Genomic DNA, 56,627 nt, shown 5'->3' on the forward strand with positions numbered 1-56,627 from the left:
GACAGGGCGGCTGCGCGGCAATGGAAGACGCCGTGGTGCTGGCCAATGTGTTGCAAACCAACTCGTTAGGTATTGAAGACGCACTGCTGCGCTATCAGGAAAAGCGGGCGTATCGCGTGAAAGATCTGGTGCTGAAAGCACGTAAGCGCTGCGACGTGACGCACGGTAAAGACATGGCGGTCACCGGCCAGTGGTATGAGGATCTAAAAACAGAAACCGGCGAACGTATTCTTTCCGGCATGTGCGAAACCATTCTGGGTGGCCCGCTGGAATGACCTGACGCCGGACGTTGTTGTCCGTTTTTTCAGAAACAGACTTTTACATATCCTTAAAGTTTCCTGTGGTTTTGCCGAAAATAGCATCAGAAGGATCAGGGTATCCTCTGGCGCTATGGCGCAAAACAAGGGAACTATCAGGATGACAATCATTTCTGCGACAGGCAATCAGTCAGCCACTACGCTGCTGGCCGCCACCAAAACCACGGCAACCGTGACCGCCGTTGCCAGCCAGCAAGCGGCGGCGACGCAATCGACTTCTGTTACGATCGGGCAGGCGACCAGCAGCACGCCGGTTTACGCCATCACCAAACCGGCGCTGGTGTGGGAAAATGCATCTGCCGATCTTATCTCGTCGAAGCTGGCGGGAAATTTCAGTTCTGCGGGCAATGCAGCGCGTTTTGCCGGGCTGGGTGCGGCGCTGCTGGAGCGCTTTACCACGGATGCGGGCAGTTATTCGCAATCTGTCTTAAAGCAGACGGCGGGTCCGGCTTCCTCCGTCAGCAGCGCGCAATCGCAACTTCATACCAAAGCGGATAACCAGATCACCCTGAGCGTAAAAACGGCCAGCGGTGCGCTGGTGGATATTACGCTGGGCAGCGATGCCGACGGTCTGGGCGTGCAGGTGAACGTCACCAAAGGCACGCTCAGTGATGCCGATCGCACGGCGCTGGCCGGCCTGGCCGACGGTTTTCAGAAAGCCATCGACGGGCTGACCGCGCAACCGCCAAAGCTTGATCTGAGCGGGTTAACAAAATTCGATACCTCAGTGCTGTCTTCCGTTGATTTGCATGCCACGCTGGGCACCAAAAACAACGTTCAGACACTGGATTTCCACGCCGACGCCAGCACGCGTTCGGTGAAATCTACCGGCGAGCTGGGCACGGTGGATATCAGCGTGGACATGAGTAAACGCGCGCTTCTCGGTACCGACTCACAGCAGAAACAGGCGCTGAATCAGTATCTGAAACAGTTCAGCAGTGCGGGAACGCGGGGCAATGCCGACTCTTCGCTGATGGACATGTTCAAAGACGCATTTACCGCGCTTAACAGCAATTACGGCGCGTCGGCGACTACGTACAAAAGCAGCGGACCAGAACCGGTTCACTTCTCGCTGACCAAAACCGACAAAAACATGATGTCCGGGCTGGCCGATTTCACGGCGTCAGTCACGCAGACGCCAACGGATAAAACCAACCCGATGCGCCCTGACGAAGTGGATACTTTCTCTTATCAGGTTTCGCAGGCCAGTACGATCACCGGCGACAGCACGCAGAACCGCAATATCACGCAAAAGCAGCAGTCGCATCTGGTCGCGAGCTTCCACCAGTCACTAACGCCGGGGCTGAAGCTGAATCTGACCAGTGACCGGGATTCGCAGAATTATCTCTACTATCAGATTGATGACAAAGCCGAAAGCACGACGTCGGTGCAGTACCACAAAGGGGCGCTGGTGAGCGCGTCTGTGGATCAGTCGGCCAGCACCTCAACGCATATTCAGAAGTATGTGAAAGGCTGGCTGGAATCCGACACAACGACGCCGGTGGAAACATCAAAAACCACGGATTTGCTCGGCAAGCTGCAATCCGCATGGCAAAACGATGCGCCGCGCATGTCGTTCCGGGATTATCTGGCGCATCAGTCTCTGCCGGATCTCAGCGGTCTGGTATTGCTGGAATCGGACCCGGTGCAGCTGAAAAATACGCCGGCCTGAATCTGAGTCACTCAAAATAACAGCCTCGCAGGAGGCTGTTACGCTTTCTGCTTACATCTCAAATTTCGTTCCCTGCACGGTGATTTCTGCAAATTGCAGATGGTGCATGAACTCGCGCAAAATCAGCAACGTGGCCGCGAAATCATTGCCGTCCGGCAGCCCTTCAAAGTGCGCAGGACGTCCGTTAATCACCAGAGCCAGCCGGTCAAATGTCCGTTCGACGGCGTCGAGCGACAGCGTCATCACCTCGTTTTCTGCCACACCGGCAATGCGTGCCAGCGCGCGGATATCGTTGTCCGTGCTGAACAGCGCCGCGCCAGCGGGAATATCGTGCCGGATACGAATAATTTCATCTTCCACCACCATAATGGCAGTTTCCATTTCGTCCGGCGTGGGCGGCGTGTGGCGGAAATAGCCCACAGACGTCAGCTGTGAGCCCAGCGTCAGCGGCAAAATCTTGTCTTCAGCCGCGGAATTTCTGACGACAATTTGCGTCTCTTCGTGGCCGATATGCAGTAATACAGCGGGTGTGGTCATCGGTTTCTCCCAATCGATAGATTTCTAACATACTCCCGGCCAGCAGGATCAGGCAATCCTCAGGCAGTATTGGTCTATCTCCCTTTCACCCGCCGGTCTTAGCATGAAGACTCACAAACCGGAGGCATTCATGAAACAGATTAATCAAATCTATATTAACGGCGAGTTCGTCACCCCGCACGGCACCGAAGTGATGGACCTGATCAACCCGGTGACTGAACAGGTCGCGGCGCAGGTTCGTCTGGCCGATGAAACTGATACCCGCCAGGCGATTGCTGCCGCAAAAGCGGCTTACGTTGATTTCTCACGGACCAGCAAAGCGCAGCGCATTCAGTATTTACAGCAACTGCACGATGCTGTGCTGGCGCGCGCAGACGCGCTGGAAGCGGTGATGAGCGCCGAATATGGCGGCTCGCTGGCGATGGTGCGCGGCACCGTAGCGCGGGCGTCCGGCGCATTTTTGCAGGCGATAAAGCTGCTCAGCGAGTATGAATTTGTCCGCCAGATTGGCAGGGCGAAAGTGGTGATGGAACCGCTGGGCGTCGTCGGGTTGATCACGCCGTGGAACGCCAACTACGGTTTCATCTGCAACAAAATGGCGACCGCGCTGGCGGCGGGCAGCACCGTGGTGATCAAGCCCAGCGAGCTGAGCGCGGGCCAGACGCAGTTGCTGACAGAGTGCCTGCACGCCGCAGGTTTACCGGCGGGCGTATTTAATATTGTCACCGGACGCGGCGACGTGGTAGGCGCAGAAATTACCCGTCACCCTGATATCGCGAAAATCTCCTTTACCGGTTCGACGGCGGTGGGCAAAGCGATTGCCCGTGGCGCGGTGGACACCCTGAAACGCGTGACGCTGGAACTCGGCGGCAAATCGCCTAACATTCTTCTGCCGGATGCTGATCTCGAAAAAGCCATTCCGCTGGCGCTGGCGGTTGGCACGATGAATAACGGCCAGGCATGCATCGCCGGTACCCGCTTGCTGGTGCCGGAAGAACGGCTGGAAGAAGTGAAAGCGCATCTGGTGCGCGCGGTGGCGAACGTCAAAGTGGGCGACCCGCAGCAGGCGGATACGCAAATCGGCCCGCTGGTGACGGCAAAACAGTATGACCGCGTGCAGAATTATATCCGTCTCGGCGTTGAAGAAGGCGCGGAGCTGGTGTGCGGCGGCGAAGGGCGGCCGGACGGGTTGAGCCACGGTTATTTTGTGAAACCGACGGTGTTTGCGAACGTCACGCCGCAGATGACCATCGCCCGCGAAGAGATTTTCGGGCCGGTGATTTCGGTGCTGACCTACCGCAGCGTTGAGGAAGCGGTCAGCATGGCGAACGACACGGTTTATGGCTTGCAGGCTTATGTCAGCGGCGAAGATCGCCAGCAGGCGCGCAGCGTGGCGTCGCAAATTATCGCCGGGCGGGTGTTCGTCAACGGGATGTACGACGTGCCGGACGCGCCGTTTGGCGGCTTCAAACAGTCCGGTCTGGGCCGTGAATTTGGAACTTACGGGCTGGAAGCGTATCTTGAGCCGAAAACCCTGATCGACGATGAGTGAGGATGGTATGACCCCCCTGACGTCCCTGAGTGCGCGCGTTTTGCGCGCCTTTTCAGCCCTGCCGCCGGATGAAAATTCCTGTCCGACGGCGCTGCCGTGGCTGTCATTTATCCGTTTCACGCATCCGACGGCGCTCAATAAAGGCATGCTTTCTCCGTCGATGTGCCTGATTTTACAGGGCCAGAAAAAAGTGCTGATCGGCGCGGAGGTGGTGGAATACGGTGCGGGCAGTTATCTGCTTTCGGCGATTGATATGCCGGTTTCCGGGCAGGTGACGCAGGCGACGGAAGAGACGCCGTATCTGGGGATCCGTATCGATCTGGATCTGAAAGAAATGGCCGATCTGATGATCGACATGCAGCTCGATCCGCTCCCGGCTGCGCGATCCGGCGGCGTCACGTATGTGGCAAAATCCGATGACTGTCTGGCAGACGCCTTTTTGCGTCTGGTCGCCATGCTGAATATTCCGCAGGATTTACAGGCGCTCGGGCAACTGGTGAAAAAAGAGATTTTCTACCGGCTGATCACCGCACCGGAAGGCGGCCATTTTTATCAGCATTTGCTGTCGTATTATCAGGGGAAAGGCGTGAGCGAGGCGATTGTGTGGATCAAAGCCAATTTCGCGCACCCGCTGCGGATGGATGAACTGGCAAAAATTGTCGGAATGAGCGTCTCGAATCTGCATCACCGTTTCAAGGCGCTGACGGTCATGAGCCCGCTGCAATACCAGAAACAGATCCGTTTACTGGAAGCGCGCCGCCTGCTGCTGAGCGGCAATATCGACGCGGCGACCGCGGCATTTCGCGTGGGCTACGAAAGCCCGTCGCAGTTTAACCGGGAATACCGTCGCTCGTTTGGCGCGCCGCCGTTGCAGGATATCGGCCAGCTCAGACAGCAGGGTGTAACGCTGTAGTGTGCGGCGGGCTGCGCCGCGCAAACTCCTTCACCATCCAGTCAATAAACACCCGCACGCGGGGCGAAAGCTGACGGTTACGCGGATAAAGCAGCGCCACCGGCAACGCACCGACCGGGAAATCCGCCAGAATTTGCACCAGCGTGCCCTGCGCCAGATCGTCGGTTAATCCGTAATGCGGTACCTGCATAATGCCCATTCCGCGCCGCGCCGCTTCCTTCATACTTTCCGCACCGTTGACCGACAAACTGGTCGGCAACATCACTTCCCGCGCTTTCCCGTTCTGATGAAAAATCAGCGGCAACAGGCCGCCGGTCGCGCTTGAACGGTAGCCAATCATCCGGTGATTAACGAGATCGTCCGGCGTTTCCGGTATACCAAAACGCGCAAGATACGCCGGGCTGGCGCAGGTGATTTCCGACAGCGTTCCCAGCGGGCGCGCCACCATATCGCTGTCTTTCAGTTCGCCCGCGCGGATCACGCAGTCGATACCTTCACGAACCAGATCGACGAACCGGTCGCCTTCGCTCAGATAAAATTCGATCTCAGGATATTGCGCCAGAAAATCCGGCAGGCCGGGCAAAAGAAAATGCCGCGCCAGTGAACCGTGGACGTCCACCCGCAACAACCCTTTGGGCTGTGCACCGGCGAAATCCATCTCGGCATCTTCCACGTCGGCCAGAATGCGCAGACAGCGCTGATAATACGCCTCGCCGTCCAGCGTCGGGCTGACATGGCGGGTGGTGCGTTGCAGCAAACGAACCTTCAGCCGCACTTCGAGTTGCTTAATGGCGTCGGTCACCGTCGAACGTTTCAGGTTCAGATCCTGCGCGGCCTGCGTAAAACTGCGCAGCTCTACCACGCGGGTAAACAACCGCATACTGTCGAGTTTATCCATGATTGTTCGCCTTTTCCGGATAGTGATAACGAATATCGGGTAATTATCCGGCAGCGTCAATCCACTACTCTTTATCTGTCACCATACTTCAACAGACCCTGAGGAAAACATCATGACTTCTCCGACTCAAAATCCGACCCAAAATAAAGTCGCGCTGGTCACCGGCGCATCACGCGGTATCGGCGCGGCCATCGCGGAGCGCCTGGCGCTGGACGGTTTCACGGTTATCGTGAACTATTCACGCGGAGAGGCGCAAGCCGACGCGGTGGTGAGTAAAATTGAACAGGCAGGTGGAAAGGCCATCGCCGCGCAGGCCGATGTCAGTGATGGCGCCGCGGTCAGCCGTATGTTTGCAAGCGCACAGCAGGCCTTTGGCGGTGTGGATGTGCTGGTGAATAACGCCGGGATCATGACGCTTTCCTCTATCGCCGACACCGACGATGCGGCGTTCGACCGCCTGATCGACATCAACCTGAAAGGCACGTTTAATACCCTGCGTGAAGCGGCAAAACACCTTAACAACGGCGGACGCATTATCAATTTCTCCTCCACCGTGGTGGGTTTGTATCAGCCAACCTACGGCGTTTACGCTGCGACCAAAGCCGCCGTCGAAGCGCTGAGCCGCGTACTGACCAAAGAAATGCGTGGCCGCCAGATCACCGTCAACACCGTCGCACCCGGCCCGACGGCGACGGATTTGTTCCTCAACGGTAAATCCGATCAGCTTATTGAAAATATCGCCAAATCCGCCCCTCTCGAACGCCTCGGCCAGCCGGAAGACATCGCATCCGTCGTCTCCTTCCTCGCCGGCCCCGACGGCGCATGGGTCAACGGCCAGACGCTGAAAGTGAACGGGGGGATTATTTAGAGAGGCGGCTTTAAAGGCAGCACTAAAACCGGAAGGCCGCTCGCAAAAGTCTGCATGGGGAATACACCCGCAGACTTTTGGATGTATACTCTTTGTAGATACATGCGGCGAGGTAAGAAACATGCGAACTCAGGCAACATTACAGAAATGGGGTAACAGCATTGCGTTGCGCCTTTCAGGAAATTTGAAGTCAATTCCACAATTTGAGGAAGGCGATGTCGTTGACATCGAGGTTTCTGAAGAAGGGCTGCAAATTCGAAAAGCTAAAGGTAAAAAGCTAACTGAAGCCGAGCTTATATCAGGATTGGATGCTTATACTGCGCACGCTGATGAGATGGTGCAGCCTATAAGCAAGGAGCTTGGTTACTAATGTATATACCGAAACGTGGCGATATTTGTGAATTGGATTTTGCTTTGATTGAAGGGAAGCAACAGGGCAAATATCGCCCGGCGCTGATTTTGTCTCATGAAACTTACAATCAGGTCACCGGGCTGGTGATTTGCATGCCTGTCAGTACCAGTGTCAGAGGTGCGCCGACCGAGGTGCCGGTGAATAACCTGAGCTCGCCGTGCGTGGTGGCGACAACGCTTATCCACACGATGGACTGGCGTCAGCGGCAGGCTAAATTCATCGCCGTTGCTGAAGACGGTGTCTTTAACGATGTACTTGCCCGAATTATCCCGCTGATTGGTGGCGAGAGTTTACTGGCCTGAAGGTTATCTTCCCGGCCAGTCATAAGGGGGGGAACTGTATTCTGAAACCCTACTCCCCCAAAAACTTCACCGTGTCTTTTGCTCTTGTATCGACGTGCAGCGTGAAGACGTCGGGGCGGGCGTAGTGGCCGACGGGGTCGAAGTCGTAGCGGGCGCCGACCAGATCGTCGGTGTTGATTTCTGCGGTCAGCAATCCGGTTTCACCGGTCAGCGGTCCGGCGAGAATATCGCCCAGCGGGCTGACGATAACGGAGCCGCCGTTAATCAGCGGGCGATCTTCCGGCCAGCTTTCGACTTCAATTCCCAGCGCTTTGGGTGACGGCTGAACCTGACAGGCGCTGACCACAAACATGCGGCCTTCGTGCGCAATATGGCGCATGGAGCATTGCCAGATTTCCCGTTCATCCACCGTCGGCGCGCACCAGATTTCCACCCCTTTGCCATACATCGCCATACGCAGCAGCGGCATGTGATTTTCCCAGCAGATGGCGCTGCCGAGGCGGCCTGCGCGGGCGCTGACCACCGGCAACGTTGAGCCATCGCCTTGTCCCCAGATCAGTCTTTCGGTGGCGGTCGGCATCAGCTTTCGGTGTTTCGCGACCAGGCCGCGTTCCGGTTCGATGAACAGCGAGGAACAGTAGAGCGTTGAACCGCTGCGTTCGATTACGCCAATCACAATGCTCGCACCGGTGCGTGTCGCCATTTCAGCCAGCGCATCGGTTTCCGCGCCGGGCACGTCAATCGCGTTGTGAAAATAGCGGGCAAACGCCTCGCGGCCTTCCGGCAGGCGATATCCCAGGCGTGTGCCGAAAATTTCCCCTTTCGGATAGCCGCCGAGCAGCGCTTCCGGCATCACCACCAGTGAAGCGCCGGAGGCCGTGATTTTTTCTTCCCACGACAGGATATTTTGCAGGGTGTCGGCTTTACCCGACGGCGAAGAACCGATTTGCAGTGCGGCAACAATGGAAGCAGGCATAGATTACTCTCGACTCAGAAAGGAGGAATTTCTATTCTGGGTAAATTCCGACATTAATCCACCGGGCCTGACTGATGAGTGATATTCGCCAGATTCATATCGAAGAGTGGGATCTCAACCTGCTGAAAGTCTTTGAAGCGTTACATGAGGAAGGCAGCGCCAGCCGGGCGGCGGTACGTCTCGGGCTGACGCAATCGGCGGCCAGCGCGGCGCTCGGGCGTTTACGGCGTTTGTACGACGATCATCTTTTCGTCCGCACCGGGCGCGGCCTTGCGCCGACGCTGCGCGCCAATGAGCTGAAACCGATTATCAGTGAAGCGCTGGATAAGTGCCGCCAGAGTCTCACGCTGGTTTCCGGCGATCGCGCCGGTTTTGCCGGTCGTTCGCTGAGCCTCGGTTTGTCCGATGATTTTGAGCTGGCGGTCGGTAAGCAGATTATCGATCTGCTCGGGGAAGAGATGCCGGGCCTGCGGGTGGTGTTCCGCCAGACGCACAGCCGGATTGTGGAAGATATGCTGATGAACCGCGAGATTGATCTGGCGATTGCGTCGGGCGGTTTTACCTCGCCATCGCTGGGCAGCGTGAGCGCCGGAGAAGGGCAGTACGCCAGCCTGATGGACGTTCAGTTCGCGCCGGATTTCCTCACGCTGGAGGGTTTTATTCAGCGCCCGCATTTGCTGATTTCCTCCGGGGGATTTATCGGCATGGTGGATGAAGTGCTGATGGCGAAAGGGCTGAAGCGGCAGGTGAAAGCGTCCACCACGCATTTCGCCGCGTTGCCGTATTTGCTGCTGGGCAGCGATGCGGTCGCCACGATCCCGTTGCATGCTGCACGACGGCTGGCGGCGTTCCATCCTTTACGTTTGCTGGAAACACCGCTGGAAATGCCCGCTTATGCGGTGAATCTTGGCTGGCGGCGCGACGGCCTGCGGGACCCGGCTATCGCGCAAATGAAAGAAGTGGTGAGCCGGATCCTCAGGCAGTTCGACTGGCAGGCATCTTAGCCGGTTAAGGCCGATTTCCGGCGAAAAATCTCCAGCCAGGCCGGTCGGCAGAACATCACCAGATTCCCCAGCAGGATCAGCACCAGCCCGATGACGGCGTTGGTATGCCACTGATAACCCTCATAGAACGTGGAAACTGTCAGTGCGACCAGCGGAAACAGCAGCGTGCTGTAAGCCGCCTGACTCGCGCCGATGCGTCCGACCAGCGTGAAATACATGCCAAAGGCCAGCACCGAGCCAAATACCGAAAGGTAAACCAGCGAACCGATGTATTGCGGCCTCAGGTCGATGGTGAAGGACGCGCCCTGAACCAGACTCAGCGCACCCATCACCGCCGTACCGTAAAACATCGCGTAGGTATTAGTGGAAAGTACGTCCAGACCGTGGCGCTGATGGCGCGAGCTGATCATATTACCGAGCGAGAAGCCGTAAGTGCCGAGCAGGCTGAGGCCGATGCCTTTGAGTAATTCCGGTGCGATATGAGCTGCGCTCAGGTCGTGCCAGAACAGGGTCACAATGCCCGCCAGCCCGAGAAGGGAGGCGGGAATGACCGCCGGAGCCAGTTTCTGGCGAAAGAACAGCATCCCGTTGAAGGCGTTAAATAATACCGCCATCGAGAAAATGACCGATTCCAGCCCGCTGGTGATGTACGCGGCGGCGTGGTAGAAACAGTAAAAGTTGAAGCAAAAAACACAGCATCCCTGCACCATGCAAAACAGATGATCTTTCAGCGCCAGACGGCGTAAACGGCGCGCGGCCAGCAGCGCCACCAGCATAATCACGGCGGAAAGCAGGAAGCGGTAAAAAATCGAAACCGTCACCGGCACAGTGCCCTGTTGCAGGTAAATAGCAAACCAGGTGGTGCCCCAGATAATAATCACCGAGATATACAAAAACACATTCATGGACTTCTCTCACGCAAAGTATTGATTGAACGAGATTCTGACGAAATACGGCGAGGCGGGATTTCAGCGGCTTGCGGTGAGTTGCATATTCTTGCGCATTTTTTGCGGTTCAGTGGCAGCAAAATCTGGCTCAACCTGTGCCTGAAAACGTAAACTGAATCTCCTCTTTCCTCCACACGGTGCACATCATGGCGAAGGTTTATCAGGCTTTCGAAACGCTGCGTAAGCACAAAGCGGTTCTGCACGACAGTGTGGCGCTGGGCGGCGGCATTCAGCTGGCGGCCTGGTCGAACAAAAACGACATCGTGACGCAGGAAAGCCCGGACCATCACACGCTGAGTCTTTACGTCGCCGACGGTTATGAGTGTTATCACAAAACCCGCGGCGGCTGGCGTAACGGCGGCGGGCCGGACCGTTTTTGCCTGATGCCAAAACACAGTATGTCGAGCTGGGATGTGCGCGACGATTTGTCGTTTGTGCATCTGTATTGTTCTGACGATCATCTGCGACATCTGGTGGAGCAAACGTGGGATCGCAGCCCGGCGTCGATTCAGGTGGAAGAGCGCACGTTTGAGGAAGATCCGCAGATTACGTTGCTGTATCGCCACTTTTTGCTCAGCAGCCAGTGGCAGGAAAACAGCAATCAGCTGATGCTGAGCAGTGCGGCAAATCTGCTGATGGCGCATCTGGTCAAAAATTACACCCATCTGCAATGGGCGCTGCCGGTAGTGCGCGGCGGACTCGCGCCGTACATTCTCAACCGTGTAAAAGACTATATCCACGCGCATCTGGCGGAGCCGTTATTGCTGCCGGAACTGGCGCGGCTGGCGGAACTCAGCGAGTTTCATTTTGCCCGCATGTTCAAGCTCAGCATGGGCATGGCGCCGCACCAGTATGTGATGAATGCGCGGCTGATTCAGGCGGAAAATCTGTTAAAGAACAGTACACTGGACATCACTTCCATTGCGCTGGAATGCGGATTCAGCTCCGCCAGCCATTTCAGTAACCGCTTTAAATCGGTGCGCGGTTTGACGCCTTCGGCGCTGCGCAGCGGCATTATTGTCTGATTTCCTTTTCCGGCTAAAAACCCCTCTTTCCGACCGAACAATTCCAATGCTAAGTTAATGGCCATCGGAACAAATCAGAAAAACTCAAAGGAAAATTATGCTGACTCAGGCACCCGTTCTTGAAACCGAACGTTTGATTTTGCGCGGCCATCGCGTGGAAGATTTCGACGATATCGCCGCGCAGTGGGCCGATCCGGCCGTTGTGAAATATATCGGCGGCATGCCGTCCACCCGCGAGGCCAGCTGGAGCCGTTTGCTGCGTTATCCCGGCCACTGGCAGATGCTCGGTTTTGGCTACTGGATTGTGTTTGAAAAGCACAACGGTGCGGAAGGGGCGTTTGTCGGGGAAATTGGTCTGGCAGATTATCAGCGCGATATCACGCCATCGCTGAACGGTATGGCGGAAATGGGCTGGGTGGTTTCGCCAAAATTTCACGGCAAAGGCTATGCTTCTGAGGCCGCGCAGGCGGTACTGAACTGGGCCGGTTCCAGTCTTGATCGCCAGCTGTGCTGCATTATCGAGCCGGAACATCAGGCGTCAATCCGGCTGGCGGAGAAGTGCGGTTTTGTCGCGCAAACGGACACGACATATCACGGTGCAAAAACGCGGATTTTTATCCGCCGTTAATCGTTTCCACATTGAGGGGAAGTCATGCTGAAAATTCTGGGTAAATCGCCGTCAATCAATGTGCGTAAAGTCTTGTGGACCTGCTTTGAGCTGGGGCTGGAATTCGAACAGGAGCAGTTTGGCTCGGGATTTCAGTCCACGCAGACACCGGAATTTAAAGCGCTGAACCCGAATGCGATGGTGCCGGTGGTGCTCGACGGTGAGTTTGTGTTGTGGGAATCCAACGTGATTTGCCGTTATCTGGCTGCGCGGGAAGGGCGTGAGGATTTGCTGTCGTCCGACCCGAAGCGCCGTGCGCTGACGGAACAGTGGATGGACTGGCAGGCGGGCGAGCTGAATAATTCGTGGCGTTATGCGTTTCCGGCGCTGGCGCGCAACAGCCCGCAGCATCAGGATCCGGCACTGATTGATGCCGGTGTCAGCGAGTGGAACCGCCACATGCAAATGCTCGAAGAACAATTGCAGCGCAGCGGTGATTACGTGCTGGGTGATAATTTTACGCTGGCAGATATTCCGCTCGGGCTGGCGGTAAACCGCTGGTCGATGACGCCGATGTCGCGCCCGGCTTTGCCTGCGGTGGCCGCCTATTATGACCGTTTAAACCAGCGTGAAGGTTTCCGGCTTTATGGAAGAAACGGCCTGGTCTGAACCGCTCACACCATGAAAAATACGACGCCGCAATGTCCTTCGCGGCGTCGTTGTATTTTAAACCGTCCCCTTTATCTTTCGGGCAGAGATAAAAGATAAAGGGCCGTTTGATGACTCAAACAGACGCATCGGTTTATTTAAAATCAACCCTCATCAGTTCAGATATTGTCTGACCGCGGGTGGAAGAAACACATTTATCAATATAACTTTTGAAGGCGGCGGGTTTAGGAATGCCCATATTCAGCAAACGCGAATTATCAAACTTCACATTTAATTGCGCAAAGCCGCCGTAAAGTTTAATCGCACGCAAAATTATCTTGTCATTACACGGGCCGAGCACGTCTTTAAACTGTTTACGGATCCCGGTAAATTCCTGATAACTGATCTGCTGATATTCACTGATTATGCGCGATGTATTATTGGCTTTTGCCACAGATGTATCTATTTCATGGAATGGCGTACACATTTCTTCACCGGAAGAAATATGATAGAAACTGTGGTTCAGTTCAGCCGCAAGGCACAATTTCACCAGCACCATGGCGCAATAATCAACCGGAATAACATCTACCTGATCGTCGAGCGTACAGGTAAATTTCTTCAGTTTAATCGCCATCATGAAGACCCAGAAAATGCTGCTCGACGGCTGACAGCCATACTGCGTGTGACCCACAATGATTGACGGACGGGCGACCACAAACGGCAGGTTCGGGCATTCAGTGCGAACCAGGTTTTCGATGGCACGCTTGGAAGCCGTGTACTGCACCAGATCTTCGTTGTGTTCGTTGTCCGGCATACCTTCGTAGAAGACGCTGTCTTTGTCCGGCATGGACGCCATCGCGGTGCCGACGTGGACAAAGCGTTGCAGGCCTTTGACCTGCGCCATACGTTTGGCGAAAATCAGTGAACCTTCAACGTTGACTCGCCACATCGCCGGATTATTACCGAATGACGCAATCGCAGCGCAATTAATAACATGCGTGACATTATCCAGGCGCGGATCCTGAATAAAGTTCTCAGGTTCAGAAAGGTCGCCGGTTAATATTGATTGCTCATTAATTGCGGCAAGTTGTTCATCCGACAATTCAAACTTTCTCAAATTATCGATAATTCTGGCGAGTCCCGTCGCATTATCGTCAGCCCTGACTAAAAGTAATAATTGGTTTTTAGAACTTAATTGTTGACGAAGAATATATTCAACAACCGCTCCGCCCACGAAACCTGTAGCGCCGGTAATTAAAATGGTGTTCATAACGATGACCTGCAACGGGAAATTAACGGCACAGTATCACCCCTATTCTAAACGGAACGTATACCAGATTTTGCCGCAAGTAAACGCAACCTCAACAGCACGAAAAGCTTAAAATATTAAAAAAGTTCCGTTGTCATGAAAATTAAATAATCGGGCATCATTACTTACAATGGGAAATAATTATCAGGTGTGAATAAAATAATTAAGTCAAATTAACGCGGGGTGTTTATGCGATATCGGCGGGCGCCGGAGGGCATTTTCATCGCAGAATGAGAAGAACCTGTGCGCAGAAAGTATCCACTCCTGCGCCACTACGTTAAACTGTAGCCTTGAGTATAGTGAGAAAGAAGGATTAAGAAAGGATGACGCGAACGGCGTGTCTGGTGTGTAATGCAGGGAATATTGCGCAGGTCATTCCCTCATGCGCTGAAATAAGGTACAAGGCTGCATGAAAATCCCAAATAGAATCCAACCTCTGGTGGATGACGGCCTGATCGACGATGTGGTCCGTCGTTTGAAGAGTGGCAAAGAAGCCGACGTGTACACCGTTTTATGCGGTGAAGAGATTCGTTGCGCCAAAGTTTATAAAGAAGCCACACAGCGTAGCTTCAAGCAGGCCGTGCAGTATCAGGAAGGCCGAAAAGTCCGGAACACCCGCAACGCGCGTGCGATGCAAAAAGGGTCAAAGTTCGGGCGCAAGCAGCAGGAAGAATCCTGGCAAACGGCAGAAGTGGATGCGCTGTTCCGTCTGGCAAACGCCGGGGTACGCGTGCCGCAGCCTTACATTTGTCTGGATGGCGTGTTGCTGATGGAGCTTATCACTGACGCTGACGGCGTGGTCGCGCCGCGTCTGAGCGACGTTATCCTGACCGAAAAAGAAGCCGTGGCGGATTTCGAAACCATGATCCGCAATATCGTGCGCATGCTGTGCGCGGGTATCGTTCACGGGGATTTGTCAGAGTTTAACGTGCTGATGGATGCCGACGGGCCGGTGATTATCGATCTGCCGCAGGCCGTGGACGCCGCTGCGAACAATCATGCCGAATCGATGTTTGAGCGCGATGTGAATAACATGACCGAATATTATGGTCAGTTCGCGCCGCAGCTGCTGGAAACGCGTTATGCGAAAGAAATCTGGGCGTTATATGAAGACGGCAAACTGACGCCGGAAACGCCTCTGACCGGTCAGTTCGCCGAAGATACGCATAAAGCGGATGTGGATTCCCTGCTCGATGAAATCATCGCCGCTGAAGATGAATATTACGATCGTCAGCGCGCAATGAAAGAACGGGATATGGACCACTAACCGGCGGTTATTCCTGCATCACCGAATGTTTTCCGCAAAAACCGGCATTCTGCAAAATGTGCTGGCCGGTTTCTGAAAGAATAAATTCTGCCAGCGGTTTGCCCTTTTCTGTACACGTCGCGAGCGCATAGCGCGCCCGCACGTTGTAATCTGCCGGAACGTTGAACACTTCCAGCGCATCATTTTCCCGTAACAACGCCGCGTAGCTGGTGTAGCCGATAAAGACATCGGCCTGACCGCTGCAAATCAGCCATTCTGCCGCCAGTTTGCCCTCCGGGACTTTGGCCGATTTCGCGCCACCGACCAGCCGCAGCGCTTTATTACGCAAAGCCTCGCCCGCGCCCGGATGACGCCGCTCAATCAGCTCAAACATCTGCCAGGTGTAATCGCCGGAAGGATCGCTTTGCGGCGTCGAGGTCGCCAGACGAAAACGCGAGTCGAGCAACACATTCAGCCAGTTCAGTTTTTCCAGCTCCGGCCCTTTGCGCGCCGTCACGCACAGGCTGTTTCCGCAGAAAACGTCCACTTCCAGCGCCTTGCCGTGTTGCTGCAACGCCAGCGGATGCGCGGTATTGGCCGAGGCGAATAAGTCGACTTTTTCGCCCTGTTCAATTCTTTCGCGCAGCAGCCCGGCGGGGCCGAATTCGGTCACCACCTTGCCGCCGGTTTTATCCTGAAAAGCCTCACACAGCGGTGCCCATGCGCGGCGCAGGCTACCTGCGGCCAGCACTTTGATCGAGTTTGTCATCAGAGCTCCTTGTCACATTACCCCAAAAAAGTACGGCACCGGGATGAGGTTATTTCCCCGCGTGCGTCGCTTCTGCGGCAGGTTTGAAGTCTGTCCGGTAGAAGCGCTGATAATAAGCGTCAGCCTGTTTTTGCATATCGATGTCAGCGAATTTTTGCGGATACAGTTTTTTCGCCATCCACAATTCACCAATCGCCAGCGCTTCAGGCATCGGGTAGCCCCAGGCTTTGGCGTATTCCGGCATCAGATAAACGCGGTGATTTTTGACCGCATCAATGCTCTGCCATTTCGGGTCATGGTTGATCTGACCGACGACTTCCGGATACCTGTCCTGCACGAAGATCACCTGCGGATCCCAGGCAATCACCTGCTCCAGCGAAACCTGTTTGTAGCCTTTTACGGTCGCGGCGGCCACGTTGAGCGCGCCGGCATGGGACATCATCAGTCCGGTATATTTGCCGGAACCGTAAGTGGTCAGGTCAGGATTGGCCATATAAGTGCGAATGCGCTGGTCAGCCGGAACGCTTTTCAGCCGCGTGCCGGTTAACTGGCGCTGAGCAAAAGTATAGTCGATCAATGACTGCGCCTGTTTCTGGCGGTTGACCACTTCCCCGATCAGCTGGATCCCTTTCTTCAAACCTTCGGTATACGCCTGATCTTCATCCGGCAGCACCGGATTCATCTTATGTTCCTCACCTTTCGGATCATCACGCAAAGAAACGGCGACGACCGCAATGCCGGTCTGGCTGATCTGGTCGATCATTTCCTGCGGCGCATAGTTGGTGACGAATACCACCTGCGGATGCAGGGCGACTACGCTTTCCAGGTTCACGCTGGTTAAATCGCCTACTACCGGCGTTTTTTCCAGAGATGGCGCGAGGCGAACATAACCGCTGCCCAACTGCTGTTGCCAGTTGTTGAGCACGCCGACGATATCTGAGGTCGCATCAAGCTGAACCAGAAGATTGAGCGTCTGGTGTTGCAGCACAACCACGCGGTCAACCTGATCGGGGATCGTCACCTGACGCCCGAGCTGGTCGGTGATCTGACGTGAGGCCAGAGCGGATTGCGACGAGAAGCTCAGGGCAAGGCCGAGCAGTAAAGCGGATGGCAGTAATTGGGATGAAAATGCGCGCACGAAGGAATTCCTCTGTTTTCGTTGTGCAGAGGATTATATAGCGTTAATAAAGAACTGAATATGACCACAGACAAAGCCGCTTTCAGAAACGGCTTTATCTGTTTTATGGTGCTATTTACGTCCGTCGAGCAGCATACGCACCGCCAGCCCGCCGAGCACCGCGCCCATAAACCAGCGCTGAAGCACCATCCACAACGGTCGACCGGCCAGAAACAGGGCGATATATCCCGCCGACAGCGCGATCAGGGCATTGAAGGTAAAACTGACGATGATTTGCGTGATGCCCAGCACCAGAGATTGTGTGAGGACGTGGCCTTGCTCTGGAACGATAAATTGCGGCAATAAAGTCAGATACAACACCGCGGCTTTCGGATTCAGTAAATTGGTCACCAGCCCCATGGTAAACAGCTTTCTGTTGCTGTCGCGCGGCAAATCTTTGACCTGAAACGGCGATCGCCCGCCGGGTTTCACCGCCTGCCACGCCATATACAGCAAGTACGCCGCACCGCCGATCCGCAGGGCGTCATAAGCAAACGGCACCGCCATCAGCAGCGCGGTAATGCCGAGCGCGGCAAACAACATGTAAAACAGAAAACCCAGCACCACGCCGCCAAGGGAGATCAGCCCGGCTTTCGGGCCCTGACACAGCGATCGCGAAATCAGGTAAATCATGTTCGGGCCGGGCGTTAACACGAGACCAACACAAATCAGTAAGAAGGGGATCCAATGGGCGGCATCTGGCATGGTTTTCTCCGGCATCACGCTGAAAAGTTAAGCACACAGATATAGAAGGTTTTACGCTGTTTTGGCAAGCGGCAGGTTGTCATTTTTTATTCATCAATTCCGGTGCATTCTATGACCGCGTATTTTTTCTTCAGACTGAAAAATCAGGATTTATGATGACTCACACTACGATGTCCGCAAAGCTGGCGTTAGCCAGCCAGATTGCGGCTCAGGCGGCAGAACTGGCGCTGGGTTTTTTCAACCGCCGGGACAGTATCGAAGTCAGCAGTAAACGGACGCAGGATTTTGTTTCGGAAGCCGACGTGGCGGTAGAGCAGTTTATCCGCGCGCAGCTGGCGCAGCATTTTCCGCAGGACGCGATTATCGGCGAAGAACTGGGCGGCGTGCTGACGGATGCGGCCTGCTGGGTGATTGATCCGATCGACGGTACGTCGAATTTCCTGCGCGGTTCGCCGTTGTGGGGCGTTTCGCTCGGGCTGGTCGAACAGAAAAAACCGGTGATTGGCGTGGTTGCGCTGCCGGTGCTGAATGAACTTTTTGCCGCAGAATCCGGAAAGGGCATTTTCCATAACGGCAAACCTTTCCGCCGCGACGACCGTTTTGGCGATGTCCAGATCGTGTCGCTGGGCGACAGTTCGGATGACAAACTGGATGAGGCGTCGGCGTTTTATCAGGGGCTGCGCGCGGCAGAATGGTCGGTGCATTGTTATCGTTGCACCACCGTCGGCATGGTGTTTGCCGCCAAAGGGATTATCGACGGGCATCTGCAACGCCGCACCACGCTGTGGGATATCGCCGGCGGCGCGGTGATATGTCAGGAAGCCGGGCTGGAAACCGTGGTGAATTTCACTCAGTTGCCGGACGGCACCGATAATTACCGCCACATGTCCGTGGCCGCCGGAACGGCAAATCTGCTGTCCGTGGTTCAGCCGTTATGGCCGGATTTCTCCCCGAAATAACCTTCTGGCGTTATTCTCAGCATAAATGAGCGTAACGCCAAAAATGCCTGCCACATCAAGTTTTCAGCCCCTGCGGGTAACACGAAAAATTCGTCCGGTAACCCCTGAATTACATTTTGAAAGTCAGTGTTTAACAAACTGAAATATAGTTTCATTTATCCTAAAGTTATCCCTTCACTTGCCGTTATCAAAGTTTCAAGTCACTGAATTAACGAAGTGTCCGAATGAAAAAAATAACCAATCTCTCTGTCCTGACGCGTTTACTGGGTGCGTTCGCACTCGTTCTGGGTCTGATGTTGATCCTCGCGGCGATGTCCGCCTGGCTGCTCAACAGCAGCAATCAGCAAATTGAAAGCTACCGCGCCTACCGGCTTCCCGGCGTTCAGTACCCGCTGGTAATGCGCGGCACGCTGGCCGAACTGCGTCTGCAACAGGTGCAGTACATTGCCTCACCGCAGGGTGCGCCGCGCGACGGCCACCGGGGTGAAATCATGCAGGCCGTGGCGACGTTCAAAGAAGCCGAAAGCGCCTATCAGAAGCTGGACAGCGGCGGCAGTAAATCCGCGCTGTTTACGCAAATCGTGAATAACTTTGCGCAGTTCTCGCTGGCGAACGATGCCGTGATTGCTGCCGTTGAGCGCAACGATATTGCGCAGGCGACGCAAATCAGCGGCGATAACTCACGTAAATACCGCACGCAGCTGATGGCCGATCTGGCGACGCTGGTCAGCGACGAGCTGGCGAACAGCGAAAAGGCCGCCGCGCAGGCCCGCAACAGTTATCACAATGCCAGCATGATGTTCCTGGCGCTGGTGGGATTTGCTTTCCTGGTGTCGCTGGCGATGGCGTTACTGCTGGCGCGTAATCTGGTGAAACAGCTCGGCGGCGAACCGGCATATGCGGCGTCGATCATGCGTGAAATCGCCGCCGGAAATCTGGCGGCGAAAATTGAGCTGAAACCCGGCGATACCGGCAGCCTGCTGGCCTCGCTGGAAGGCATGAATCAGCAGCTTAATAAAACCATTAATCAGATTATGGAAGGCAGCGAATCCATCAATCATGCGGCGAGTGAGATCGAGCAGGGCAATATTGATTTGTCGCAGCGCACGGAAGAGCAGGCGGCGTCGCTGGTGCAGACCAGTTCAAACATGCAAAACCTGACGACGACCGTCAGTCAGAATGCCGAAAACGCCCGCGAAGCCAGTGCGCTGGCGCATGAAACGTCGAAAACGGCCTCGCAGGGCGGCGCGATAGTGACCGGTATGCAGGCGCATATGCGCGATGTTTCCGGCAGTTCCCGAGAGATTATCAACATTATCAGCGTGATTGAGGGCATCGCGTTTCAGACCAACCTGCTGGCGCTGAATGCCGCCGTGGAAGCCGCGCGCGCCGGGACGCAGGGGAAAGGGTTTGCCGTGGTCGCCAGCGAAGTGCGCGTGCTGGCGCAAAAAAGCGGGCAGGCGGCGAAAGAAATAAAAGACCTGATCCAGGGGACGGTCAGCAAAATCGCTGAAGGGTCGCAGCAGGCAGATCGCGCGAGTAAAGCGATGCAGGAAATTGTCAGCTCGGTGAATAAAGTCGCCGGTATCGTCAGTGAAATTTCAACCGCGAGTTCGGAGCAGCATACCGGCATTCATGAAGTGGGAATTGCGGTCGATCAGATGGATCAGGTCACGCAGCAGAATGCGGCGCTGGTTGAACAGGCCGCTGCCGCCGCGCAATCCCTGACGGAACAGAGCATCGAGTTGCGCAATGCCGTGCGTTATTTCCGCACGGCGGCGCTTCAGGGCTGAACGTCAGGGCAGAACACCCTCAGACTTTATCGATGATATTCAGCTGAGGTTCCCAGTCAGAATCGGGATGCTGGGCAATCTGTTGTGGTGTCATCGGACGCCCCAGCAGATAGCCCTGTAAGGTGTCGCAGCCCAGCTGCGTCAGGAAATCCTGCTGCTGGATGGTTTCCACGCCTTCGGCCACGACCTTCAGATTCAGCGTCTGGCCCAGCGCAATAATCGCCGACACAATGCTGGCATCTTCACTTCCGGCAATCAGATCGTTAATAAACGCGCCGTCGATTTTCAGCTCGCTGGCGGGAAGACGTTTCAGATACAGCAGGCTGGAATAGCCGGTACCGAAATCATCAATAGACGCTTTGACGCCGAATTTGGTCAGGCGCTCGAGGATTTCCACGCTGACATCCGGGTTGCGCATCGCCGTCGTTTCGGTGACTTCCAGCGTCAGCATTTCCGGCGGGATCTGATGACGCTCAACGGTATCAATCACCATTTCCACCAGACTAGCCTGCTCAAATTGCAGGGTAGAAAGGTTCACGGCGACGGTCCAGTTTGTGTGTCCGGCAAGATGCCATTCACGCAGCTGGCGGCACGCTTCGTTCAGCACCCATTCGCCAATCGGAATGATCAGACCGGTTTTTTCCGCCAGCGGCAGGAAGACATCCGGGCTGAGCGTGGTGCCGTTGCGCTCCCAGCGCAGCAGAGCTTCGAACCCGCTGACCGGCCCGTAAGGCGCTATAAATTTCGGCTGATAGTGCAAACGCAACTCGTGGTGTTCAATTGCCAGACGCAAATCATTGAGCATCTGTAACTGATTTTGCGCGTTGGCGTTCATCGACGGCTGGAAGAAACTGTGCCCGTTGCGGCCCGAATTCTTGGTGTGGTACATCGCCGCATCGGCATTGAGCATCAGTTCGCGCTCGTTTTCGCCGTCGCCCGGATACACCGCAATACCGACGCTGGCGGACACCAGCAGCTCGTAGCGGGAAACGTAAAACGGACGCGCAATCAGATGCACCAGCCGGTCGGCGAGCTGCGAGGCGTCGGTCGGTTCGGTGATTTCCACCAGCAGGATAAATTCATCGCCGCCCAGACGCGCCAGCGTATCTGTCGCTCGCAGCTGGGATTGCAGACGTTCCGTCACCGAGATCAGCAACTGGTCGCCGATATGGTGGCCGAACGCGTCATTGACCGCTTTAAAACCGTCGAGATCGAGAAACAGCACGGCAAACTGAGATTCACCGCGCGATGCTTTCTGAAATGCCTGGCCGAGACGGTCTTCCAGCAACAAACGGTTTGGCAGGCGGGTGAGATTGTCGTGCAGCGCCAGCTGCGTCAGTTCGCGGTTTGCCTGCGCCAGCGACGACGCCAGAATGGAGGTGCGCGCCTGCATACGGCCATCGAGAATCGAAATAATGAGCGTGATTGCCAGAATCGCCAGCGTTACCACGATCACCAGCAGCGCCAGCCAGTTGTTATCGACGCCGCTGAACGCCGCCATACTGTGGCTGTCCGTCGGGAATTGTGCCGCCGCCATGCCGATGTAATGCATGCCGACAATCGCCGTGCCCATAATCACCGCCGCGCTGATGCGCAACAGCCGGACGTTCGGGGATTGCTGACGAAGATGGAACGCCATCCACAGCGCCGCGCCCGAGGCGATAATTGCCACAGCAACGGACAGCGCAACCCACCAGTAATCGTAAACAATCGGCGGCATCATCAGCATCGCTGCCATACCGGTGTAATGCATGGCGGAAATCCCGCCGCCCATCAGCAATGCCCCGGCCAGCAAACGCCCGGTCGGTAAATGCGGCAGGCAAACCAGCCACAGCGCAAAGGCGGAAGAGATAATGGCAATAAACATGGAAAGCAGCGTAATAACCGGGTCGTAACCCATTGGCATGGCAGAATTAAAGGCCAGCATGCCGATAAAATGCATGGACCAGATACCGATGCCCATCGCAATGGCGCCCCCGCTCAACCAGAGACGGGAAGCCTTTCCCTCTGTCGTGGCAACCCGGCCAGCCATATCAAGCGCGGTATAAGAGGCAAGCATTGCAACAATGAACGAAAACATGACAAGCACATTGTTGTAATTACTGGAAAACATGTAAGGCTCCACACAGGCAGGGGGTCTATTTTTAGATTCGGCGATAATGGCATTAAGATTTATTAAAGGCGAATGAAGTTACGATAATTTTTTTCGTGTAATTAAGATTAATCCGTAAGTGATTTTAATCAAATGAAAATAATTTCGGCATAATCTCCCCGCTAATAAACCTGAGAAACATCATGGTTTTTAAATGAATATGATCCGGCTATTCAGGCCTTGTCTATAGTTAACAAATAATTAAATGAAACAGGGCGGAAGGTATTTATGATCACAGTGCATCATTTGGATAATTCACGTTCGCAGCGAATCTTATGGATGCTTGAAGAACTGAGCGTCCCGTATGAAATTCAGCATTATCAGCGGGATAAAAAGTCGATGCTGGCGCCTGCTGCGCTGAAAAAAGTACATCCTCTGGGCAAGTCGCCGGTGCTGGAAGATAAGGGGCTGATCCTCGCGGAGTCCGGCGCCATCATTGAATACTTGCAGGAAGTTTATGATGAAGACAGCGCGCTGAAACCGTCGGCCTTCGCTGAGCGTCAGCAATACCGTTACTGGATGCATTATGCGGAAGGTTCGCTGATGCCGTTGCTGGTGATGAAACTGATTTTCAGCCGCTTAGGCAAACAGCCGATGCCGTGGCTTATCCGTCCGCTCGCAGGCGCAATCGGGCAGGGCGTGCAGAAAAACTATCTGGATAAACAAATTTATACCCACATGGATTATCTGGAGAAACATCTTGCCACCCATCCTTATTTCGCCGGGTATCAGTTCAGCGCGGCGGATATTCAGATGAGCTTCCCGATAGAAGCCATAAATGCCCGCGCCGGACTGGGACAATACCCACACTTAAATGCATGGTTATCAAATGTGACTGCGCGTCCGGCTTATCAGAAGGCGCTGGAAAACGGCGGACCTTTCACGATATTGCGTTAAGTTGGCGGTTATTTTGTTGCGCTCATGACGACATTCGCTCTTCGTCCGGGCGCAACAAAATAAACCTGAGAAATAATCCTGTTCTTGTCCGTTTTGCTTTTGCCGTTCACCGCCGCCAAAAACGCTGATGCGCAACCGATACCGCACAGCAAATCGCCAGCCGGCTGAATTTACATCACAACCGCGTTTTTATTGACCGGACAACGGTAAATTGTCGTCGATCGTAGTTGAAATGTGGGGTTTAAAGGCCGGATAATCGTTTGCTTAATTTTTCAGGCCCGCCATACGCGATGTGAGTTAAACGTTTGCCTTGTAGATCTGACGCTGATTTCGGCGGTTTCAGGCTACGGGTAAGGAAGCGAACGTGCAGAAACGATTTCATAATGACCACGCCGGCTAATCAGTAAAGACATTCAGAGGATTTTCCATGTCGAGTCAACACCCTCAGACGGGCAGCGCTGTTGCGCCAAAAGGCCCGTTTGATGCATTTTTCAAAATCAGTGCGCGTGGCAGCAACGTCCGTCAGGAAGTGATCGCCGGTTTAACGACGTTTCTGGCGATGGTTTATTCGGTGATTGTGGTGCCGTCCATGCTGGGTAAAGCCGGATTTTCGCCGAGCGCGGTGTTTGTCGCGACCTGTCTGGTTGCCGGTTTTGGCTCGCTGCTGATGGGCTTGTGGGCTAATCTGCCGCTGGCGATTGGCTGTGCGATTTCCCTGACGGCGTTCACGGCATTCAGCCTGGTACTCGGCCAGCACATCAGCGTGCCGGTGGCGTTAGGCGCGGTATTCCTGATGGGCGTGCTGTTCACGATTATCTCGGTCACCGGCATCCGGTCGTGGATTTTGCGCAACCTGCCGACCGGCGTTGCGCACGGCACCGGCATTGGTATCGGCCTGTTCCTGTTGTTAATCGCAGCCAACGGCGTCGGCCTGGTGGTGAAAAACCCGCTGGATGGTTTACCGGTCGCGTTGGGCGCATTTACCTCTTTCCCGGTGGTGATGACCTTGCTCGGTCTGGCGGTGATTTTCGGCCTTGAGAAACTGCGCGTCCCCGGCGGCATTCTGCTGGTGATTATCGCGATTTCCATTATTGGCCTGATTTTCGATCCTGCGGTGAAATATCAGGGCCTGTTCGCGATGCCTTCACTGGCGGGTGCAGACGGCAAATCGGTCATTTTCGATCTCGATATCATGGGCGCGCTGAAAGCCGCCGTGCTGCCAAGCGTTCTGGCACTGGTCATGACGGCGGTCTTTGATGCTACCGGTACCATCCGCGCCGTCGCCGGGCAGGCAAACCTGCTCGACGAAAACGGTCAGATCATCAGCGGCGGCAAAGCCCTGACGGCGGACTCCGTAAGCAGCATTTTTGCCTCTCTGGTCGGCGCGTCACCGGCAGCGGTTTACATTGAATCCGCAGCGGGTACGGCGGCAGGCGGCAAAACCGGCCTGACGGCTACCGTCGTCGGCATTCTGTTCCTGCTGATGTTGTTCCTGTCTCCGTTATCCTATCTGGTTCCGGCCTACGCGACCGCGCCAGCGCTGATGTACGTCGGCCTGCTGATGCTCAGCAACGTGACCAAACTGGATTTCAACGACTTCGTCGACGCGATGTCCGGCCTGCTGTGCGCGGTTTTCATCGTGCTGACCTGTAACATCGTCACCGGCATTATGCTGGGCTTCAGCGCGCTGGTCATTGGCCGTATCTTCTCCGGCGAATGGCGCAAGCTGAACGTCGGAACGGTGGTTATCGCCGTCGCGTTAGTGGTGTTTTATGCCGGTGGATGGGCGATCTGAATGCCAGGCCGGGCATTCGGGACGGCCATTTCTGACGGTGAAAGTTTCGGTTTTTCAATGGCGGTGAATGCCGCCATTAGCGATTTTTAAGACAGGCTGGCGTAAGTTTCGGTTTTTCATGTGCGGTTATCACAAGGCCTTTCGCGCCGAAACCGAGCAGAGAGGAAAGTGCTTTTCCTCTCTGCACTCTCCTCGCTTTTTTACTGCGCGCTGTCGCTGGCTGGCTATGTTTCAGCGACTCTGGCTAGTGCCGCAAACGCCGCCGCTGCGCGGTGCTCTCGCCTCGGGTTCGAACCTGCTCGAAAAAAGACTCTCGCCGTTTCTCACTCCTCGCTCGACGTCGTTTTGAAAGCGGCCACTGGCTTCTCTAAATTCAAATGCAGACTAGTTTTATCTTTAAGAAGGGTAAGCTGGCGCGCTCAAAATCCAGCTGAACGGAGCGGCTTCGAGACCTATGGCTCGAAGACCGAGTGAAGGCAGCACTAAGTGCCTGGATTTGCGCCACACGCTGGAGTAACAGAATACGTCCATCGACCCAGCGACAGCGCGCAGTTAAAAAAACGCAGGATTCCAAAGGGTTTCGTTTAAAACCCTTTGGGCCAGTTTGGGCGGCGAGCCCAAGGTTTTGACCTTGTCATAAACGTCACTGCGTCCCAACCGCACGCATCGATTTAAATCATGTCCTCTTTTGATCTACTATTCCCTCTGTATGTGTCAGACCCCGTCTGATTGAAATCATAAAAACAAGAGTCTAAGGAAAGCATGGAAATCTTCTTTACCATTCTGATTTTGATTCTGGTGGTGTCGCTCTCCGGTGTCGTCACCAGAATGTTGCCGTTTCAGGTTCCTCTTCCATTAATGCAGATCGCCGTCGGTGCGGTGCTGGCTGTGCCGAGTTTTGGCCTGCATGTGGATTTCGATCCGGAACTGTTTCTCGTCCTCTTCATCCCGCCGCTGCTGTTTGCTGATGGCTGGAAAACCCCGACCCGTGAATTCCTCCACCACGGGCGCGAAATTCTCGGGCTGGCGCTGGTGCTGGTGTTGCTCACCGTCGTCGGTATCGGTTATCTGATTTATATGATGGTGCCGGATATTCCGCTGGTTGCGGCGTTTGCGCTGGCGGCGGTGTTGTCACCCACCGATGCCGTGGCATTGGGCGGGATTGTGGGCAAGGGCCGCATTCCGAAGTCGATCATGGGCGTGCTCGAAGGTGAAGCGCTGATGAATGACGCCTCCGGCCTGGTGTCACTCAAATTTGCGATCGCCGTGGCGATGGGCACCATGATTTTCACCGTCGGCGGCGCGACCGTTGAGTTCCTCAAAGTCGCCATCGGCGGCCTGATGGCGGGTGTCGCGGTGACGTGGCTGTACAGTAAATCGCTGCGTATCATGAGCCGCTGGAGCGGCGATGATCCGGCGACACAAATCGTTTTCCTGTTGCTGCTGCCGTTCGCGTCTTACCTGATTGCTGAACACATCGGCGTATCGGGCATTCTGGCCGCGGTCGCCGCGGGGATGACCATCAGCCAGTCGGGCATTATCCGTAACGCGCCGCTGGCAATGCGTCTGCGCGCGAACAGCGTCTGGGCGATGCTGGAATTCGTGTTCAACGGCATGGTGTTCATCATGCTCGGTTTGCAGTTGCCGGGCATTCTGGAAAACTCGATTGATCAGGCCACGCATGATCCGTCAATCGTCACCTGGCACTTGTTTGCGGACGTCGGGATCATCTATTTTGCGCTGCTGATCCTGCGTTTCGTCTGGCTGTGGGTGATGAAAAACTTCAGCAACCGCTTCCTGAAAAAGAAACCGTTGCTGTTCGGCAGCTACAGTACGCGTGAGCTGTGGGTCGCGTCGTTTGCCGGTGTTCGCGGGGCGATTACCCTCGCCGGTGTGCTGTCGATTCCGCTGTTCCTCGCCGACGGTTCGGCCTTCCCGTCGCGTTATCAGCTGGTGTTCCTGGCGACGGGCGTGATTTTGTTCTCCCTGATTGCCGGTGTGATTGCCTTGCCGTTCCTGCTCAAAGGCGTAGTCGTGGCCGACGGAACGACGTATCGCGAAGAAGAGCGCATGGCGAAATCTGTGGCCGCAGAAGTGGCGATCGAAAGCCTGCATAAGATGGAAGAACGTCTGGCGGCGGATACCGAAGAAAACATCGATGAACAGACGCTGAAGGAAATCAGTTCCCGCGTGATAGGCACGCTGCGACGGCGGACGGCGAATCGTGATGATATGGAAACCGCGCTGAAGCTTGAAAACTTAGAGCGTCGCTTCCGTCTGACCGCGCTGCGGGCCGAGCGCGGTGAGCTTTATCATCTGCGCGCAACCCAGAAAATCAGCAATGAAACGCTGCAAAAATTGCTGCACGACCTCGATTTGCTGGAAGCGTTGCTGGTCGAAAAAGAAGTCTGACGCAATGGTTTTCCGGCGTTAATCTGCCATAAAAGGCTTCCCACGAACGTTGCGGGAAGCCTTTTTTTTCACCCGGGAACAGAGCAGTACGGCATCACTGTTTAATAAGAAAATAACTTAATAGGAAAATGTACTTTCCTCAGGCGTGACGATACTTTCGAACCACGTCAGTTCAGAGAGTTTGGTTTGGATCCACTGCTGGGAAAATGCCTCGCCCAGCGCCGCGGTTAAATACGGGCATTGCCGGAATTCATCAAGGGCGTGCTGCTGGAATAAAGGCAAAACGGGCGAGCAGGCCGCCAGATCGGCAACCGGGTCGTCCTCTATTTTTTCCAGCCCGTAAAGCATGCCCGTCAGTATAGTTGCCATCGCCAGATAAGGGTTGGCATCCGACCCCGCCAGACGGTATTCAATGCGGCGATGCGTTTCGCCTGAACAGGGAATGCGTAATGCCGCAGAGCGCTGATTAACGCCCCAGGAACTGAACAGCGGCTCATTCAGGTTTTTCCTCAATCGTCTGAATGAATTGACGTTGGGAGCCAGAATCGCCATAGAAGCGGGCATCAGGTTAAGCATGCCGGCGAGACACAGACGCATCATTTCATTAAGGTTTTTGTCGCCGGAGGCAAAAACATTATTGCCCTGTTCGTCGTTCAGGCTGATATGAAAATGCAGGCCGCTGCCTGATATCTGCGAATACGGTTTAGCCATGAAATTGGCGTTGAATCCAAACCTACGGGCGACGGTGCTGGTTAAGCGGCGAAGCGCCAGCACGCTCTCGCAGATGTCGACGACCTGCCCGGAGTGTTGCAGGTTTAACTCAAACTGACCGGCTTCCGCCTCACAAACAATGCCCGTTAAAGGCAGGTTTTGCCGCGTCGCCATCGTCTCAAGCTCTTCAATAAACGCGGTATGTTCAGACGGAACCGCTAAATGAAAACATCCGGAATTCTGAATGTGACGGTTTTGGGAGTCTTCGAGATAAAACTCAATTTCGGGCGCAATCACCGGGTATAAACCATGTTCATGGAATTTACTCAGCACGTTTGCCAGGATAACGCGCGGCTCAAGCGAATAAGGATTTCCCTGATCGTTTTTCATCGTCAGTAATATTTGTGCATTTTCAGCCGGATTATGGCCGCACGGGCGCAAAGTACCTGCGACAGGAAAACATATTCTGTCCGGCTCATTCACTGCCAGATCATCATTCAGCGTACTCTGCACTTTGCCTTCTTTGTCCATGGAATAAACGGACTGAGGAAAATATGCGCCTTTTTCCAGTGAAAGCAGCGAGGTGATATTCATTCTTTTCCCCCTGAACGAACCGTTGATATCATTAAGATAAACATCAATATGTTTTGTGTTCGGGTTCTTTGATAAATAACGTTCTGCTTCCTGACGGAAAGTACTGTTATTTCCCGGGGTCATATTTTCAAGCGTCAGCTGGCTTTCATTGGCCACTAACTTTGAAATTACCGGAGAACTGAATAAAGCAGGTGAGTGTTTTAATAATGAAGGCTTGAATGTCGGATTCATATTTTTCTTTCACGCATACCTTTCGGCGATAAATTGAGATTAATTTATGCACAGAAAAAAGGATATATCGGCAACATAAAGATTAAAGTTGCCGTCGTAAAAAAAGTATAAATACCGCGTTCAGGGTTGCGGCCAGTAATCCCGGCACAGCGCAATCCACGCCTGTGCGCTGTGGGAAAGATAACTGCTCTGATGCCAGATCAGCCCCAGCTGCCACGGCATCAGCGGCTCGAGCGGCAGCCACAGCAGCGTGTTTTTATCAAGCCGCTGACAGATAGGTTCCGGCAAAATTGCCACACCCATGCCGGTTTGTACCATGGCGGCTAAGAAATCCCACTGGCCGCTGCGGGCGGCAATTTTGGGCGTGAAACCGTGTGCCGAAAAGGCGTCCATCAGCTGGCGGTATAGCGCGAAATCTTCGTTGTAAATCAGGATGCTTTCTTCCGTCAGTTCGCTGAGGGCAATGCGTGTACGGTTCAGCCAGTGCGGCGTGCGCGGAACCACCACGCACAGCGGATGGCTGAAAAGCAGCAATGAAGCGATGGACGGCACGGCGTCAGCGGGCAGGGCGGTGAGCGCCAGATCCAGCTCACCGGAGATGACCGCCTGCTGAACGGTCAGCCCGCCAAATTCAGAAATAATCAGTTCGATCCCCGGATATTGCTGGCGGAAACTGCCGATCAGCGGCGCAATTTGGGTGCCCACCATCGGCGGAATACCCAATCGTAAATGGCCGAGCTTAAGCGTGTTAATGTCTTCCAGTTCGGCTTCGAGCTGGCGGAATTCTTCCAGGATATTCAGCCCGCGCTGGTAGAGCGCCTGACCGCTGTCGGTGAGCCGCAGGCGCCGTCCTTCGCGGATGATCAGCGTGCATTCAAGCTCTTCTTCCAGATGGCGCAGCATTTTGCTGATGGTCGGCTGCGTGACGAATAATTTTTCCGCCGCGCGGGTGAAGCTCTGCTGGCGTACCACTTCGACAAAATAGCGTAATGTGCGAACGTCCATTCACTGACTTCCCCGCTGAGATCGGTAAGTAACAAAGTATTCCAGATTGGAATCATTTTTATGATTTTAATTCATTTCTTTACCGGTTTCCTGCGAGCGTATACTGAATTTTGTCCCTTTTTCGTCCTCTGAGGTCGTTCCCATGTTGCTGGCGTTGCGCACGAAAGCGCCGTCCCTGCTGACCCGCTGTCAGATCCCCGCTCAGGTGGTGCTTTATGCGGTGTTATTTGTTATCGCCGATCGTCTTGTCACTGTGCTGCATCTGCCTTTACCGGCCAATATCGTCGGTATGCTGATGCTTTTGCTGCTGATTATGTTCCGCGTTTTGCCGCTGAACTGGGTGAAGGCGGGTTCCCGCTGGTTGCTGGCTGAAATGTTGCTGTTTTTTGTTCCGGCGGTGGTGGCTGTAGTGAATTACGCCCAGCTGCTGATGATCGAAGGCTGGAAAATCTTTGTGGTGATTGGCGTCAGTACGCTTCTGACACTCGGCGCGACGGCGGTAGTTGTCGATAAAATGTACCGCCTGGAGCAGCGTCTGGCGGCGAGGAAGGCATCGCGTGACTGATCTTCTTATCAGCGTTTTATGTTTTGTGATCACGCTCGGGCTGTATTACGCCAACAAAAAACTCTACCGCCAGCGCCGCACATTGTTGCTGATGCCGCTGGTATTTACGCCCATCGTGCTGGTGATTTTACTGGTCGTGACGCACACGTCTTATCAGGATTACATCGGCGAAACGCACTGGCTGCTGTGGCTGCTTGGCCCGTCAACCATCGCATTTGCCGTGCCGGTTTATGAAAATATGGCGGTCATCCGCCGTCACTGGTTATCGCTGAGTGCGGGCGTGGTGACGGCGATTGTGGTGGCGGTCAGCAGTTCGGTCTGGCTGGCAAAAATACTGACGTTGCCGGAAGAAGTGCAGCGCAGCCTGGCGGTGCGGTCCATCACCACGCCGTTTGCGCTGGCGGCGGCGAAGCAAATGGGCGGGCAGCCGGATCTGGTGGCGCTGTTCGTGGTGATCACCGGCGTATTCGGTATGGCGGTCGGCGACATGTTATTCCTGCGGCTTTCGGTGAAAAGCGGTCTGGCGAAAGGTGCCGGGTTTGGTGCGGCGTCGCACGGTGCGGGGACCGCGCGGGCTTATGAACTGGGCGCCGAAGAAGGCGTGGTGGCGAGTCTGGTGATGATGCTGGCGGGGGTTGTGACGGTGGTGATGGCACCGGTGATTGGGATTGTAATGTGGTGATGATCTTTTGAAAAAGATCGAAAACTTTTAATTCAAATTCAAAATTCAAATTCAAAACCGTGGGCGTCGGCCCACACCGACCAGAGACCCGGTAACGCGCGGGCCTCTGGACTCCGCGCTCTTTAACCGCGCGCTGCCGCGGGGACGAAGGACATGTTCTGGTACTCGCCGCCTGGCGCGAAAACTTGCCGCTGCGCGGTGCCTTCTCTCGGTCTTCGAGCCGCAGGTCTCGAAGCCGCTCCGTTCAGCAAGCTTTCTGATTGCGCCTCCTGAGTTTTTCGTTCCTCCTCGTCTTTATGCCCTTTTGTTTTCGCGCCCCATTTTGTAAGCAACGTTTTGTTTATTTTTTCTGCTAGAATGCCGGCGGATGTATTTTCTGTGAAGTGATTGTATATGCAGGAAAAATCTTAATAAAAAGAACATTTGGAATTTCTATAATTCATGGCAAGGATGCAAAATGATTTATCTGAACCGGGCGGCGGTTTGCGCCGGTCTTTTATGGCTGTCGGGATGCAGTACGCAGACGAATATTTCTCAGCAGGCGGCGTTGCAGCCTTCGGCCAGTAAAACGGCGTTACACATGCAGCGTATTTCAACGCTTGAGAGCAATGACGCGGTGACCATCGGCGCGGAGCAGCTTCAGCCTGGTGATATTCTGCTTTCGTCAACGACGGGCGTGACGTCCCTGGGGATCCGTTTATTCAGCCTTTCGGGCGTCAGCCATGCGTCGGTATATCTCGGGAACGGCGAAGTCGCCGAAGCGGTGGGTGAGGGCGTGCAGATTGTTTCTCTGGAACAGGCGTTGTCTCACAGTAACTCGATGGTGAGTTTGCGCCATCCGGGATTTAGCGATGAACAGCTGCAACGGTTAAGATTCTTTGCGCAAAGCAAACGCGGGAAGAAATATAACTACAAAGGCATCGTGATTATCGCGCCATATACGTTGTCCCGCCGGGTGTGTGATTTACCGGTTTTCTTTGGCAAAGGCCGCAGCCAGTGTTTTGATACGCTCGCTACCGTTCAGATTGGCGATTCGGCAGATGCGCAGGAGACATTCTTCTGTTCGCAGTTTGTGATTGAAGCATTCAATTACGCCGGTAACCCGATTACCGTTTCAAACGCATTATGGATTTCACCCGCCGATTTACTCCACATGCGTGAAGGCGATATTTCCTCGTTCACCCCCGTCCAGCCCTTGCAGTACGTCGGTCATCTGAAAAAATGGAATCTCTATAACGCCGTATTTGGGTAGAAACGCCGGAACCCACGCTTTTCAAAAATGCCCCTATGGCGCGCTCAAAATCTTGCTGATTGAGCGTTTCGAGACCTGAGTCTCGAACACCGAGTGAGGGGACCGCGCAGCGGCGAGATTTTCGCCACACGCGGGTGTCGCGGAATACGTCCGTCGTCCCCGCGACAGCGCGGAGTAAAAAAGCGGGGAGAAATCCAAAAGAGGGAAAGCACTTCCCTCTTTTGGTCGGTTTCGGCTCGAAAGGCTACGTGAGCACTGCTATTGAGAAACCGAAACTTTCACTAATCTATCTTTAGGCGGCTTAAACACCGCCAAGTGTTTAAGCGTTAATGAATAACCTGCGATAAGAACTCCCGCGTCCTCGCGGACTTAGGATTTGCGAAGAACTCCAGCGGTGGCGCTTCCTCGACGATCTCCCCGCGATCCATAAAGATCACCCGGTCGGCTACCGTTCTGGCAAAACCCATTTCATGCGTAACGCACAACATGGTCATGCCTTCTTCGGCCAGCGTGATCATGGTGTCGAGCACCTCTTTCACCATTTCCGGATCGAGCGCAGACGTCGGTTCATCAAACAGCATGATTTTCGGTTTCATGCACAGCGAACGGGCGATCGCCACGCGCTGCTGTTGTCCGCCGGAAAGCTGGCCGGGGAATTTGTTGGCATGTTCGGCGATACGCACGCGTTTAAGGTAATGCATCGCCAGTTCTTCCGCCTCTTTCTTGGGCATCTTACGCACCCAGCAAGGGGCCAGCGTGCAGTTTTGCAGCACGGTCAGATGCGGGAACAGGTTGAAGTGCTGGAATACCATTCCGACTTCGGTACGCACGCGCTCGATGTTACGCAAATCATCATTCAGCTCGGTGCCGTCAACCACAATGCGCCCCTGCTGATGCTCCTCCAGATGGTTAATGCAACGAATGGTCGTTGATTTACCGGAGCCGGAAGGGCCGCACAGGACGATACGTTCGCGCGGTTTCACGTTCAGATTGATGTCTTTCAATACGTGGAATTGTCCGTACCACTTGTTCACGTTTTCCAGCGTGATCATCATATTTTGTTTTTCAGTGACTTGATGGTCGCTCATGGTTTACCTCAGTGTGCGGATCGCCCGGTGTGAAAGCGTCTTTCCAAATGCTGGCTATAACGCGACATGCTAAAACAGAAAATCCAGTAGACGGCAGCGGCGAAGACGTAGCCTTCGGTCGACATGCCGAGCCATTCAGGATCGACGGTGGCTTGCTGGACACTGCTGAACAGGTCGAACAGGCCGATAATGATCACCAGACTGGTGTCTTTAAACAGCGCGATGATGGTGTTGACCAGACCCGGTATCACCATTTTCAGCGCCTGCGGCAGAATGACTAAACCCTGCGTTTTCCAGTAGCCGAGCGCCAGTGATTCAGCGGCTTCGGTCTGGCCTTTCGGCAGCGCCTGCAAACCGCCGCGCACCACTTCCGCGACATATGCCGACTGGAACAGCACCACACCCACCAGCGCGCGCACCAGTTTGTCGATGTTGGTTCCTTCGGTCATGAACAGCGGCAGCATCACCGAGGACATGAAGAGCACGGTAATCAGCGGCACGCCGCGCCAGAATTCGATGAAAATCACCGACAGAATACGCACGATCGGCAGACGCGAACGTCGTGCCAGCGCCAGCATAATCCCCAGCGGTAACGCACCGGCGATGCCGACTGCGGCGATGATCAGCGTCAGCGTCAGGCCGCCCCACTGGCGGGTTTCGACGAGGCTCAGACCAAAGAATCCGCCGTAAAGCATGATCCAGGTGAAAATCGGGAACAGAACAATCCAGGCCGTGATGTAACGACCGCGGCGTGGCATCGCTTTGAAGAAAATCGGTGCCAGCGTCAGCAGACCGACAATCAGGGTGACGTTAATACGCCAGCGCTGATCAAACGGATACAGCCCGTACATGAATTGCCCGAAGCGCGCGTGGATAAACACCCAGCAGGCACCGGCTTTGGTGCAGTCCGTTCGTGCGGTTCCGACCCAGTTGGCCTGGAAAATCACCCAGTTCAGCAGGGGAGGGATCACCAGCCACATCAGCCATAAACAAAACAGCGTCAGCAGGCTGTTAAACCAGCTGGAGAACAGATTTTTGCGCGCCCACAGCACGGCAGTCCCGACTGGCGTACCGGGCTTGACGGCTCTGACTCCGGGAGGAAGTGTTGTCATCGTCATGGATTTCCCTTAACGCTCGACCAGCGCAATACGCCGGTTATAAATATTCATCAGGAAGGAGATGACCAGGCTGATAATCAGGTAAACGGACATCGTGATGGCAATGGTTTCAATCGCCTGACCGGTCTGGTTGAGCACGGTACCGGCAAACAGAGACACCATATCCGGATAGCCAATCGCGGCCGCCAGAGAGGAGTTTTTCACGATATTCAGATACTGGCTGGTCAGCGGCGGAATAATCACCCGCATGGCCTGCGGTAAAATAACCTGGCGCAATGTGACCGGATTCGGCAGGCCGAGCGAACGGGCGGCTTCATGCTGACCGTGCGAAACCGACTGAATACCGGAGCGGATCACTTCCGCGATAAACGTTGAGGTGTACACGGACAGCGCCAGCGTCAGCGCGGCCAGTTCCGGAATGAGCACCATGCCGCCGCGGAAGTTAAATCCGCGCAGCGCAGGCATATCCCAGTGCAGCGCGGGCCCGAAAATCAGGTGCGCCAGCCCCGGCAGGACGATAAGCATCACTACAGCCCACGGCCAGATGCGCCAGACGCGTCCGGTGTGGATCTGACGGAAATGGTTGTAGCGTTGCAGCGCAACAATTCCGGCTATAGCCAGCAGCAGCGCGATAAGGCCTGCGAGGCTGCCCGGTGCCAGCTCCGGCGACGGCAGATACAGGCCGCGGTTACTGACGAAAATCGTGTCAAAAGCGTTCAGGCTCTGACGCGGTCCCGGCAGGTTTCGCAACACGGCGAAGTACCAGAAGAAGATTTGCAGCAGCGGGGGAATATTACGGAAAGTCTCGATGTAAACCGTCGACACTTTGCGGATCAGCCAGTTATCGGAGAGACGTCCTAACCCGATAATGAACCCGAGAATCGAAGCGAAAACGATACACAGCGCGGAAACCAGCAGCGTATTCAGCAGACCGATAACAAATACGCGTGCGTAGGTGTCGCCTTCCTGGTAGTCGATAAGATGCTGAACAATGCCGAAACCGGCACCTTTTTCAAGAAACGCAAATCCCGAGGTGATCCCTCGCGTCGTTAGATTGGTAATGGTGTTGTGGAGCAGGTAACCAAGACAGGCTACCAGCAACACCACCGCGAAAATTTGGTAAATCCAGGCTCGTACGGCTGGGTTGGTCAGCGAGAACGATCCTTTTCCGGTTGGGCGTTGCGACATATAGGGTGAACCTCAATATGCGGTAAATCCGTGGAAGTGATGCACCGGGGAACGACCGGCGCATCAACATCCTTAAAGCATTTCAATCACGGGAATATCTGACTTCAAAAACGAAGGATATTTAGCGGACAGGTGGTGCGTATTGAATCCCGCCTGCATTCCACAATGCGTTCTGGCCACGTTTGATTTTCAGCTCGCTGCCCTGACCGACGTTGCGTTCAAAGCTTTCGCCGTAGTTACCGACTTGTTTGACGATTTTCACTACCCAGTCATTTGGCACTTTCAGGTCAGCACCGTAAGTCCCGGTTTTGCCCAGCAGGTTGCTCATGTCTGGTGTGGTCGGATTAGCGGCCAGTTGCTCAACGTTTTTAGACGTCACGCCCATTTCTTCGGCGTTCAGCATGGCGAACAGTGACCAGCGCACAACGGCCAGCCAGTCTTCGTCACCACGGCGTACGACCGGGCCCAGGGGTTCTTTAGAGATAACTTCTGGCAGAACGATGAACTCGTCCGGTTTACCCAGTTTGATACGCAGTGCGTACAGCTGAGACTGGTCGGAAGCCAGGGTATCGCAACGGCCGGAGTCCAGCGCTTTCGCACTTTCGTCTGAACGGTCGAAGGTCACCGGGGTGTAGGTCATTTTGTTGGCTTTGAAGTAATCGGCTACGTTCAGCTCGGTATCCGTACCGGCTTGCAGGCAGACGGTTGCGCCATCGAGTTCTTTCGCGCTTTTCAGACCGGCTTTCTGGTGAGTCAGGAAACCGATGCCGTCGTAGTAGTTCACGCCGGCGAAGATCATTCCCATGCCCGCATCGCGGGAAGAGGTCCAGGTGGTATTACGGGACAGGATGTCCACTTCGCCAGACTGCAGGGCGGTGAAACGCTCTTTTGCGGTCAGCGGGGTGTATTTTACTTTCTCAGAATCACCAAACACGGCAGCAGCCACCGCGCGACAGACGTCAACGTCGATACCGGTGAATTTGCCTTTGGAGTCAGCGTAGGAGAAGCCTGGCAGGCCGTCGCTGATACCGCATTGAACAAATCCTTTCTTTTTAACAGCATCCAGAGTGGTACCTGCGTGAGCCTGACCAGCCAGTGTCACGAAGCTTGCTGCGGCAATCAGCGTTGAGAGCAATATTTTTTTCATAAAGCGTCCTGTGAGACAAAACTGAAAATTATTATTGTGTGAGTGCCGGAGCACCCTGTCTGTTTATGGGGCAACGCCCTCTGCACCTGTCTTTGCAAAGGGAGTGCCAACATGGAAAACGCCCGATCAATCAAGTCACCTTGAGGATTTGCTCAGTAACATTGATGGACGCTATAAAATTTATTGCCCCGTTTAGGTGCGCGGTCAATGTGAGCGCCTTAAAACGGTGCGGAATATTTCAATATTGGAGTGCAGATCGCGGTCTTTGAAGCAGGGAGAAATGCGGTGTCATATTTGGATAAAAAATGAGGCAAAACGATGAGGTAATCTCTCAGACCTAATGGCCTGAGAGATATTTTGAAATGACATTATTCAGAGAAGGGACTTTATGAGTGCAGCCACCAGCGGCGGAAGCTGACCTTTTAGTGCGGCGCGTTCCGGCTGGAACAAGGTGGCGACAAAAAACGGATGTTCCGGTAATTCAATGGCGCGAACCTCACCGTTCGAATCATGGCCGACCATTTTCAGCGGCTGAGCCTCCAGCGCAGCCTGAAACTCTGTATTGATGCCATAGCGGCAGTGGTAGCCTTCTTCCACTTCCAGCTTGCCGTAAGCGCGCGCCGGAATACTGCCCGGCACAAACGTAATTTCGCTTTTGACTTCTACCATTTCGCACGACAGCGCGCTGATGACCAGACGGCCCCCGGTGTCGGTTTCGCCGTGTCCGGCATCCTGCCAGTCCATCACATTTCGCGCGTATTCAATGATGGCGTGCTGGAATCCGCCGCAGGTTCCCAGAAACGGTTTGCGATTCTCCCGGGCAAAACGGATGGCGCTCAGCGCACCTTCGGTTGAGCGGTACGGGCTGCCGGGCACACACCAGAAGGCATCGTAATTCTCGAGGATTTCAGGGGTGATTGTGTCGGTTGCGAGCCAGTCGGCGTGGATTTCAATGCTGAAGTGTTGTGCTGCGAGGTCGATGGCAAGGGGAATGGCTTGATGGGCAGTGATCGCGGAGTGGTAGTCTCCGACCAGCGCCAGACGTACAGAGTTTTTCATCACTTCTCTCCAGGGCAGGTAAAAAGAGAGGTTACAGAAATGTCATTACGTTGTCGTTTGAAAAATTCTCATCAGGTATTTTCGCAGAACGAAAAGCATTAAAAAACCCACGCGAGGTGGGTTTGTCGGGCGCGTTTTTACATCTTCATTCGGCCTGCGTTTTACTGCCTTTAATCAGTTTACGCGCGGCGGCAATCTGCTCATTGTCCGGCGCTTTCGGCTTGGCTTTATTGAGCGCGGTGCTGAGGCCAGAACGGCCCCACAGATCGAAGCTGTCGTCATCTTTGAGGTGATCAAAGATGGAAGGTGTCGCATCGGGTTTTTTAGCCATAAAAAGAGGTATCTCGCGTTGAAGGTTTTTCAAAGAAAAAGCCCGATGCGGTGGCATCGGGCCTGATATTTTATTGCGTTTGCGGCTATCGATAAAGCGAAGGCGTTCCCGCCGGTCGCGTTTTGAAGCGGCGGTGGAGCCAGAGATACTGATCGGGCGCACGCATGATTTCTTTTTCAATCACGCGGTTCATGTAAGCCGCTGCGGCCATTTCGTCGTCAATCGGGTAATCTTCTAACTGTGGCTGAATCACCAGTTCGTAACCTTTACCGCCGGCTTTACGTACCAGAACTACGGTCACCAGCGCAGGTTTTGCCAGACGTGCCAGCATGAAAGTTCCGCTGGTCGTTGCGGCCTGATCAACGGCAAACAACGGTGCGAAGACGCTGCCGCGCGGGCCGTAATCCTGATCCGGTGCAAACCAGACGGCTTCGCCCTTTTTCAGCGCGTGAACCATACCGCGTAAATCCTTGCGATCCAGCATCGCTTTGTTCGAACGCATGCGACCCCAGGTCTGCACAAATTCCATCGCTTTATTGTTGTGCGGACGGTACATCGCCATCATCGGCTGACATAACCCCATCGCACGGCCACCAAGTTCCAGTGACATAAAGTGCACGCCGATAACCAGCACGCCTTGATTGTTTTCCTGCGCCTTTTTCAGGTTGTGCAGACCGCTGACGTCAAACCAGCGTTTAACGCGGGCGTCAGACCAGAACCAGGCCATGCCAGTTTCCAGCAAGCCCATGCCGAGAGATTCAAAGTTACTGATGATCCGGGCTTCAACCTGATTAGCAGGCAAATCCGGGAAACACAGTTGCAGGTTGCGGCGGGTAATCGACACGCGGCGTTTCAGAAAGCGCATGGACGTGCGGCCAAGCCAGATACCCAGACGGTAAAGTACCGGATAAGGAAGCTGAACCAGCAGGAACAGGACACCGAGCCCAAACCAGGTGAGCCAGTAGCGCGGATGTAAAAACGATGCACGAAAGCGAGGAGAAGTCATAAAAGCCTAATCATCTGCATAAAAAAACCGGGGTAACGCGTAACGAGATAGCTCAGTCGCGGTACGGATTGTCTGGCAAATATTGGGACAACTGGCGTTTGAAAACGTTTTGGAAACGACACAAGTTGACGCAACTTTTACTTTGTACAGACACTGTTAAAAGGCGGGATCGCGATGCTGAAGGGCTATCCGTAGGCGTTGAGCGGGGCGAATACGACTCTTAAGGTGAGTATAACATGACGGACTGTTTAACCGGAGAGGGGAGTTGTCCGATAAACGCCCTCTTTACCGTTTATTTACGTCTATTATTGGACACTTCAATGAAAAGACTGTGGAAAGAATGAACTGCATTTCGGAACGTAAAACGCGTTATTCGGAAAACTCAGCGTGCTTCATCAGGAAACACGCTGAGAGTGTCAATCAGCGGTATAACGGGTTACTCATCACGGAATAACGGCCACTGCCAAACAGCGCAATCACTATGGCCGCCATGAAGTAATACACGATGTCTTCAATTGCCCAGGCACCGACCGGTGACAGCGCAAAAGTATGGTGGATACCGACCATCAGCCACGCAACAATCATGGTGGCCGCCGCTGACAGCGCGGCAAGGCGGGTGAAAATCCCCAGCATCATCATGACCGGAGCAATCACTTCCCCGATGATCACGCCATACGCCACGAACGCCGGAATGCCGTAGCCTGCCAGCATGCCCTGAATGCCGCCGAGCCCGTCGTGTAACTTATGCCAGCCATGAAAAATCAGCAGGCCGTAGGTGATCCTCAGCAGTAAAATGGCCAGATCAGGTTTGTTCAGCGCAGTGGTAAAACGGATATAAAGTTGCTTCATCATTGTCACTCCCAGAGACGTTTTCTTGTCTCTATAAAGTAATTCCTAATCGCGAAACGAGTGGAGAATTATTCTCATTTGGGTTGATCTGGGTTAAGTTTTGAGCAAATTTGGGGCAACGTATTACATGATAAAGAGAAAACAAAAAAGGCGCTCTCCTTGCGGAAAAGCGCCTTTTCAAGACAACGACTGATTAGTATCAGTTCATGCCGTATTTTTTCAGTTTCTTACGCAGCGTACCGCGGTTGATACCCATCATCAGGGCCGCACGAGTCTGGTTGCCACGGGTGTACTGCATCACCATGTCCAACAGTGGCTGTTCAACTTCAGCCAATACCAACTCATACAGGTCATTCACGTCCTGACCATTCAATTGAGCGAAGTAGCCCTTAAGTGCTTGTTTTACCGAGTCACGCAGAGGCTTTTGAGTCACCTGGTCTTGTGAGTTTACGGTAGAAACGGTCAGTACGTCAGAATTCACGCGTTGTTCGAACATAGTTCTGTCAGCTCTTTTTTGTTACGCAAGATTTTCGAAATATGCTTCCAACGCCTCCAGCTGTTCGCTGGCATCCTCTATGGCGTTGAAGGAGCGCCGAAACTGGTCATTCGGGGCATGCTCCTGGAGATACCAGGAAACGTGCTTACGGGCGATACGGAATCCCTTGCCTTGACCATAAAAGTCGTGCAATTCCCGTACGTGCCCTATTAACAAGCGCTGAACCTCACCCATAGGCGGTGGAGGTAACAGCTCCCCTGTGTCCAGATAATGCTGGATTTCCCGGAAGATCCAGGGTCTCCCCTGAGCGGCACGTCCTATCATCAGAGCATCAGCTCCGGTGTAGTCGAGTACCGCCCTGGCTTTATGCGGGTCAGTTATGTCGCCATTCGCGATAATCGGAATGGAAACACTCTGCTTAACTGTCCGAATGCTGTCGTACTCTGCTTCTCCATTGAAGAGGCAGGCACGGGTTCGGCCATGAATAGTCAGGGCCTGAATACCACAGTCTTCAGCCAATTGGGCAATTTGTACACAGTTACGGTGTTCCGGTGCCCATCCAGTACGGATTTTCAACGTGACTGGCACATCTACCGCATTCACAACGGTAGTAAGGATTTGTTTGACCAAATCCGGATACTGCAACAATGCAGATCCTGCCAGTTTGCGGTTCACTTTCTTGGCCGGGCAGCCCATATTGATATCAATGATTTGCGCACCGCTTTCCACGTTAATTCGTGCAGCAGCCGCCATATCTTCGGGGTCACAACCGGCAATTTGCACGGCGCGGATCCCCGGTTCATCGTTATGTACCATGCGCAAACGTGACTTATCCGTACGCCACACCTCCGGATTGGAGGAGAGCATTTCAGATACTGCCATCCCAGCCCCCATCGCATGACATAAGGCACGAAATGGTCGGTCAGTGATACCGGCCATTGGGGCCGCAATCAGGCAATTTGTAAGCTGGATGTGTCCGATGCGCATGAACTAGGAATGACCATACTGATGTCCGCAAGGGCGCGTATATTACGCATTTTCGCTACGATATGAAAGGCCAAACTTTGAGCAATTTGATAAGAAATAACCTTGCCAGCGGCAAAATGCAGGATGGTTTTGTTTTTTATCTTGGTTTTACATTGAGTTATGTGACGACGGTCAAATTGTGCGCTTAGGCAAATTCCTAATATCTCTCTGAAACATCCTGTTATAACAGCGGATTCTAAGGGTTGATTTGCCGTTTTAAGCAGCAACAACCACAAAAATCCGTGATGCAGATCGTCTTTTGGTCAGAAAGTGACTTACTTTACGTTCGGATGACATCTTGTTTTCAGAAAGGATTCAGGGCCACAAAAGCCGGTTCCGTGGCCCTGATGTTCTGAAGTTTTTATTCCGCGACGATCACGCGGCCGTGAAGGCTTTGTACGGGGCGGTTATTCGCATGATGAAGAACATGCTGGAATTTCTCTAACTGTTGCTCAGAGAGCGTCAGAGGCTGTTTAATGACCAGCCAGCGAACGCCTTCTGTACAAGGTGGCGTGGTCAGCGATCCGCTAAAACGGTAATGCGTCAGGTCTTTCGGCAGTAAGCCGGACAGCGCGACGTTGCTTTTCAGCGGTACCGTTTCACCCATCTTTTCCGGCATCTGTTGCCAGATTTTTTCCAGCTCAGGATTGGCGGCGCCGGTTTCAAACATCACGGCCACCACGGCAATCTCGCCGTCTGCATCCATGTGTACGAAATGCGCTTCCATCGGGAAGGATTTGCCGTTGATGGTGTTTTCGCTTGGCGCATGGAAATGGAATTGCTGAAGCACGAACTTCTCACCATCGAGGGTAATAAAATCACCTTCCCGGACATTCACCTGCACGCTGTGACCGTTATTGACCACGTTCACCGGCGGTAAGGTGTAGCTGAGTTCCAGCGGGTGCGGATGCACTTTCATGGCGTCTTTGATATCGACGGGAGACTGCATTTTGCCCTGTTCGCAAAGATGAAAATCCGGGCTGAGTTTTGACCAGTTCTGCGGGGCTTCGTCGCCATCGTAAGACCAGTGCGGGGTTTCGCTGGCGTAAGCAGAAAATGTAAAAGCGGCCAGCACAACTGACAGTAATGCGCGTTTCATGAAATATCCCTTTCATAACATTGAGTAAAAAAACCGTGCTGATATTAAGGGTTTTAGCAGGAAGGGAACAGAGTGACAGGAGGGCGGAGAGGATTTTCGGATAAAACTAACCCTTTCTGCACAAACAGAAAGGGTTACAGGGAACAAATCAGACTTTTTTAACGCCTGTAATACGGCACCATTCTTCTTTCTCGGCAACCGTATCCAGTTCGAACTTATCACGGTAAGCGTCAGCGACGCTTTGCGCCTGGCTGGCCAGAATGCCTGAAAGCCCCAGATGACCGCCAGCAACCGGCAGCACACTGATAAGCGGGGCCAGCTCGCGCAGCGGGCCTGCCAGAATGTTTGCGACGACGACGTCGGCAGACAGGTTCTCCGGCTGGTCTTTTGGCAGATAGAGTGACAGACGCTCTGAAACGCCGTTACGTTCTGCGTTATCACGGCTGGCCTGGATCGCCTGCGGATCGATGTCGATCCCGACAACGTGTTTAGCGCCTAATTTCAGCGCGGCGATCGCCAGAATGCCGGAACCACAACCGAAGTCGATCACGGTTTTATCGGTCAGATCCAGACTGTCGAGCCATTGCAGACACATGGCGGTTGTCGGGTGCGTCCCGGTACCAAACGCCAGACCCGGATCCAGCATCACGTTAACCGCCGTCGGATCCGGCACATCGCGCCAGCTCGGACAAATCCACAGACGCTCGCCAAAACGCATCGGGTGGAAGTTATCCATCCACTCGCGTTCCCAGTCTTTGTCTTCAAGCTGTTCGATTTTATGCACAAAACCTTTGCCCAGCAGCGGCTCGTTTTCCAGCATGGCAACCACGTCTTCCATGTCGGTTTCGGCATCGTACAGGCCAATCGCGTCGGTATCGCCCCACAGCAGGGTTTCGCCTGGCAGCGGTTCAAACACCGGATTGTCGTGCGTATCCTGGAAGGTGACGGACACTGCGCCACTTTCGATAAGCGCGTCGCTCAGCGTTTCCGCGTTTTCACCGGTGGTATTAATTTTCAGTTGGATCCAAGGCATAGCCATTCTCTTCTTAACAATCTGTAAAAATCACTGCCGCCCGGTCAGGACGGCTTCATTGCGGTTTCGCGCGCCGGTGAGCCAAATTTGTTGCCGATATAAAACGCCAGCAGACTCAGCGAAAGCGACGGCACAATCGGATGCAGACCGGCGATGTGCAGGTCGATACTGGCGAGCAGGGTATAACAAACCGCGCCAACAATCATTGAGCTCAGCGCACCCGTCGCGTTCGCGCGTTCCCAATATAAACCGAGTACCAGCGGCCACAGGAAGACGGCTTCCAGCCCGCCGAAAGCCAGCAAATTCAGCCAGATAATCATTTCAGGCGGACGCCATGCGGCCAGCAGAACCAGTAAACCCAGCACAAACGTCGCCCAGCTCGAGAAGCGTTTTAGCTTACGCTCGTTCGCCAGCTGGTCCGGTTTGATGCCGAGGTATAAGTCTTTAACGATAGTCGCAGATGACTGTAAAAGCTGTGCGTTGATCGTCGACATAATGGCGGCCATCGGTGCGGCGAGGAAAATCCCGGCGGCGTAAGGCGGCAGCACGGTGATCATCAGCGTCGGGATCACCTGATCGGGAATTTTCAGATCCGGCAGCACGGCGCGTCCGAGCGCTCCGGCCAGATGCATACCGAGCATCAGGACCGCAACGACAATCGTACCGAGCACAATCCCGCGATGCACCGCTTTGCTGTCTTTGTAGGAAATACAGCGGACGGCGGTATGCGGCAGGCCGATAACCCCAAAACACACCAGTATCCAGAACGATGCCATAAACGGCAGCGAGAGAACGTCATCTCCGCCGTGAACGGAAACCAGTTTCGGGTCGATTTGTTGCAGTTTATCGATAGCGGTGTGCAGGCCACCAGCGGCGTGGATCACCGCAAACAGCAGCAAAATGGTGCCCAGCAACATCACCAGCCCTTGCATGGCATCGTTGAGCACGCTGGCACGGAAGCCGCCAAATGCGGTGTACAGCGCGATGCTGATGCCAAAAATCAGCAGACCGGTGTCGTAGGGAATTCCGGCAGCGGTTTCCAGCAAGCGGGCGCCGCCGATAAACTGCACGGTCATCGCACCCAGAAATGCCACCAGCAGGCTCAGGCTCGCCAGCCAGACCAGCAAACGACTCTGGTAGCGTGCAAACAGCATGTCATTGAGCGTAACCGCATTGTAGCGGCGTGCCAGAATTGCGAATTTCTTACCCAGAACGCCCAGCGACAGCCAAACGGCGGGCAACTGGATCATCGCCAGTAATACCCAGCCGAGGCCAAATTTGTACGCCGCACCGGGGCCGCCGATAAAGGAACTGGCGCTGATGTAGGTGGCGGTCAGGGTCATGGCAAGAACGAAGCCGCCCATGGAGCGGTTACCGAGGAAATATTCAGTCAGAAAATTGCCCTGCTGGCGGCGGGTATAGGCATATACCGACAGGCCGAAAACCAGCAGCAAATAGGCGATCAGCGGCAATAAAACTTCAATTTGCATCTTGATCCTCCAGCGGAATATCGCGGTAAATCACGCGAACCATCAGCCAGCTTAAAAGAATGAAGACCAGAGGCACCAGCAGGCAGGCCATTTCGAACCAGTGCGGCAACCCTGTAATGCCCTGTTTATCATCAGGAATATAGGCGGCGAAACACCACGCCAGCAGATAGGCAATCGTCAGCCCAAAGGCCCAGCGGGCTTCGCGGTTAGCTTGAAGAAAACGCTTATCAGTGATCATTTTCCTGTCCCCCCAAAACGTAAAAAAGGCCGGAATATCCGGCCTTGATAAGAGAGTACGCAACGGTACGGTCTTTTATTTTTCCTGCAAACCGAGTTTCTTTTCCAGATAGTGGATATTGGTTCCACCGTGCTGGAAGTTCTCGTCGTCCATGATACGCATTTGCAGTTCAATGTTGGTTTTGATGCCGTCGATGATCAGCTCAGCCAGCGCATTTTTCATGCGGGCAATGGCCACTTCACGGGTTTCGCCGTAAGTGATCAGTTTACCAATCATGGAATCGTAGTACGGAGGCACAGTGTAGCCTGCGTAAATGTGCGATTCCCAACGAACACCGAAGCCGCCTGGTGCGTGGAAGCGAGTGATTTTGCCCGGGCTTGGCAGGAAGGTGTTGGGATCTTCCGCGTTAATACGGCATTCCACCGCATGGCCTTTGACATGCACATCGCTTTGTTTGATTGAAAGAGGTTGGCCGGACGCAATGCGCAGCTGCTCTTTAATCAAATCCACACCGGTGATCATCTCGGTAACCGGATGCTCTACCTGGATACGGGTGTTCATTTCGATGAAGAAGAACTCACCGTTTTCGTACAGGAACTCGAAAGTACCCGCACCGCGGTAGCCGATATCCACACAAGCTTTGGAACAACGTTCGCCGATGAAACGACGCAGTTCTTCCGTAATGCCTGGTGCTGGCGCTTCTTCCACCACTTTCTGGTGACGGCGCTGCATGGAGCAGTCACGTTCAGCCAGATAAACGGCGTTGCCCTGACCATCTGCCAGTACCTGAATTTCCACGTGACGTGGGTTTTCCAGGTATTTTTCCATGTAAACCATGTCGTTGTTGAAAGCCGCTTTGGCTTCAGCACGGGTCATGTTGATGGACTGTTCCAGATCTTTATCGCTGCGCACAACACGCATACCACGACCACCGCCGCCGCCAGAAGCTTTGATGATGACCGGATAGCCGATGCGTTTTGCGAAGCCACGGTTTAAATCCATGTCGTCGCCCAGCGGGCCGTCAGAGCCTGGTACGCAAGGTACGCCGGCTGCTTTCATCGCGTGGATCGCAGAAACTTTGTCACCCATCAGGCGGATAGTTTCAGCTTTCGGGCCGATGAAGATAAAACCAGAACGTTCAACCTGCTCTGCGAAATCCGCATTCTCGGACAGGAAACCGTAGCCAGGGTGGATAGCCACCGCGCCAGTGATTTCCGCCGCCGCGATGATGGCAGGGATGTTCAGATAGCTTTTTACTGAAGGTGCAGGGCCGATACAGACGGTTTCGTCTGCCAGCAGCACGTGTTTCAGGTCGCGGTCAGCGGTGGAGTGCACAGCAACGGTTTTGATGCCCATTTCTTTACAGGCACGCAAAATACGCAGGGCAATTTCGCCGCGGTTCGCGATAACAATTTTATCTACCATGGTACGCCTCGTTATTCGATGACGACCAGCGGCTCGTCGAACTCAACCGGTTGGCCGCTTTCTACCAGAATTGCTTTAACAACACCGGATTTGTCTGCTTCGATTTGGTTCATCATTTTCATCGCTTCAACGATACACAGGGTATCGCCCGCGGTGACTTTCTGACCCACTTCGATGAAGGCTTTCGCGTCAGGGCTTGGCGTGCGGTAGAACGTACCCACCATTGGAGAACGAACGATGTGACCACTGATTGCAGCTGGAGCCGCTTCTACAGGCGCAGCAGCTGGCGCAACCGCAGCAGCCAGACCAGGCTGTGGTTGTGCAGGCATTGCGTAAGCCTGTTGCATCATAGGATAAGCCTGCACAGGTGCAGCACGGCTGATACGAACTGACTCTTCACCTTCAGAAATTTCCAGTTCAGAAATACCTGATTCTTCAACCAGTTCGATCAGTTTTTTAATTTTACGAATATCCATGGGTGTGATTCCGTACTCTTTTTGCGTAGAAATTAGTGGGTTTTTGACAAGCGGTTAACCGCTGCCTGTAATGCAAAGTGGTAGCCATCTGCGCCAAGTCCGCAAATAACGCCCACTGCGATGTCGGAAAGATAGGAATGATGCCGGAACGCTTCACGGGCATGTACATTCGACAGATGGATCTCGATAAACGGAATCGACACCCCCAGTAATGCATCGCGCAGCGCCACGCTGGTATGGGTAAAGGCCGCGGGATTGATCAATATAAAATCGACATTTCCGCGTGCCTGATGAATACGTTCAATCAGGACATGTTCTGCGTTCGATTGCAGATGGCTCAGTGCCACATCAGCGGCAGCAGCCTGAACTTCCAAACCTTTAACAATATCGTTGAGCGTGGTGTGTCCGTACGTTTCAGGCTCACGGGTGCCTAACAAATTCAGGTTAGGACCGTTAAGTAGCAAAATGTCAAACTTATGCGCCATTGTGAGCCTATCTCCGGCAATTAGACAAAGATTGTAGAAAATACCCTGATGTCACCGATTTGTCACCTATTTAGCGGCAAATCGACCCGTCTCTTCGGCATGAGGTCGGGCATTATAATGATATCGTGGCAATTCGCAGCTAAATACTGGTCTTATCAGCGAAGATAATCAACCCTCGTCCTGAGATTGAGAGGGGAATTACCCGAATTATGAGGGGCTGAACACAGAAAAGTTCCGGCACTTATCGCAGCCACTGGCGGAATTTTTTATAGCGAAATGCCAGCAAGATGACGGCAAGTGTTGCGTAAATGATCGGTTGTGGCGACAACACTTTCACCGACCAAAGGTAGTGGATCGGCGCAAGAATTGCGATCAGATAGATAAAGTTATGCAGCTTTTGCCAGGATGCGCCCATCTTACGCTGTGCCCAAAGTGTGGAGGTGCAGGCCAGCGCCAGCAGCAAGATCCAGCAGATAATTCCCAGCGTGAGGTACGGGCGCGAAATCAGTTCGCTGCCAAGCAGACGGATATTGCTGATGCCCAGCTCAAGGAACGAATAGCTGAGAAGATGCAGCGTTCCCCACGCAAAACACCATAAACCCAGCAAACGGCGGGTGCGGATAAGCAGTGGCTGTTTGCCGTAGCGCGCGACGGGCGTGACCAGCAGCGTCACCAGTAAAAATTTCAGAGTCATCCTACCGGTAAAATGCTGAATATCTTTCGCCGGATCGGCGCTGAACCAGCCCTGATCGACAGAAAGTACGAGCCAGAAAAACGGCAAAATGGCGGCAAGGTAGATGACCACTTTCAGCCAGGTGATATTTGCAGGGCTTAAACGACGCATAATAAAGTGGCCTTCCTTAATAGAACTTCCGTAAATCCATACCGTGATACAGCGAGGCGACCTGTTCGGCATAACCGTTGAAGAGCAGCGTCGGCTGGCGCTGAACGTCGAGCAATCCGCCTGAACCGATAAATCGTTCCGTGGCCTGCGACCAGCGCGGATGATCAACATGCGGGTTCACGTTGGCGTAAAAACCGTATTCATTGTTCGCAATCTGGTTCCAGGTCGTCGGTGGTTCGTCGTGGGTGAATTTGATGCTCACGATCGACTTAATCCCCTTGAAACCGTATTTCCACGGCACGGTCAGGCGAACAGGCGCACCGTTTTGCGGCGGCAATGCTTTGCCGTAAACGCCGACGGTCAGCATTGTCAGCGGATGCATCGCCTCATCTATACGTAATCCTTCGACATACGGATAATCCAGCCCGCCGCCGATAAACCGGTCTTTCTGCCCCGGCATATGTGCCGGATCATAAAGGGTGGTGAACGCGACATAGCGCGCATTGCTGGTCGGTTCGGCCAGTTTGAGCAGGGAACTCAGCGGGAATCCGACCCATGGCACCACCATCGACCAGGCTTCCACGCAGCGCATGCGGTAGATTCGCTCCTCCAGCGGGAAGCGCTTCATGATGTCGTCCATATCGAGTGTGAGCGGTTTAGCCACTTCACCGTCGATTTTTATCGTCCAGGGTGACGTCACGAGTTGCCCGGCATTCGCGGCCGGGTCGGCTTTATCCAGCCCGAATTCGTAGAAGTTGTTGTAGCCTTCCACTTTATCTTCCGGGGTTAACGCGAGTGAATTCTGATAGGCAGCGGGTTTGGTGAAATCCAGCGGCTTGCCCGCAGGCGCGGGCGGGCGGTCATGGCCTTTGAACCAGGAAAGAATATCTGCCTGCGCACTGGCCGGGATCGCCAGTGCGGCAGCGCTGATCCCCAGCGCCTGCAAAACTTTACGGCGATCCTGAAAGATATCCTCGGGGGTGACATCAGCTTCCGTCAGCTTGCGAAATTTGGACATTGCAGTCTCCGGTATTCATCTTATTAATGTTTTTATCGTTATGTAGACAGCATGGCGTGAAACACAGGGTTTTGCGAGACAGGCAAATAAAATAGCGATTTTTAATCCCCCGTTTTGGCGCATTTCTCCTTCCACCATAAGAATTCTAAATTGATTAACTTTTGAGTTGCTATGCTATGAATGTATGTAAATGCAACTTTCCCGGGTACAAAATGGTCAGATATTGTCGAATATCAGGCCCTGCGCCCGCCAATGCCCGTAACATTCCTTCATGTCTGTTTGGTAAATTTCTCCTGCGGGCGGGTTTTTCTGTTTTATAGTAGCGGCGTTTTTTTCGTAGCAGGCTCAGAGAATACGGGCGCTGTTTCCACCTCACCGTAGCGAGTAAGGCACAGGGATGCGATTTACTACCAGACTATCGGCACTCATTTCGATGTTAGTTGCGCTGGCAATGTTGTTAATGTTGCTCGGCGTGACGTTTAGCTTTATCTACCTCAACAAGCAAAGTACCGAGCAGCACTTACAGGCGCTGGCGACCACTTATGATCAGTCGTTACTGACTCATACCCCGGCGGAAGCCGAGCGCTGGCTGCCGCAGGCGATGCGCATGCTGGACGTCACCGATATCGAGGTAAAGCTCGATAACTCTACGGTTTATGAATATCACGAGCGCCCGGATCTGCACCGTTCGTGGGACAGCGTGATGCCGGAATATGACACGGTAGTTATCCCTCTGATGCAAAACCACGCAATGTCGCTGCGTGTTTCTTATATTGATCCCGTCAGCAGCTATATCCGCTCCATGCGTTCAACACTCGCTATCAGTCTGGCCATCGTGGTCATGCTCGCGATGTTGATGCTGAGTTTCCGCTGGTTACGTAATGAAACCGACGGTGTGGAAAAACTGGAAGATCGTGCTGTCAGGATTTTGCGCGGTGAGCGGGAAGGGCTGGCTGGCACCGTCGGCGAATGGCCGCATTCTGCCAGCAGCGCTATCGATCTCCTGTTAACTGATCTTAATGAAGCGCGCGAACAGCGCAGCCGCGTCGATACATTGATCCGCGCATACGCCCAGCAGGATGCGCAAACCGGGCTCAGCAACCGGCTGTTTTTCGACAATCAGCTGGCGACGCAGCTCGAAGAAGCGGGCGCGCATGGCGTACTGATGCTGTTGCGGCTGCCCGATTTTGACATGATGCGCGAAATCCACGGGCAGACAGTAGTGGAAGAATTACGGTCGGCGATGGTGAACCTGTTATCGACTTTTGTTATGCGACATGTGGATGCGCTGCTGGCGCGCTACTTCCACAGCGATTTTGCTGTGCTTCTTCCGCACCGCACCTTGAAAGATGCCGAAGTGATGGCCGCGCAGTTAATCAATGCGTTGGGCGTGCTGCCGACATCTTCTCTGATCGACCGCGACGCCCTGATGCACATCGGGATCACCGCGTACCGTTTCGGCCAGACGCCGGATCAGGCTATGGATATGGCCGAACAGGCAACGCGCCATGCGGCATTTCAGGGCAGCAACAGCTGGTTTATCTACGATAAAAACGTGCCGGAAAAAGGGCGTGGCAGCGTGCGCTGGCGCACTTTGCTGGAAAACACTCTGGCGCGCGGCGGCCCGCGTTTGTACCAGAAACCAGCGTTTGGCAGAGACGGAAAACTCGATCACCGCGAGATTCAGCGGCGCGTCTTTGACGGTGAACAGGAACTGCTGGCGGCCGAATTCATTCCTCTTGTCGTGCAATTCGGGTTGTCTCAGAGCTTCGATCGGGTGATGTTAAGTCAGATTATTCCGTTACTTAACAGCTGGCCGGACGAAACGTTAGCATTTCACCTGACGGTTGATTCATTATTGCAGCGCTCATTTGTTCGCTGGTTGCGTGACACGCTGCTTCAGTGCGAAAGAAAACAGCGAAACCGAATTTTGATTGAACTTGCTGAGGCAGATCTCTGTCAACATACCGACCGGCTGCGCCCTGCGATCCGTTTATTGCAAGGTTTGGGCTGTCGGCTGGCGGTTTCACAGGCCGGACTGACGGTGGTCAGCACGTCGTATCTGAAAACTTTTCCGGTGGAAAGGGTTAAGCTTCACCCCGGACTGGTGCGTGATATTGATAAAAGAGTGGAAAATCAGCTCTTTGTTCAAAGTCTGCTCAGCGCATGTGAAGGGACTCAGGCGCTGGTGTTTGCCGCCGGCATAAGGACAAAAGAAGAGTGGACCACCTTGCAGAAAAGCGGGATCCACGGCGGCCAGGGGGATTTTTTTGCCGGACCACAGCCTGTTGAACCGGTCGGTAAAAAATATTCACACAACCGCGATGTTTAAGTGACCGTTATTGGTTTATTTAACGTAGAATGAGCCAGCTTTTAACCGACACCCTTACCTGGCATCCGGTGCACGCTTTATGGCCGCAGGTGGACGGAATATGTGGGTGAAAGTGTAAGAATTTATGTGCGGTGTTGCTACTTCGCCTGGGGGCCTGCCCGAGGTAAACCGAGCCTGCGATATAGAATTATTTCGCAGTGCCATCAGCCTCAAAAAGTAACAACCAGTGAATGGCGACATCGCGGACAATTTTCACGGAAGCAGGACGTTTTTGCGCCTTGTCGCTGCTTCGCGTGGTTGGTAAAGTAGGCGGATTTTATTTTCCGCCCCCAGCTTGCAGGATTATCCTTTCGTTATGTTTAAGAAATTTCGTGGCATGTTTTCCAACGACTTGTCCATCGACCTGGGTACCGCCAATACCCTTATCTATGTAAAAGGACAAGGCATCGTGCTGAATGAGCCATCTGTTGTGGCTATTCGTCAGGATCGTGCTGGCTCACCTAAAAGCGTTGCTGCTGTAGGTCACGACGCAAAACAGATGCTGGGCCGTACTCCTGGCAATATCGCGGCTATTCGTCCGATGAAAGATGGCGTTATCGCTGACTTCTTCGTGACTGAAAAAATGCTGCAACACTTCATCAAGCAAGTTCATAGCAACAGCTTCATGCGCCCAAGCCCTCGCGTGCTGGTGTGTGTGCCTGTCGGCGCAACTCAGGTTGAACGCCGCGCTATCCGTGAATCTGCACAAGGTGCAGGCGCGCGTGAAGTGTTCCTGATTGAAGAACCGATGGCTGCGGCAATCGGTGCAGGTCTGCCAGTTTCAGAAGCTACCGGTTCCATGGTTGTGGATATCGGTGGTGGTACAACGGAAGTTGCCGTGATTTCCCTGAACGGCGTCGTGTACTCTTCTTCTGTCCGTATCGGCGGCGACCGCTTCGATGAAGCCATCATCAATTACGTTCGTCGTAATTATGGTTCATTGATCGGCGAAGCCACCGCAGAACGCATTAAGCACAGCATCGGTTCCGCGTATCCGGGCGATGAAGTGCATGAAATTGAAGTGCGTGGCCGTAACCTGGCTGAAGGTGTTCCTCGTGGTTTCACGCTGAACTCCAATGAAATCCTGGAAGCGTTGCAAGAGCCGCTGACCGGTATCGTTAGCGCTGTGATGGTTGCACTGGAACAGTGCCCGCCAGAACTGGCTTCCGACATTTCCGAGCGCGGCATGGTGCTGACCGGTGGTGGCGCATTACTGCGTAACCTCGATCGCCTTCTGATGGAAGAAACCGGTATTCCGGTGGTTGTCGCAGAAGATCCACTGACTTGCGTAGCACGCGGCGGCGGTAAAGCACTGGAAATGATCGACATGCACGGCGGCGACTTATTCAGCGAAGAGTAATCTCAGCGAAGACTTGTTGTTTTTAACAAGACCCGTTGTAAGCAGGAATAGTCTGCCCGGGAAGGTGGTTGTCCGTCAGGTAAAACCTGCAACGTGAAGTGTGCAGTGTTCAATGTGGATCCGCGCAAACACTGTCTGAGCTTAATTGTTCAGGCGGTGTTTTTGGCTATCCCATGAGATTGCCGCCTTTTCTGTCAGATGAAGCACTGACTTCGACTGGCTGAAACCTTCTGTTGCCGAGGAACTCGCATATTTTATGAAGCCAATTTTTAGCAGGGGGCCTTCCCTGCAACTGCGACTTTTTTTGGCTATTCTTACGGCCATTGTCCTGATTGTTGCCGACAGTAAAATAGGTACGTTTGTTAAAATCCGCACCTATATGGATACTGCCGTAAGTCCCTTCTATTTCCTATCTAACGCCCCGCGTGAATTTTTAGATCAGGTTTCCTCGACTTTTGCGACACGTGGCCAGCTTGAATTGGAAAACCGCGCACTGCGTCAGGAATTGCTGTTGAAAAACAGCGATCTGATGTTGCTCGGCCAGTACAAACAAGAAAACGCCCGTTTGCGTGAATTGCTGGGCTCACCACTGCGTCAGGACGAGCACAAAATGGTGACGCAGGTACTTTCCACCAGTAATGATCCGTATAGCGATCAGGTTGTCATTGATAAAGGCAGCAACAACGGCGTTTACATCGGTCAGCCGGTGATCAGCGATAAAGGCGTAGTCGGCCAGGTTGTGGCCGTTGCCGCACTGACCAGCCGCGTTCTGCTGATTTGCGATGCCTCCCATGCGTTGCCGATTCAGGTGTTGCGTAACGATATCCGCGTGATTGCGGCGGGCAGTGGTTGTGCTGACGACCTTCAACTCGAGCATCTTCCAAGCAATACCGATATTCGTGTTGGCGATGTGCTGGTGACTTCCGGGTTGGGTGGGCGTTTCCCTGAAGGTTATCCGGTGGGCGTGGTGTCTTCTGTCAAAGTGGATAACCAGCGCGCGTACACCGTGATTCAGGCTCGTCCTACAGCCGGTCTGCAACGTCTGCGCTATCTTCTGTTGTTGTGGGGTTCTGACCGTAATGGCGAACATCCGCTTCCGCCGGACGAAGTGCATCGTGTTGCCAATGAGCGTCTGATGCAAATGATGCCTCAGGTTCTGCCGCCGCCGGGTGATATGGGGCCTCCGGCACCTGTTCCCGCTCCCGCCACAGGCACGGTGACGGCGCCTGTACAGGGAGCCACGCAATGAACAGTTACCGGAGCCACGGACGCTGGATTATTTGGCTATCCTTCCTGATAGCTATGTTACTGCAAGTGATGCCATGGCCTGAGCAGATTTACATGTTCAGGCCTTCATGGCTGATGCTGATCCTGATTTATTGGGTGATGGCCTTGCCGCACCGCGTCAATGTGGGTACCGGTTTTGTTGTCGGCTTCATCATGGATTTGATCCTAGGCTCAACGCTGGGGATCCGCGCACTGGCATTTGCGATTACCGCTTATCTGGTCGCCTTTAAATTCCAGTTATTCCGTAACCTGGCACTCTGGCAGCAAGCCCTGATTGTCATGGTGCTTTCGCTGGCCGTGGACGTCATGGTGTTCTGGGGGGAATTCCTGGTTGTGAATGTTTCATTCCGGCCGGAAGTCTTCTGGAGTAGTGTGGTTGATGGCGTTCTGTGGCCCTGGCTGTTCCTGCTGATGCGTAAAATTCGTCGTCAGTTTGCTGTGCAATGAGGATGTTATGACCGCACTTTATCTCGCTTCCGGATCACCGCGCCGCCGTGAATTACTGGCCATGCTCGACCTTTCTTTTGAGCGCCTGGTGACTGAAGTGGCAGAAGAGCGTCAGCCCGAAGAAGCCGCGCAGGATTACGTAATTCGTCTTGCCGAAGATAAAGCGAGGGCAGGCGTTGCGGTCGCAGCAGAAGATTTGCCGGTGCTGGGTGCCGATACGATTGTGGTCCTTGACGGTAAAGTGTTGGAAAAGCCACGTGACGAAGCGCAAGCCGCTGTTATGCTTAAGGCATTGTCCGGAAAACAGCATCAGGTGATGACCGCCATCGCCTTTGCGGATCGTCGGGATTGCCTCAGTACGCTGGTTGTGACCGATGTCACCTTCCGTTCACTATCCTCCGACGACATTGCACATTATATTCTGAGCGGTGAGCCCATGGATAAAGCGGGCGCTTATGGTATTCAGGGAAAGGGCGGTTGTTTCGTCCGTGAAATTCGCGGCAGTTACTATGCAGTTGTGGGTCTTCCTCTTGTGGAAACTCAGGAACTGCTAAATGAATTTTCTGCCTTACGCGAGCTTAGGAGAAAGCATGACAGCTGAATTACTGGTCAATGTCACCCCGTCTGAAACCCGCGTGGCCTACATTGACGGTGGCATTCTGCAGGAAATCCATATCGAGCGTGAGACCAAGCGCGGGATTGCCGGCAACATTTATAAAGGACGTATCAGCCGTGTATTGCCTGGGATGCAGGCAGCATTTGTGGATATCGGCCTTGAAAAAGCAGCGTTTTTACACGCTTCAGACATCATGCC

Annotated in this window: 56 protein-coding genes (2 of these 56 cut by a window edge); 26 read left to right on the top strand and 30 right to left on the bottom strand. The window is 54.0% G+C overall.

Annotated elements, in window-relative coordinates:
- Together hpxO and IV433_RS24440 are read left to right on the top strand one after the other, a co-directional pair.
- On the top strand, positions 1-275 hold the end of the coding sequence (gene hpxO / locus IV433_RS24435) for an FAD-dependent urate hydroxylase HpxO (RefSeq protein WP_195816313.1). 883 nt of this gene lie to the left of the window's left edge; only the last 275 of its 1,158 coding nucleotides appear in the window; the start codon falls outside the window, past its left edge; it ends in the stop codon at positions 273-275.
- Positions 276-417: 142 nt separating this feature from the next.
- A complete protein-coding gene (locus IV433_RS24440) occupies positions 418-1,989 on the top strand; it encodes a hypothetical protein (RefSeq protein WP_195816312.1) in 1,572 nt (523 codons plus the stop codon).
- A 51-nt stretch (positions 1,990-2,040) separates the two neighbouring features.
- Here IV433_RS24440 and IV433_RS24445 read toward each other — a convergent pair whose 3' ends face one another.
- Positions 2,041-2,526, bottom strand: coding sequence for a hypothetical protein (locus IV433_RS24445; protein ID WP_165061269.1), 486 nt, complete (start codon positions 2,524-2,526; stop codon positions 2,041-2,043).
- 130 nt (positions 2,527-2,656) lie between these two features.
- Here IV433_RS24445 and IV433_RS24450 point away from each other — a divergent pair, with 130 nt between their 5' ends.
- Together IV433_RS24450 and IV433_RS24455 are read left to right on the top strand one after the other, a co-directional pair.
- Positions 2,657-4,078: an aldehyde dehydrogenase family protein gene (locus IV433_RS24450; RefSeq protein ID WP_195816311.1), complete on the top strand. Its 1,422-nt coding sequence runs from the start codon at positions 2,657-2,659 to the stop codon at positions 4,076-4,078.
- Between the two features lie 7 nt (positions 4,079-4,085).
- Entirely contained in the window at positions 4,086-4,991 is a 906-nt protein-coding gene (locus IV433_RS24455) for an AraC family transcriptional regulator (protein ID WP_229893699.1), read from the top strand.
- Here the strand turns inward: IV433_RS24455 and IV433_RS24460 are convergent.
- Positions 4,966-5,889, bottom strand: a complete 924-nt coding sequence (locus tag IV433_RS24460; protein WP_195816309.1) for a LysR family transcriptional regulator — start codon at positions 5,887-5,889, stop codon at positions 4,966-4,968. The genes IV433_RS24455 and IV433_RS24460 overlap by 26 nt on opposite strands.
- 112 nt (positions 5,890-6,001) lie before the next feature.
- Here IV433_RS24460 and IV433_RS24465 point away from each other — a divergent pair, with 112 nt between their 5' ends.
- From IV433_RS24465 to IV433_RS24475, 3 genes are all read left to right on the top strand, one after another.
- Positions 6,002-6,757: an SDR family oxidoreductase gene (locus IV433_RS24465; protein WP_195816308.1), complete on the top strand. Its 756-nt coding sequence runs from the start codon at positions 6,002-6,004 to the stop codon at positions 6,755-6,757.
- 121 nt (positions 6,758-6,878) lie between these two features.
- Positions 6,879-7,127 carry an AbrB/MazE/SpoVT family DNA-binding domain-containing protein gene (locus IV433_RS24470; RefSeq protein ID WP_195816307.1) on the top strand — a complete coding sequence of 83 codons (249 nt, stop codon included), beginning with the start codon at positions 6,879-6,881 and terminating at the stop codon, positions 7,125-7,127.
- Complete coding sequence (locus tag IV433_RS24475) at positions 7,127-7,471, top strand: type II toxin-antitoxin system PemK/MazF family toxin (RefSeq protein ID WP_195816306.1); 345 nt, start codon at positions 7,127-7,129, stop codon at positions 7,469-7,471. The genes IV433_RS24470 and IV433_RS24475 overlap by 1 nt, the downstream gene beginning before the upstream one ends.
- 49 nt (positions 7,472-7,520) lie before the next feature.
- On the opposite strand, the gene IV433_RS24480 is transcribed toward IV433_RS24475, so the two are convergent.
- Positions 7,521-8,447 carry a carbon-nitrogen hydrolase family protein gene (locus IV433_RS24480; protein WP_195816305.1) on the bottom strand — a complete coding sequence of 309 codons (927 nt, stop codon included), beginning with the start codon at positions 8,445-8,447 and terminating at the stop codon, positions 7,521-7,523.
- A gap of 74 nt (positions 8,448-8,521) precedes the next feature.
- Here IV433_RS24480 and IV433_RS24485 point away from each other — a divergent pair, with 74 nt between their 5' ends.
- Entirely contained in the window at positions 8,522-9,451 is a 930-nt protein-coding gene (locus tag IV433_RS24485; RefSeq protein WP_195816304.1) for a LysR substrate-binding domain-containing protein, read from the top strand.
- Here IV433_RS24485 and IV433_RS24490 read toward each other — a convergent pair.
- On the bottom strand, positions 9,448-10,356 hold the full coding sequence (locus IV433_RS24490) for a DMT family transporter (protein WP_195816303.1): 909 nt from the start codon (positions 10,354-10,356) through the stop codon (positions 9,448-9,450). The genes IV433_RS24485 and IV433_RS24490 overlap by 4 nt on opposite strands.
- Positions 10,357-10,544: 188 nt before the next feature.
- Between IV433_RS24490 and IV433_RS24495 the strand changes: the two genes are divergently transcribed.
- The 3 genes from IV433_RS24495 (at position 10,545) to IV433_RS24505 (ending at position 12,699) form a co-directional block, all read left to right on the top strand.
- The gene (locus IV433_RS24495; RefSeq protein WP_195816302.1) at positions 10,545-11,423 is read left to right on the top strand and encodes a helix-turn-helix transcriptional regulator; all 879 of its coding nucleotides are present in this window, start codon (positions 10,545-10,547) and stop codon (positions 11,421-11,423) included.
- 97 nt (positions 11,424-11,520) lie between these two features.
- Positions 11,521-12,051: a GNAT family N-acetyltransferase gene (locus IV433_RS24500; protein WP_195816301.1), complete on the top strand. Its 531-nt coding sequence runs from the start codon at positions 11,521-11,523 to the stop codon at positions 12,049-12,051.
- A 24-nt stretch (positions 12,052-12,075) separates the two neighbouring features.
- Complete coding sequence (locus tag IV433_RS24505) at positions 12,076-12,699, top strand: glutathione S-transferase family protein (protein WP_165061287.1); 624 nt, start codon at positions 12,076-12,078, stop codon at positions 12,697-12,699.
- Positions 12,700-12,832: 133 nt separating this feature from the next.
- On the opposite strand, the gene IV433_RS24510 is transcribed toward IV433_RS24505, so the two are convergent.
- Positions 12,833-13,948, bottom strand: a complete 1,116-nt coding sequence (locus tag IV433_RS24510) for an SDR family oxidoreductase (protein WP_195816300.1) — start codon at positions 13,946-13,948, stop codon at positions 12,833-12,835.
- Positions 13,949-14,396: 448 nt separating this feature from the next.
- On the opposite strand from IV433_RS24510, the gene IV433_RS24515 reads away from it, so the two are divergent.
- Positions 14,397-15,254, top strand: coding sequence for a PA4780 family RIO1-like protein kinase (locus tag IV433_RS24515; RefSeq protein ID WP_195816299.1), 858 nt, complete (start codon positions 14,397-14,399; stop codon positions 15,252-15,254).
- Between the two features lie 7 nt (positions 15,255-15,261).
- Here IV433_RS24515 and modA read toward each other — a convergent pair whose 3' ends face one another.
- The 3 genes from modA to IV433_RS24530 all read right to left on the bottom strand — a co-directional run bounded on the left by modA (position 15,262) and on the right by IV433_RS24530 (position 17,884).
- Entirely contained in the window at positions 15,262-16,002 is a 741-nt protein-coding gene (gene modA, locus IV433_RS24520) for a molybdate ABC transporter substrate-binding protein (RefSeq protein WP_195816298.1), read from the bottom strand.
- 49 nt (positions 16,003-16,051) lie between these two features.
- On the bottom strand, positions 16,052-17,140 hold the full coding sequence (locus IV433_RS24525; protein ID WP_195816297.1) for an ABC transporter substrate-binding protein: 1,089 nt from the start codon (positions 17,138-17,140) through the stop codon (positions 16,052-16,054).
- A gap of 111 nt (positions 17,141-17,251) precedes the next feature.
- The gene (locus IV433_RS24530) at positions 17,252-17,884 is read right to left on the bottom strand and encodes a LysE family translocator (RefSeq protein WP_101074903.1); all 633 of its coding nucleotides are present in this window, start codon (positions 17,882-17,884) and stop codon (positions 17,252-17,254) included.
- A 155-nt stretch (positions 17,885-18,039) separates the two neighbouring features.
- Here IV433_RS24530 and IV433_RS24535 point away from each other — a divergent pair, with 155 nt between their 5' ends.
- Both IV433_RS24535 and IV433_RS24540 read left to right on the top strand, forming a co-directional pair.
- Complete coding sequence (locus tag IV433_RS24535) at positions 18,040-18,843, top strand: inositol monophosphatase family protein (RefSeq protein WP_195816296.1); 804 nt, start codon at positions 18,040-18,042, stop codon at positions 18,841-18,843.
- Positions 18,844-19,067: 224 nt separating this feature from the next.
- Complete coding sequence (locus tag IV433_RS24540; protein ID WP_195816295.1) at positions 19,068-20,636, top strand: methyl-accepting chemotaxis protein; 1,569 nt, start codon at positions 19,068-19,070, stop codon at positions 20,634-20,636.
- A 19-nt stretch (positions 20,637-20,655) separates the two neighbouring features.
- Here IV433_RS24540 and IV433_RS24545 read toward each other — a convergent pair whose 3' ends face one another.
- Positions 20,656-22,749, bottom strand: a complete 2,094-nt coding sequence (locus IV433_RS24545) for a putative bifunctional diguanylate cyclase/phosphodiesterase (protein ID WP_195816294.1) — start codon at positions 22,747-22,749, stop codon at positions 20,656-20,658.
- 267 nt (positions 22,750-23,016) lie between these two features.
- Here IV433_RS24545 and IV433_RS24550 point away from each other — a divergent pair, with 267 nt between their 5' ends.
- The 3 genes from IV433_RS24550 to IV433_RS24560 all read left to right on the top strand — a co-directional run bounded on the left by IV433_RS24550 (position 23,017) and on the right by IV433_RS24560 (position 27,892).
- Positions 23,017-23,685 (top strand): glutathione S-transferase family protein, encoded by a 669-nt coding sequence (locus tag IV433_RS24550; protein WP_195816293.1) that lies wholly within the window; start codon positions 23,017-23,019, stop codon positions 23,683-23,685.
- Between the two features lie 427 nt (positions 23,686-24,112).
- Positions 24,113-25,480, top strand: coding sequence for an NCS2 family permease (locus IV433_RS24555; RefSeq protein WP_195816292.1), 1,368 nt, complete (start codon positions 24,113-24,115; stop codon positions 25,478-25,480).
- Between the two features lie 762 nt (positions 25,481-26,242).
- Positions 26,243-27,892 carry a Na+/H+ antiporter gene (locus IV433_RS24560; RefSeq protein WP_104924212.1) on the top strand — a complete coding sequence of 550 codons (1,650 nt, stop codon included), beginning with the start codon at positions 26,243-26,245 and terminating at the stop codon, positions 27,890-27,892.
- A gap of 117 nt (positions 27,893-28,009) precedes the next feature.
- Here the strand turns inward: IV433_RS24560 and IV433_RS24565 are convergent, their stop codons facing one another.
- Positions 28,010-29,197: a glutamine synthetase family protein gene (locus tag IV433_RS24565; RefSeq protein ID WP_326838675.1), complete on the bottom strand. Its 1,188-nt coding sequence runs from the start codon at positions 29,195-29,197 to the stop codon at positions 28,010-28,012.
- Between the two features lie 351 nt (positions 29,198-29,548).
- Positions 29,549-30,433 (bottom strand): LysR family transcriptional regulator, encoded by an 885-nt coding sequence (locus IV433_RS24570; protein WP_195816290.1) that lies wholly within the window; start codon positions 30,431-30,433, stop codon positions 29,549-29,551.
- A 142-nt stretch (positions 30,434-30,575) separates the two neighbouring features.
- On the opposite strand from IV433_RS24570, the gene IV433_RS24575 reads away from it, so the two are divergent.
- The 3 genes from IV433_RS24575 (at position 30,576) to IV433_RS24585 (ending at position 32,932) form a co-directional block, all read left to right on the top strand.
- A complete protein-coding gene (locus tag IV433_RS24575; protein WP_195816289.1) occupies positions 30,576-30,998 on the top strand; it encodes a CidA/LrgA family protein in 423 nt (140 codons plus the stop codon).
- The gene (locus tag IV433_RS24580; protein ID WP_195816288.1) at positions 30,991-31,680 is read left to right on the top strand and encodes an LrgB family protein; all 690 of its coding nucleotides are present in this window, start codon (positions 30,991-30,993) and stop codon (positions 31,678-31,680) included. Before IV433_RS24575 ends, IV433_RS24580 begins: the two co-directional genes overlap by 8 nt.
- A gap of 457 nt (positions 31,681-32,137) precedes the next feature.
- On the top strand, positions 32,138-32,932 hold the full coding sequence (locus IV433_RS24585; protein WP_195816287.1) for a YaeF family permuted papain-like enzyme: 795 nt from the start codon (positions 32,138-32,140) through the stop codon (positions 32,930-32,932).
- Between the two features lie 326 nt (positions 32,933-33,258).
- On the opposite strand, the gene IV433_RS24590 is transcribed toward IV433_RS24585, so the two are convergent.
- The 19 genes from IV433_RS24590 to msrP form a co-directional block, all read right to left on the bottom strand.
- The gene (locus IV433_RS24590; RefSeq protein WP_101074916.1) at positions 33,259-34,020 is read right to left on the bottom strand and encodes an amino acid ABC transporter ATP-binding protein; all 762 of its coding nucleotides are present in this window, start codon (positions 34,018-34,020) and stop codon (positions 33,259-33,261) included.
- Positions 34,021-34,028: 8 nt separating this feature from the next.
- Positions 34,029-35,138, bottom strand: a complete 1,110-nt coding sequence (locus IV433_RS24595; RefSeq protein ID WP_370530281.1) for an amino acid ABC transporter permease — start codon at positions 35,136-35,138, stop codon at positions 34,029-34,031.
- A gap of 9 nt (positions 35,139-35,147) precedes the next feature.
- The gene (locus IV433_RS24600; RefSeq protein ID WP_195816286.1) at positions 35,148-36,326 is read right to left on the bottom strand and encodes an amino acid ABC transporter permease; all 1,179 of its coding nucleotides are present in this window, start codon (positions 36,324-36,326) and stop codon (positions 35,148-35,150) included.
- A gap of 121 nt (positions 36,327-36,447) precedes the next feature.
- Positions 36,448-37,473, bottom strand: coding sequence for an amino acid ABC transporter substrate-binding protein (locus IV433_RS24605; protein WP_101074918.1), 1,026 nt, complete (start codon positions 37,471-37,473; stop codon positions 36,448-36,450).
- A gap of 372 nt (positions 37,474-37,845) precedes the next feature.
- Positions 37,846-38,532, bottom strand: a complete 687-nt coding sequence (locus IV433_RS24610; RefSeq protein WP_195816285.1) for a CTP synthase C-terminal region-related (seleno)protein — start codon at positions 38,530-38,532, stop codon at positions 37,846-37,848.
- A gap of 145 nt (positions 38,533-38,677) precedes the next feature.
- Positions 38,678-38,863, bottom strand: coding sequence for a hypothetical protein (locus IV433_RS24615; protein ID WP_195816284.1), 186 nt, complete (start codon positions 38,861-38,863; stop codon positions 38,678-38,680).
- Positions 38,864-38,948: 85 nt separating this feature from the next.
- Positions 38,949-39,869 (bottom strand): kdo(2)-lipid IV(A) palmitoleoyltransferase, encoded by a 921-nt coding sequence (gene lpxP / locus IV433_RS24620; RefSeq protein ID WP_195816283.1) that lies wholly within the window; start codon positions 39,867-39,869, stop codon positions 38,949-38,951.
- Positions 39,870-40,289: 420 nt separating this feature from the next.
- Positions 40,290-40,721: a DoxX family protein gene (locus IV433_RS24625; protein WP_370530280.1), complete on the bottom strand. Its 432-nt coding sequence runs from the start codon at positions 40,719-40,721 to the stop codon at positions 40,290-40,292.
- Positions 40,722-40,917: 196 nt separating this feature from the next.
- The gene (fis, locus tag IV433_RS24630; protein ID WP_004097144.1) at positions 40,918-41,214 is read right to left on the bottom strand and encodes a DNA-binding transcriptional regulator Fis; all 297 of its coding nucleotides are present in this window, start codon (positions 41,212-41,214) and stop codon (positions 40,918-40,920) included.
- A gap of 21 nt (positions 41,215-41,235) precedes the next feature.
- Positions 41,236-42,201 carry a tRNA dihydrouridine synthase DusB gene (dusB, locus tag IV433_RS24635; RefSeq protein ID WP_104924220.1) on the bottom strand — a complete coding sequence of 322 codons (966 nt, stop codon included), beginning with the start codon at positions 42,199-42,201 and terminating at the stop codon, positions 41,236-41,238.
- Between the two features lie 400 nt (positions 42,202-42,601).
- Positions 42,602-43,339 (bottom strand): carbonic anhydrase, encoded by a 738-nt coding sequence (locus tag IV433_RS24640; protein WP_195816282.1) that lies wholly within the window; start codon positions 43,337-43,339, stop codon positions 42,602-42,604.
- A 148-nt stretch (positions 43,340-43,487) separates the two neighbouring features.
- Entirely contained in the window at positions 43,488-44,372 is an 885-nt protein-coding gene (gene prmA, locus IV433_RS24645) for a 50S ribosomal protein L11 methyltransferase (RefSeq protein ID WP_195816281.1), read from the bottom strand.
- Between the two features lie 44 nt (positions 44,373-44,416).
- Positions 44,417-45,862, bottom strand: a complete 1,446-nt coding sequence (panF, locus tag IV433_RS24650) for a sodium/pantothenate symporter (RefSeq protein WP_195816280.1) — start codon at positions 45,860-45,862, stop codon at positions 44,417-44,419.
- Complete coding sequence (locus tag IV433_RS24655) at positions 45,852-46,100, bottom strand: YhdT family protein (RefSeq protein ID WP_104924224.1); 249 nt, start codon at positions 46,098-46,100, stop codon at positions 45,852-45,854. Before IV433_RS24655 ends, panF begins: the two co-directional genes overlap by 11 nt.
- 75 nt (positions 46,101-46,175) lie before the next feature.
- On the bottom strand, positions 46,176-47,525 hold the full coding sequence (gene accC / locus IV433_RS24660; protein WP_101074928.1) for an acetyl-CoA carboxylase biotin carboxylase subunit: 1,350 nt from the start codon (positions 47,523-47,525) through the stop codon (positions 46,176-46,178).
- Between the two features lie 11 nt (positions 47,526-47,536).
- Positions 47,537-48,001 (bottom strand): acetyl-CoA carboxylase biotin carboxyl carrier protein, encoded by a 465-nt coding sequence (accB, locus tag IV433_RS24665; protein WP_104924226.1) that lies wholly within the window; start codon positions 47,999-48,001, stop codon positions 47,537-47,539.
- A gap of 32 nt (positions 48,002-48,033) precedes the next feature.
- Positions 48,034-48,486 carry a type II 3-dehydroquinate dehydratase gene (gene aroQ / locus IV433_RS24670; protein ID WP_013577295.1) on the bottom strand — a complete coding sequence of 151 codons (453 nt, stop codon included), beginning with the start codon at positions 48,484-48,486 and terminating at the stop codon, positions 48,034-48,036.
- A 241-nt stretch (positions 48,487-48,727) separates the two neighbouring features.
- The gene (gene msrQ, locus IV433_RS24675; protein ID WP_195816279.1) at positions 48,728-49,330 is read right to left on the bottom strand and encodes a protein-methionine-sulfoxide reductase heme-binding subunit MsrQ; all 603 of its coding nucleotides are present in this window, start codon (positions 49,328-49,330) and stop codon (positions 48,728-48,730) included.
- 16 nt (positions 49,331-49,346) lie between these two features.
- Positions 49,347-50,348 carry a protein-methionine-sulfoxide reductase catalytic subunit MsrP gene (msrP, locus tag IV433_RS24680; RefSeq protein WP_195816278.1) on the bottom strand — a complete coding sequence of 334 codons (1,002 nt, stop codon included), beginning with the start codon at positions 50,346-50,348 and terminating at the stop codon, positions 49,347-49,349.
- Positions 50,349-50,745: 397 nt separating this feature from the next.
- On the opposite strand from msrP, the gene csrD reads away from it, so the two are divergent.
- From csrD to rng, 6 genes are all read left to right on the top strand, one after another.
- The gene (gene csrD / locus IV433_RS24685; RefSeq protein WP_195816277.1) at positions 50,746-52,680 is read left to right on the top strand and encodes an RNase E specificity factor CsrD; all 1,935 of its coding nucleotides are present in this window, start codon (positions 50,746-50,748) and stop codon (positions 52,678-52,680) included.
- A gap of 355 nt (positions 52,681-53,035) precedes the next feature.
- Positions 53,036-54,079: a rod shape-determining protein MreB gene (mreB, locus tag IV433_RS24690; protein ID WP_013577291.1), complete on the top strand. Its 1,044-nt coding sequence runs from the start codon at positions 53,036-53,038 to the stop codon at positions 54,077-54,079.
- Between the two features lie 256 nt (positions 54,080-54,335).
- Positions 54,336-55,328 carry a rod shape-determining protein MreC gene (mreC, locus tag IV433_RS24695; RefSeq protein WP_195816276.1) on the top strand — a complete coding sequence of 331 codons (993 nt, stop codon included), beginning with the start codon at positions 54,336-54,338 and terminating at the stop codon, positions 55,326-55,328.
- A complete protein-coding gene (mreD, locus tag IV433_RS24700) occupies positions 55,325-55,813 on the top strand; it encodes a rod shape-determining protein MreD (RefSeq protein WP_013577289.1) in 489 nt (162 codons plus the stop codon). Before mreC ends, mreD begins: the two co-directional genes overlap by 4 nt.
- Positions 55,814-55,820: 7 nt before the next feature.
- On the top strand, positions 55,821-56,414 hold the full coding sequence (locus IV433_RS24705) for a Maf family protein (RefSeq protein WP_195816275.1): 594 nt from the start codon (positions 55,821-55,823) through the stop codon (positions 56,412-56,414).
- Positions 56,404-56,627, top strand: the 5' end (the start) of a protein-coding gene (rng, locus tag IV433_RS24710) for a ribonuclease G (protein ID WP_013577287.1). 1,246 nt of this gene lie beyond the right edge of the window; the window shows 224 of its 1,470 coding nt (coding positions 1-224); it begins with the start codon at positions 56,404-56,406; its stop codon lies beyond the right edge, outside the window. The genes IV433_RS24705 and rng overlap by 11 nt, the downstream gene beginning before the upstream one ends.

This window comes from Rahnella laticis, from assembly GCF_015644585.1.
Taxonomy (GTDB): Bacteria; Pseudomonadota; Gammaproteobacteria; order Enterobacterales; family Enterobacteriaceae; genus Rahnella; species Rahnella laticis.

Excerpts from the sequence above, each read along its gene's own strand:
- IV433_RS24440 (WP_195816312.1), top strand. The coding sequence starts at position 418 with ATGACAATCATTTCTGCGACAGGCAATCAGTCAGCCACTACGCTGCTG.
- IV433_RS24445 (WP_165061269.1), bottom strand. The coding sequence starts at position 2,526 with ATGACCACACCCGCTGTATTACTGCATATCGGCCACGAAGAGACGCAA.
- IV433_RS24450 (WP_195816311.1), top strand. The coding sequence starts at position 2,657 with ATGAAACAGATTAATCAAATCTATATTAACGGCGAGTTCGTCACCCCG.
- IV433_RS24455 (WP_229893699.1), top strand. The coding sequence starts at position 4,086 with ATGACCCCCCTGACGTCCCTGAGTGCGCGCGTTTTGCGCGCCTTTTCA.
- IV433_RS24460 (WP_195816309.1), bottom strand. The coding sequence starts at position 5,889 with ATGGATAAACTCGACAGTATGCGGTTGTTTACCCGCGTGGTAGAGCTG.
- IV433_RS24465 (WP_195816308.1), top strand. The coding sequence starts at position 6,002 with ATGACTTCTCCGACTCAAAATCCGACCCAAAATAAAGTCGCGCTGGTC.
- IV433_RS24470 (WP_195816307.1), top strand. The coding sequence starts at position 6,879 with ATGCGAACTCAGGCAACATTACAGAAATGGGGTAACAGCATTGCGTTG.
- IV433_RS24475 (WP_195816306.1), top strand. The coding sequence starts at position 7,127 with ATGTATATACCGAAACGTGGCGATATTTGTGAATTGGATTTTGCTTTG.
- IV433_RS24480 (WP_195816305.1), bottom strand. The coding sequence starts at position 8,447 with ATGCCTGCTTCCATTGTTGCCGCACTGCAAATCGGTTCTTCGCCGTCG.
- IV433_RS24485 (WP_195816304.1), top strand. The coding sequence starts at position 8,522 with ATGAGTGATATTCGCCAGATTCATATCGAAGAGTGGGATCTCAACCTG.
- IV433_RS24490 (WP_195816303.1), bottom strand. The coding sequence starts at position 10,356 with ATGAATGTGTTTTTGTATATCTCGGTGATTATTATCTGGGGCACCACC.
- IV433_RS24495 (WP_195816302.1), top strand. The coding sequence starts at position 10,545 with ATGGCGAAGGTTTATCAGGCTTTCGAAACGCTGCGTAAGCACAAAGCG.
- IV433_RS24500 (WP_195816301.1), top strand. The coding sequence starts at position 11,521 with ATGCTGACTCAGGCACCCGTTCTTGAAACCGAACGTTTGATTTTGCGC.
- IV433_RS24505 (WP_165061287.1), top strand. The coding sequence starts at position 12,076 with ATGCTGAAAATTCTGGGTAAATCGCCGTCAATCAATGTGCGTAAAGTC.
- IV433_RS24510 (WP_195816300.1), bottom strand. The coding sequence starts at position 13,948 with ATGAACACCATTTTAATTACCGGCGCTACAGGTTTCGTGGGCGGAGCG.
- IV433_RS24515 (WP_195816299.1), top strand. The coding sequence starts at position 14,397 with ATGAAAATCCCAAATAGAATCCAACCTCTGGTGGATGACGGCCTGATC.
- modA (WP_195816298.1), bottom strand. The coding sequence starts at position 16,002 with ATGACAAACTCGATCAAAGTGCTGGCCGCAGGTAGCCTGCGCCGCGCA.
- IV433_RS24530 (WP_101074903.1), bottom strand. The coding sequence starts at position 17,884 with ATGCCAGATGCCGCCCATTGGATCCCCTTCTTACTGATTTGTGTTGGT.
- IV433_RS24535 (WP_195816296.1), top strand. The coding sequence starts at position 18,040 with ATGACTCACACTACGATGTCCGCAAAGCTGGCGTTAGCCAGCCAGATT.
- IV433_RS24540 (WP_195816295.1), top strand. The coding sequence starts at position 19,068 with ATGAAAAAAATAACCAATCTCTCTGTCCTGACGCGTTTACTGGGTGCG.
- IV433_RS24545 (WP_195816294.1), bottom strand. The coding sequence starts at position 22,749 with ATGTTTTCCAGTAATTACAACAATGTGCTTGTCATGTTTTCGTTCATT.
- IV433_RS24550 (WP_195816293.1), top strand. The coding sequence starts at position 23,017 with ATGATCACAGTGCATCATTTGGATAATTCACGTTCGCAGCGAATCTTA.
- IV433_RS24555 (WP_195816292.1), top strand. The coding sequence starts at position 24,113 with ATGTCGAGTCAACACCCTCAGACGGGCAGCGCTGTTGCGCCAAAAGGC.
- IV433_RS24560 (WP_104924212.1), top strand. The coding sequence starts at position 26,243 with ATGGAAATCTTCTTTACCATTCTGATTTTGATTCTGGTGGTGTCGCTC.
- IV433_RS24565 (WP_326838675.1), bottom strand. The coding sequence starts at position 29,197 with ATGAATATCACCTCGCTGCTTTCACTGGAAAAAGGCGCATATTTTCCT.
- IV433_RS24570 (WP_195816290.1), bottom strand. The coding sequence starts at position 30,433 with ATGGACGTTCGCACATTACGCTATTTTGTCGAAGTGGTACGCCAGCAG.
- IV433_RS24575 (WP_195816289.1), top strand. The coding sequence starts at position 30,576 with ATGTTGCTGGCGTTGCGCACGAAAGCGCCGTCCCTGCTGACCCGCTGT.
- IV433_RS24585 (WP_195816287.1), top strand. The coding sequence starts at position 32,138 with ATGATTTATCTGAACCGGGCGGCGGTTTGCGCCGGTCTTTTATGGCTG.
- IV433_RS24590 (WP_101074916.1), bottom strand. The coding sequence starts at position 34,020 with ATGAGCGACCATCAAGTCACTGAAAAACAAAATATGATGATCACGCTG.
- IV433_RS24595 (WP_370530281.1), bottom strand. The coding sequence starts at position 35,138 with ATGACGATGACAACACTTCCTCCCGGAGTCAGAGCCGTCAAGCCCGGT.
- IV433_RS24600 (WP_195816286.1), bottom strand. The coding sequence starts at position 36,326 with ATGTCGCAACGCCCAACCGGAAAAGGATCGTTCTCGCTGACCAACCCA.
- IV433_RS24605 (WP_101074918.1), bottom strand. The coding sequence starts at position 37,473 with ATGAAAAAAATATTGCTCTCAACGCTGATTGCCGCAGCAAGCTTCGTG.
- IV433_RS24610 (WP_195816285.1), bottom strand. The coding sequence starts at position 38,532 with ATGAAAAACTCTGTACGTCTGGCGCTGGTCGGAGACTACCACTCCGCG.
- IV433_RS24615 (WP_195816284.1), bottom strand. The coding sequence starts at position 38,863 with ATGGCTAAAAAACCCGATGCGACACCTTCCATCTTTGATCACCTCAAA.
- lpxP (WP_195816283.1), bottom strand. The coding sequence starts at position 39,869 with ATGACTTCTCCTCGCTTTCGTGCATCGTTTTTACATCCGCGCTACTGG.
- IV433_RS24625 (WP_370530280.1), bottom strand. The coding sequence starts at position 40,721 with ATGATGAAGCAACTTTATATCCGTTTTACCACTGCGCTGAACAAACCT.
- fis (WP_004097144.1), bottom strand. The coding sequence starts at position 41,214 with ATGTTCGAACAACGCGTGAATTCTGACGTACTGACCGTTTCTACCGTA.
- dusB (WP_104924220.1), bottom strand. The coding sequence starts at position 42,201 with ATGCGCATCGGACACATCCAGCTTACAAATTGCCTGATTGCGGCCCCA.
- IV433_RS24640 (WP_195816282.1), bottom strand. The coding sequence starts at position 43,339 with ATGAAACGCGCATTACTGTCAGTTGTGCTGGCCGCTTTTACATTTTCT.
- prmA (WP_195816281.1), bottom strand. The coding sequence starts at position 44,372 with ATGCCTTGGATCCAACTGAAAATTAATACCACCGGTGAAAACGCGGAA.
- panF (WP_195816280.1), bottom strand. The coding sequence starts at position 45,862 with ATGCAAATTGAAGTTTTATTGCCGCTGATCGCCTATTTGCTGCTGGTT.
- IV433_RS24655 (WP_104924224.1), bottom strand. The coding sequence starts at position 46,100 with ATGATCACTGATAAGCGTTTTCTTCAAGCTAACCGCGAAGCCCGCTGG.
- accC (WP_101074928.1), bottom strand. The coding sequence starts at position 47,525 with ATGGTAGATAAAATTGTTATCGCGAACCGCGGCGAAATTGCCCTGCGT.
- accB (WP_104924226.1), bottom strand. The coding sequence starts at position 48,001 with ATGGATATTCGTAAAATTAAAAAACTGATCGAACTGGTTGAAGAATCA.
- aroQ (WP_013577295.1), bottom strand. The coding sequence starts at position 48,486 with ATGGCGCATAAGTTTGACATTTTGCTACTTAACGGTCCTAACCTGAAT.
- msrQ (WP_195816279.1), bottom strand. The coding sequence starts at position 49,330 with ATGCGTCGTTTAAGCCCTGCAAATATCACCTGGCTGAAAGTGGTCATC.
- msrP (WP_195816278.1), bottom strand. The coding sequence starts at position 50,348 with ATGTCCAAATTTCGCAAGCTGACGGAAGCTGATGTCACCCCCGAGGAT.
- csrD (WP_195816277.1), top strand. The coding sequence starts at position 50,746 with ATGCGATTTACTACCAGACTATCGGCACTCATTTCGATGTTAGTTGCG.
- mreB (WP_013577291.1), top strand. The coding sequence starts at position 53,036 with ATGTTTAAGAAATTTCGTGGCATGTTTTCCAACGACTTGTCCATCGAC.
- mreC (WP_195816276.1), top strand. The coding sequence starts at position 54,336 with ATGAAGCCAATTTTTAGCAGGGGGCCTTCCCTGCAACTGCGACTTTTT.
- mreD (WP_013577289.1), top strand. The coding sequence starts at position 55,325 with ATGAACAGTTACCGGAGCCACGGACGCTGGATTATTTGGCTATCCTTC.
- IV433_RS24705 (WP_195816275.1), top strand. The coding sequence starts at position 55,821 with ATGACCGCACTTTATCTCGCTTCCGGATCACCGCGCCGCCGTGAATTA.